Here is a 55,255-nt window from a genome sequence, read left to right as displayed (position 1 = left end):
GAGATCCCCTTCGGCGGCGTCAAGCGCTCCGGCTTCGGCCGCGAGCTCGGCCCGCTCGGCATGGACGAGTTCGTCAACAAGCAGACGTACTTCGTCCAGGACTGACACCCCACGACGACGACGGGCCCGCCTCCGGTGACCGGAGGCGGGCCCGTCCGCGTCCCCCGGCGAGGCGGGAGCAGTGGGTCAGCGACGCGCCAGACGTTCCAGCAGACGCTCCTCTGCGTCCTCGCCCGGGGTGATCCCGCGCGGGATGCGGAACAGGAAAACGAAGCCGAGCAGCCACCACAGGCCGAAGAAGGCATAGGCCATCGGGGCGATGGAGGCGGGCATCCCCGGAATGTAGAGGCTGAGCAGCCCCGCAGTGAGGATCACACCGGTCACGCCCAGCACTCGCCCGGCGGTCGCGCCGCCCGCGCGGAAGGGGCGGTCCATCTCCGGCTCGCGGCGGCGCAGGAGCAGGAACACGACGCAGACCATCATGTAGGTGAACACGATGGACGGGGATCCGGAGTCGACGAACCAGCCCAGGGCGCCCGCGCCGAAGAACGGCGCCGCGATGGAGAGCACGCCGATGAACAGCACCGCGTTCGACGGGGTCCGGTACTTCGGGTGGATGTGTCCGAACCAGCGGGGCAGCATGCCCGAGACGCCCATCGCGTAGAGCAGGCGAGCCGCGCCCATGAGCAGGGCGATCCAGGAGGTGAGGATGCCGGCCATGCCGCCCACGAGCAGCACGTTGGCCATGGCCGGGCTGTGGAACAGGGCCGCCATGGCGTCAGCCGTCACGAGGTCGGAGTTCACGAGCTGCTCACGGGGCATCGAGGACGCGTTCGTCAGGATCACCATGATGTACCAGAGGGTCGCGGCGGCCACCGAGACGATGATCATCACGCCCATGCGGCGAGGGGGCATGTTGAGCTCCTCGGCCGACTGCGGGATGACGTCGAAGCCCACGAAGAGGAACGGCACGACGACCATCACCGTGAAGAGGCCCCGGGCGTCCGTGAAGAGGGGCTCGAAGTTCGCGACGGAGCCACCCGTTCCGGCCCCGAACACCAGGAGAGCGCCGATGACGAGCAGCGTGGCGACGACGATCGTCTGCACGATGCCGGCCAGTTTGACGCCGATGTAGTTGATCCAGGTGATGACCACGGCGGCCCCGGCGCCGACCAGCGCCCAGACGAGGTAGACGTCCGAGCCGAAGGCGTTCCACAGCGGGATCGACTCGATCTCGGGCCAGATGTACGCGGCGGTGCGGGGGAGGGCGACGGCCTCGAACGCGACGATCGAGATGTAGCCGCCCGTGATGCCCCACGAACCGAGGAAGCTCCACCGCGCGCCCATGCCACGCAGCAGGTAGTGATGCTCGCCGCCGGCCTTCGGGATCGCTGCGACGAGCTCGGCGTACACCAGCGCGACGACGGTCATGATCAGGCCGCCGGAGACGATCGCGATGATCGAGCCCATGGTGCCGGCGTCCTTGAGCCAGCCGCCCACGAGGACGACCCAGCCGAAGCCGATCATGGCGCCGAAGCCCATGGCGTAGGCGTCGAGCGACGAGAGGGTCTTCTTGAGACCCGGCCCTGTCGCGGGCGGGGAGGAGGTCACGTGGCTCATGGAGCCCCCTTTCTCGGGGGGTGGGGAAGTGATGACCGCCATATTCTCCCCGATCGTCGGCCGGGGCCGTCTCCGTCAGTGACGCGCCTGTCACACAGCGGGTTCTCGGCTGGCGCGCCCTTGTCCCTTCATCCGGGGCGTGGCCATCATGGACCGGATCCCCGTCGAGAACTGCAGAATCGAGAATGTCTGATGTACCCCACCCCGATTACCTTCGACGTGGCGCGCGCCGGCCGCGCTCTCGCCCAGGTCAGTGTCCGCACCCTGGCCACCGCGGCCGGTCTCGAGAAGGAGCAGCTGCGCCGCTTCGAGAAGGGGCTGGCCGACCTGCGGGTGGACGAGCGTCTGCGTCTGGAGAAGGCCCTGCTGAAGTACGGCGTCGGGCTGGTCCCGGAGGACGAGTTCGGCGGCACGGGGGTCCGCCGGATCTTCACCGCCGAGAAGTCCCGGCGCATCGAGGCCATGGAGAACGAAGGCGGCCCCGCGTACGAGGACGACATCTGAGTCCTCCGCCGACAGGCGGACGGCCCCGCATCCCGGGCAGGGATGCGGGGCCGTCGTCGTCGGTCCGCCGGTGGCGGGGGCTCAGGCGGACTGCAGCGCGTTCGTGACCTCGCTCAGGCCCTCCTTGAGGAGGTCTTCACCGATGGTCAGCGGCGGCAGGAAGCGTACGACGTTGCCGTAGGTGCCGCAGGTGAGCAGGATGACGCCGGCGGCGCGCACGGCCGCGGCCACGGTGGCGGTCAGCGTCGCGTCCGGCTCGCCGGTGGCGGGGTCCACGAACTCGATCGCCATCATCGCGCCGCGGCCGCGGACCTCGGCGATGCGGTCGTCGGCGTTCTGCGCGAAGTGCTCGCGGATGACCTGCTCGATCCGGCGGGCCTTCTCCAGGAGACCGTCCTCCTCGACGGCCTCGAACACGGCGAGCGCCGCCGCCGTGGCGACGGGGTTGCCGCCGTAGGTGCCCCCGAGGCCGCCCGGGTGCACGGAGTCCATCACCTCGGCGCGGCCGGTGACGCCGGAGAGCGGCATGCCGCCGGCGATGCCCTTGGCGGTCGCCATCAGGTCCGGCTCGATGCCCTCGGTCTCGGAGGCGAACCAGGCGCCGGTGCGGGCGATGCCGGACTGGACCTCGTCCGCGATGAACAGGACGTCGTTGGCCTTGCACCACTCGACCACGGCCGGCAGGAAGCCCTCGGCCGGGACGATGAAGCCGCCCTCGCCCTGGATCGGCTCCATGATCACGGCGGCCAGGTTGTCGGCACCGATCTGCTTCTCCAGCGCGGAGATGGCGCGCTGCGCGGCCTCGGCGCCGGACAGGCCGTCCCGCAGCGGGTAGGAGCCGGGCACGCGGTAGACCTCGGGGGCGAACGGTCCGAAGCTGTGCTTGTAGGGCATGGACTTGGCGGTCAGCGCCATCGTCAGGGTGGTGCGGCCGTGATAGGCGTGGTCGAACGCGGCCACGGCCTGCCTGCCGGTGTAGGCGCGGGCCACCTTGACGGCGTTCTCCACGGCCTCGGCGCCGGAGTTGAACAGGGCGGTGCGGGTCTCGCCGGGGATCGGGCAGGTGCGGTCCAGCTGCTCGGCCACGGCCACGTAGCCCTCGTAGGGGGTGATCATGAACGAGGTGTGGGTGAACTGCGCGACCTGCTCCTGGACGGCGGCCACGACGCGCGGGTGGGAGGCGCCCACGGAGGTGACGGCGATGCCGGAGGCCAGGTCGATCAGGCGGTTGCCGTCCACGTCCTCAAGGATGCCGCCCGCGGCGCGGGCCGCGTACACCGGCATCGTGGTGGCCACGCCGGCTGGGACGGCGCCCTTCTGGCGCTCGGCGAGCTCACGGGAGCGAGGGCCGGGCAGCTCGGTGGCCAGGTGGCGGGTCTGCTCGAGGTCGGGGGTGGCGGTCATGGGGATGCCTCCTGGGAACGGCTCACGGGGAGCGGGGACGACGGGTGGGCACGACGACGACGCGTCGGGCCGCGTCCTCCCATGGTGGGGCGTCGGGTCCATGCCGTCCAGTGATGATCTGGCATGGCGGCTATGCTCATCCGGCATGGAGGAGAAACTGCTCAGGGCCTTCGTCACGGTGGCCGAGGTCGGCACGGTCTCGGGGGCCGCGATCCGCCTGGATCTCGTGCAGTCCGCGCTCAGTCGGCAGCTGCAGCGGCTTCAGCGTGAGCTGCGCCTGCCACTGTTCGCCCGGGTCGGCGGCCGGCTCGAGCTGACGACGGCCGGCGAGGCGTTCCTCCCGGTGGCGCGCGAGGTCCTCGTCGCCCATCGCCGGGCGGAGCAGGCGGCCCGCACGCTCGCCTCCGGTCGGCTCACGGACGTGGCCGTGGCCGCACCGGGCACCACCCTCATCGACGTCGTGCTGCCGTTCGTGGCCACCTTCGGGGAGGAGGACCCGCGCCCGCGCGTCGCGGAGACCCAGCTGGACGACTCGCTGCTCGACGCCGTCGCGCGGCACGACCTCGTGGTGATGCCGACGGTGCCGCCGCCCTCCGTCGCGTCGCTGCCGCTGATGGACCTGCCGGTCTGGGCGTACGTCGCCCCGGGCCACCCCTGGGCGGGCCGGACGCGGGTGTCCCTCGACGACCTCGTGGCCCAGCCGGTCGTCGCACCCGCCCGCACCTTCATGGCGCGGCGCGTCCTCGACGGCGCCGTGGCCGTGGCGGGCCTCACGCCGCCGGCCCTCGTCGAGGCGAACTCCGGGCGGGTGGCCCAGGCCCTGGTCGCGACGGGGGCGGGCGTCGCCGTCGTCACCGAGGACCCGGCCTTCGGGTTGACGCCGGTGCGGGTCATCGCGCAGGGGCGGGCGCTCGCGGTGCGACTGCACGCGGCGTGGCGGGAGGACCACTTCGCCACCGCGACGCTGGAGAAGATCGCCCGTCGGCTGCAGGCCTTCGTCCGGGACCGCTATGCCGAGCCCGGGGATGACGCGCCGCGCTGAGGCCGGAGCGCGTGAGACCATGCCGTCGTCGGACGCGGCCCCGGGCGGGCCGCGTCGATGCACACGAGGGGAGAACCCGGATGAACACCACCGTCCGACGCGCCCTGTGGGTGGTCCTGTTGCTGCTGTGCCTGAGCCTCGTGTTCCTCGCGCTGCGCGGGGTGCTGGCGGTCGGCGCCGTGCCGATCAGCGCTGCCCCCACCCTCAGCGCCACGGCGTCCGTGAGCCCGTCCTCTGCGGCAACCACGCGGGAGGCGGCGGTTCCCATCGAGACCCAGGAACCCGCCGGCACGCCCACATCGGCGGAGCCCACGCCGTCCGAGGAGCCGGCACCGTCCGAGGAGCCGACCCCCGCCGCGGCCGCCCACCTCTCCGGCCCCGCCGCCCCGTGGGACGAGGTCACGGCGACGCCCGTGCACGTGGACGTCCACCAGGACGGCGAGCAGATCGTCGGAGCGGGGATCGACCTCACGCAGTTGGACGAGGGCGGCGACCTGGACCCGGAGCCACAGACGGTCGGCTGGTACGGCCCGCCGCAGTGGGGCACCACGCCGGGGGAGCGGTCCCGGTACGCGGGGGTCCTGGCCGGGCACGTCGTCTACCACGGCGTGCGGGACGTGTTCTGGAACCTGGGCGACGTGCGCGCGGGTGCCGTCGTCGTGGTGACATACGACGACGGCACGCAGGCCGCCTTCGAGGCGGACTCGGACGCGGTCTCGGTGGAGAAGGAGGCGCTCACCCAGGATCCGGCGAACCGCTGGGCCTGGGAGCCCGGGGGCGATGACGCAAAGGTCACGCTGATCACGTGCGACCTCGTGCCGGGCACCGGGATGGCCGGGAACGCCTTCAACAACTGGGTGGTGCAGGCCACCCGCGTCGCCTGAGGCCGCGGCGACCCCGGGGCCGGGAGGCCGGAGGGGTACCCTGGGGAGGCCGGGGCGGCCGACCGCGTCGGACCGCCCTTGACCCCGTGACCGGGTGACGACCGCCGAGAGGACCTGCGCCCATGAGCCGAGCCGACATCGCCCCCGCCCGCGTGCGCCCCCGCCGCTGGAGCGTGGCCGTCGGAGGGGCGCTCCTGAGCATCACCCTGGCCACCGGCGGCTGCAGCGTCGCCGAGGAGCCCGGACAGACCGGTGGCACGGAGGCGGGGAACACCTACCTGGAGGGCGTGCTGGCCAGCCCCAGCCAGACGTCCGCCGACCCGCTCGCGGCGGACATCCAGTTCGCGGGTCTGCTGCTGCGCAACCACCGCGACGCGATCCAGCAGTCCGATGAGGTGCTGGGCAAGGACGGCGTGGACCAGGAGATCCGGGCCACCGCCGAACGGATGAAGTCCGAGCACGAGGAGCGGGCGCGCCGGCTCGAGTCGATGCTCGAGGGCTGGGGCGTCCCCTCGGATGACGTGCGCGGTGCGGGTGCCGAGTCGACCCCGTCTGCGCAGCCCGAGTCCACGGAGGACGCGGAGCCGACCCAGATCGTGGGCGACGAGTTGCGCGCCGGACTCCTGTCCGACCGGGAGAAGAACGTGCTGGCCGCCGCCGAGCCGGAGGAGGCAGGACGGATCTACCTGCTCCAGATGCGCCGCCTCTATCAGGGCGCGCTGACGATCTCCGCCACGGAGGCGGAGGACGGCTCGGACGACGCGGCGAAGGAGCTGGCCTCCAGCGTGGTCGAGGGCCATCGCAAGGAGCTGGAGAGTTTGGCCGAGACGCTCGCGGAGATGGGCGTGATCGGGTCGAGCGGGGCGCGCACGGCGGAACCGTCCGGGTTCACCGGCCCCATCAAGATCGAGGGCACCGGCGCCGACGGCGGCTCCGTCCCCTCGGACTTCGTCCCGGAGCCGCTGCAGCGGGTGCGCAACTTCCGCGCCACCCAGAAACCGGTGCTGCCGTCGTCGAGCTCGCCCAGTTCCTCCAGCGCGTCGGGCCCCGCCAGCGCGTCGGGCCGGGATGCCGAGGACCAGCGGGGGCGGGACACCGCATCGGCGAGCCCGTCGCCCAGCCCGGCCGACACGGCGCAGGCCACCCCGCGCCCCTCCTCCGGGGCGAGCCCCTCGCCCAGCGCATCCCGCTGACACACCGGCCGGCCGGCCCGATCCGCATCGCGCGTCGCCGTGACCGAGTCGATAGCGCTTCGTCACCGGATGGTGACCCGCCTCACGTCCGCGCGGCGTAGATTCGTGCCGACGCGGCGAGTGCGGCATCCGGTCGACCTCGGGCGTCCGAGCCGGAGAACCCTTCGGCCCGTCGCAGCACCGCACCCCTGGAGGAGCACGATGCGCACCGCCCGACCGACCCGCCTTGCCGCCGCCCTGGGCGCCGGCGTCCTTCTCACCGGCCTGGGGGCGACCCCCGCCCTCGCCTCACCCGCCCACCCCGCTGGATGGACCGCCGAGCACGACCTGCCCGGCGGATCCTTCCTCGTGGCCAGCGCGGAGGGTGAGACCGGTGCCTCCTTCGGCACCGAGTTCGAGGTGGACGAGTCCGACGTCCGCCTGACGGTGGCTCCGGCGCTGGAGGGGGAGGCCCGCGGCGCCGAGACCGAGGTCCCGTTCACGTACGACGACGAGTTGGAGCGCGGTGACTTCGACGTCGCCGCGGCCCGGCGGAGCCTGGGCGAGTCGGGGACCGGTCCCGTCGTCTACACCCTCTACGTCCTGGGCGGCGAGGTGGCCGCCCTCACCTACGGTCCGGACGCCGACCTCACCGACGCTGACCCGGGCGAGCCGCTGCGCGCCGACCAGCGTCAGGAGCTCGGCTTCCACATGCTCCCCACCGCCTGGGACACCACCCTGCTCGCGGCGCCGGGGGAGCGACACGTGTTCATCTCCTCGAACACGGGCGATGAGGCGGCGCCGCTGACGCTCGTCGCGGGCCCGGCCGAGGGTCGGGTCGTCGAGGTGACGGAGGAGGAGACCGGCGGACCGCGCGGCTACCTGTACCAGGCGCCCGAGGGCTTCACCGGATCCGACACCGTCACCCTGCGGGCCACGAGGGACGGCGTCACGACGACGCGGACGGTGACCGTGCGGTTCGGCGACCCCCGCGTGGACCTCTACGACTGGGAGAACGGGCGGATCCCGGGGTTCGTGACCTTCCCCGTGGCCGGCCTGTTCGACGACGCTCCGGCTCCGGGCCAGCCGGCCGATCCCGACACCCCCACCTCGCCGGCGGATCCCGAGACCCCCGCGGAGCCGGCCGAGGGCGAGCACACGGTGCCGGACGCGGTCGAGACCGGGCGTGGTCCGACGGCGTGGCCCGTCGCCGTCGCGGTGCTGGCCGCGGGCGTCCTGGCCGTGGTGCGCCGGCACCGCGTCGCGGCCTGACCGCGCCGGTCAGCGGGGCGCGAGCAGCGCGCTCTTCTCCGGGTGCTCGTCGAACCACTGGGCGACGTACCAGCACATCGGCACGATGCGGCGGCCCCCTGCGGGGCCGCCGTTCGTCGCGATGTCCTCGACGGCGCCCGCGGTCAGCGCGGCGGCGTGGCCCCGGCCGCGGTGCACCGGGATGGTGAACGCGCGGTTCAGGGAGACGGCCGCGCCGTTGTCCCGGAAGTCGAGGACGGCGAGCAGTGTGCCGCCGTCGTGGAGCTCGTAGCGGGACTCGGCGTCATTGCGGGTGACGGTGGGGGAGGTGCTCATGCCGGGGCAACCCCCGGTGGTCACGGGGTATTCCGACGCCGGCCGGCGGCGGGCTCCTACATGTAGTGGTCCGCGGGGGCCGGACACGCCGCTCGCGGACGTGGCAAACCCGACTTTCCGGCTGTGGGAACCCGGCCCCGAGATCTCCACCGGCTGTGGACAGTCGACCTCGGTCCCGGCGTGTCCCGCATGTCCGCGCGGATCGTCTCGCACAGCAGGGTGTGGACAGGATGGGCAGAGGGTGGGGATACGTAACTACAGCGGTGTGACTACTACATGTAGGGATGGTTCCCGGCCGTGATCACTAGATGTAGTATCGACGCAGATGTTCGGCACGCCCCGCGATGCACCTCGCGAGCGCCGCGCCGACACCCGCAGACCACCAGAGACCACGAAGGAACAGGGATCGCCATGACCGTCACCGTGTACACCAAGCCGGCCTGCGTGCAGTGCAACGCCACCTACCGTGCACTGGACAAGAAGGGCATCGCCTACGAGGTCGTGGACATGTCCCAGGACCCCGCCGCCCTCGAGCGCGTCCGTGCCCTCGGCTTCATGCAGGCCCCCGTCGTCGTCACCGAGACCGACTCCTGGTCCGGCTTCCGCCCGGACAAGATCGCCGAGCTCGCCGAGTCCGCCGCGGCATCGGTGGCCTGACCGGAGCCGACATGACCGTCGCCGCGGACCCGAGCCACATCCGCTCGGCCGAGGCGCAGGGGCTCGTCCCCACCGACGCGGGACTGATCTACTTCTCCTCCGCCTCCAACTACACGCACCGCTTCGTCGAGAAGCTCGAGCTGCCCGAGGACCGGGTGGCTCGACTGCCGTTGATCACCCGGGAGCCCACCCTCGGGGCCACCGCCCCGTACGTCCTGATGACCCCCACCTACGGCGGGGGCAGCGGGCCGGGCGCGGTCCCGAAGCAGGTGATCAAGTTCCTCAACGTCCCGGAGAACCGTCACTGGATTCGGGGCGTGATCGCGTCCGGGAACACCAACTTCCATGAGGGCTACTGCCTGGCCGGCTACATCATCTCCCGCAAGTGCCAGGTGCCCCTCATGTACAAATTCGAGCTGATGGGCACGCCCGACGACGTCGAACGCGTCCGCGGCGGCCTGGAAGGACTGTGGACATGACCACCACCGCACCCACCGAGGCGGACCTCATCCGCCAGGCGAAGAACATGCCCGCCGAGTGGCAGAACCTCGGCTACCACGAGCTCAACGCCATGCTGAACCTCTACGGCGCCGACGGTCGCATCCAGTTCGAGGCCGACCACGCGGCCGCGCGCCAGTACTTCCTGCAGCACGTCAACACCAACACGGTGTTCTTCCACGACCTGGAGGAGAAGCTCGACTACCTGCAGAAGAACGACTACTACGAGACCGAGACGTTCGAGCAGTACCCCTTCGAGTTCATCCGGGGCCTGTTCGATCGTGCCTACAAGGCCAAGTTCCGCTTCCCGACATTCCTCGGCGCGTTCAAGTTCTACACCTCGTACGCCCTGAAGACCTTCGACGGCAAGCGCTACCTCGAGCGCTACGAGGACCGCGTCGCCGTCGTCGCCCTCCACCTGGCCCGGGGCGACCAGGAGCTGGCCACCCACCTGGTGGACGAGATGATCGCCGGCCGCTTCCAGCCGGCCACCCCCACCTTCCTCAACTCGGGCAAGAAGCAGCGCGGCGAGCTCGTCTCCTGCTTCCTGCTGCGCATCGAGGACAACATGGAGTCGATCGCCCGCGGCATCAACTCCGCCCTGCAGCTGTCCAAGCGCGGCGGTGGCGTGGCCCTCTCGCTGACCAACATCCGCGAGCACGGCGCGCCCATCAAGCAGATCGAGAACCAGTCCTCCGGCGTCATCCCCGTGATGAAGCTCCTCGAGGACTCCTTCTCCTACGCCAACCAGCTCGGCGCGCGTCAGGGCGCCGGCGCGGTGTACCTCAACGCGCACCACCCGGACATCCACCGCTTCCTCGACACCAAGCGCGAGAACGCGGACGAGAAGATCCGCATCAAGACCCTCTCCCTCGGCGTCGTGATCCCGGACATCACGTTCCAGCTGGCGAAGAAGAACGAGGACATGTACCTGTTCTCGCCGTACGACGTCGAGCGTGTCTACGGGGTGCCGTTCTCCGAGATCTCCGTGACCGAGAAGTACTACGAGATGGTCGACGACGCGCGGATCAAGAAGACCAAGATCAACGCGCGCGAGTTCTTCCAGACCATCGCCGAGATCCAGTTCGAGTCCGGCTACCCGTACGTCGTGTTCGAGGACACCGTGAACGCCGCGAACCCGATCAAGGGCCGCATCACCATGTCCAACCTGTGCTCCGAGATCCTGCAGGTCTCCGAGGCCTCCGAGTACAACGAGGACCTGAGCTACGCCCACGTGGGCCAGGACATCTCCTGCAACCTCGGCTCGATGAACATCGCCAAGACCATGGACTCGCCGGACTTCGGCCGGTCCGTGGAGACCGCGATCCGTGCGCTGACGGCCGTGTCGGTCATGTCCGACATCCAGTCGGTGCCGTCCATCGCCAAGGGCAACGCGGCCTCCCACGCCATCGGCCTGGGGCAGATGAACCTCCACGGCTACCTGGCACGCGAGCGCGTCCACTACGGCTCGGAGGAGGGCATCGACTTCACGAACATGTACTTCTACGCGGTGCTGTTCCACGCGCTGCGGGCCTCGAACCGGATCGCCATCGAGACCGGCCAGCGGTTCGGCGGGTTCGAGGACTCGAAGTACGCCTCGGGGGAGTTCTTCGACAAGTACACGGACCAGGAGTGGGCGCCCGCCACCGAGCGCGTCGCCGAGCTGTTCGCCGAGGCCGGCATCGCCCTGCCCACGCAGGACGACTGGCGTGAGCTGAAGGCCTCCGTCATGGAGCACGGCATCTTCAACCGCAACCTGCAGGCCGTCCCGCCGACGGGCTCGATCTCGTACATCAACAACTCGACCTCCTCGATCCACCCGGTGGCCTCGAAGATCGAGATCCGCAAGGAGGGCAAGCTCGGCCGCGTGTACTACCCGGCGCCGTACCTCACCAACGAGAACCTCGAGTACTACGAGGACGCGTACGAGATCGGCTACGAGAAGATCATCGACACGTACGCCGCGGCGACGCAGCACGTGGACCAGGGCCTGTCCCTGACGCTGTTCTTCAAGGACACGGCCACCACCCGTGACCTGAACCGCGCGCAGATCTACGCGTGGACGAAGGGCATCAAGACGATCTACTACATCCGCCTGCGCCAGCTCGCGCTGGAGGGCACCGAGGTCGAGGGCTGCGTCAGCTGCATGCTCTGACAGCCGACCCTTCGAGGCGGGAAATCCCGCGTATTCCGCGCTTCTGAGCGCGGGTGCGCTCGATTTCCCGCCTCGAAGCGGGGCGGCGCGCACGGACGGACGGGGCGGGCCCACGACGTTGTGAGCCCGGACCTGCCCGAGTGGCTGCCGCTGCACCTGCGGGCCTAGACTGTCCGGGACCCGCGCCCCGATGACCGTGCTCTCGAGAGCCCCCGGAATCCGCGGATTCTCAACGAATTCTTCTGAAGGATGTGCCCTGCCGTGACCGAGACCCAGCAGTCCCACCTCGTCGAGGCGATTAACTGGAACCGCATTCAGGACGAGAAGGACGTGGAGGTGTGGAACCGCCTCGTCAACAACTTCTGGCTGCCGGAGAAGGTGCCGCTGTCCAACGACGTCCAGTCCTGGTCCCACCTCACGGACGAGGAGCGACTGCTCTCCATGCGCGTGTTCACGGGCCTGACGCTGCTGGACACGATCCAGGGCACCGTGGGCGCCGTCTCCCTCATCCCGGACGCCATGACCCCGCACGAGGAGGCCGTCCTCACGAACATCGCGTTCATGGAGTCGGTGCACGCGAAGTCATACTCCTCGATCTTCTCCACGCTGGCCTCCACCCCGGAGATCGACGAGGCGTTCCGCTGGTCCCGTGAGAACCGGAACCTGCAGGCCAAGGCCGGCCTGATCGTGGAGCGCTATGACGGCCAGGACCCGTACAAGAAGAAGATCGCCTCCACCCTGCTCGAGTCCTTCCTCTTCTACTCGGGCTTCTACTGGCCCATGTACCTCTCCGCGCACGCCCGCCTCACCAACACCGCGGACCTGATCCGTCTGATCATCCGCGACGAGGCCGTGCACGGGTACTACATCGGCTACAAGTACCAGCGGAGCATCGAGACCCTGCCGGAGGAGAAGCGGGAGGAGCTCAAGGCGTTCACCTTCGAGCTGCTGTTCGAGCTGTACGAGAACGAAGTCGAGTACACCCATGACCTCTACGACGCCGTCGGCCTGGCCGAGGACGTGAAGAAGTTCCTGCACTACAACGCGAACAAGGCGCTGATGAACCTGGGCTACGAGCCCATGTTCCCGGCCGAGACCACGAACGTGAACCCCGCCATCCTCTCCGCGCTCTCCCCGAACTCGGATGAGAACCACGACTTCTTCTCCGGCTCCGGCTCCTCCTACGTGATCGGCAAGGCCGAGAACACCGAGGACGAGGACTGGGACTTCTGATCCCGTCCGCCTGAGCCCCGTCCCGACGACGGCCGGTCGCCTCCCCGCGGAGGCGCCCGGCCGTCGTCGTCTCGCGGGGGCATCACACGTCGACACCCGGGCCCGCAGTATGACGCTGCGCGTCACCGCCCTGCCCGATGGAGCGCACACGCTGCGATACGCTTGGGCCCAGCTTCAGGAGAAGCGGCTGTGGACCCCGCCTCGGCGGGTCCACGTGGTCCCACGACGAGCCGCTCGCCAACCCCATGTTCACGGGTGGCAACGGACCGAGAAGCGGCCTGCCTCCGCTGCGTGCAGACCCCTCGAGGGGAGCCCGCGGTGACTGGGGGACGGGCAAGAGCAGCGTTCGAAAGGATCCCGGCCTCCGGCTCGGGGCGTCTCTCGCCCCCCGCCCGCCGTGCTGTGCCCCGCGGGGAATCACCCACCGCACGGCCCACCCCGCACCGTTCCGCACCCGCCGTGCCCACCCGCGCCGGCGACGTCGCACCGTCCTCCAAGGAGAACCCCATGACGACCCCCTCGAACATCTCCCGCCGCTCCTTCGCCGGCCTGTCCCTGGCCGCCGTCGGCGCGTTCGCCCTGACCGCCTGCAACTCGCAGGCCGAGGAGAAGAGCGACGACGGCGCCCAGACCGTGCGCATCGGCGTCGTGTCCGAGAACGAGTCGCACCGCGCCCTGGTGAAGCTCGCGAAGGAGAAGCACGGCATCGACGTCGAGATCCGCAACTTCACCGAGTACACGCAGCCGAACCCGGCGCTGGACAACGGCGACATCGACATGAACTGGTTCCAGCACATCGCCTACTTGGCCGACTACAACCAGGCCTCCGGCAAGGACCTGACGATGATCGGGACCACCGAGATCATCCCGCTGCCCCTGTACTCCAAGAAGTACACGGACGTCTCCGAGTTCAAGAAGGGCGACACCGTCGCCATCCCGAACGACACCGTGAATCAGGCCCGTGCCATCAATGTGCTCGTCGCCGCCGGCCTGTTGAAGCTGTCCAATGAGACCATCCGTCCGGAGGTCCGCGACATCGACGAGGCCGCCTCCACCGTGACGGTGCAGCCCGTGGCCGCGCAGCAGACCGTGAACGCGCTCGAGTCCGTGCAGGGCGCGGTCATCAACAACACCTTCTCGGCGGACGCCGGCATCGACACGAACACCGCCCTGTTCAAGGACGACCCCGAGGACGACTCCGCCAAGCCGTACGTCAACGGCTTCGCCGTGCGTCGCGAGGACCGCGACAACGAGACCTACAAGAAGATCGCGGCCCTGTACCACGAGCAGCCCGTGCTGGATGAGTCCGCGAAGCTCTCCTCCGGCACGAGCGTGCCGGTGCAGCTCGACACCGCCCAGATCGACGAGACCCTGAAGCAGTACCAGGACGCGATCGCGAAGCAGGGCGCCTGATCCATGGCAGGTTCCCATACGTCCGACCGTGACGCGGTCACCCCGGGGCGCCCCTCCGCGGGCGCCCCGGGGGAGCCGGTCATCGTCTTCGACCACGTCAGCCGCGTCTACGCCGCCAAGAAGGGTGCCGGTGTGAAGGCCGTGGACGACGTCTCGCTCGCCGTGAACCGCGGCGAGGTCTTCGGCGTCATCGGCTTCTCCGGCGCCGGCAAGTCCACCCTGATCCGCATGATCAACGGGCTGGAGAAGCCGACGTCGGGCACCGTCACGGTGCTGGGCCAGCAGGTCTCCCATCTCTCCGAAGCGAAGCTGCGTCCGCTGCGCACCCGCATCGGCATGGTGTTCCAGCAGTTCAACCTGCTGACCTCCCGCACGGTGGCCGGGAACATCGAGTTCGCTCTGGACACGGCCGGCTGGCCGCGGTCCAAACGCCGCGCTCGCGTGGCGGAGCTGCTCGAGTTCGTCGGCCTGGCGGACAAGGCCAAGCACTACCCGGAGCAGCTCTCGGGCGGCCAGAAGCAGCGCGTCGGCATCGCCCGCGCCCTGGCCGCCGAGCCGGAGATCCTGCTCGCAGACGAGGCCACCAGCGCCCTGGATCCCTCGACGACGCACGAGGTGCTCTCCGTGCTGCGCCGCGTCAACGAGGAGCTCGGGGTCACGATCGTGGCCATCACCCACGAGATGGAGGTCATCCGCTCGATCGCCGACCGCGTCGCCGTGATGGACAGCGGCCGCGTGGTGGAGTCCGGCAAAGTCTACGACCTCTTCTCTCGGCCCGCCCACTCCGCCGACGCCGCGTCCTTCGTGGCCACGGCGCTCAAGGACCGGCCGAATGCCGAGGAGGTGGCCCGCATCCGGGCGCGCACCGAGGGTCGGCTGATCATGGTCTCGCTCAAGGACTCCGCCGCGGTCTCGGCGGTGCTCGGCACCGCATCGACGCGCGGCGTGGGCTTCGAGATCGTCCACGGCGGCATGTCCGCCACCAAGGACTCCGCGTACGGCCTGCTCACCGTGGCGCTCACGGGCGAGGCCGCCGCGGTGGACGCGTTTGTCGCGGACCTGGCCGGCGCCGGAGACGTGCAGGAGGTGCACCAGTGATCGACCGATTCCAGAACCTCGACTGGGGGTACTACGGCCCCGAGCTGATGACCGCCGTGGGGGACACCCTCTACATGGTCGGCTGGTCCTTCATCCTCGGCGGCATCCTCGGCCTGCTGGTCGGGCTCGTCCTCTACACCACGCGCCCGGGCGGCATCTTCGCCAACCGTGCCGTCTACCTGGTCACGAACTTCATCGTGAACCTCATCCGGCCCATCCCGTTCGTCATCCTCATCGCCGCCCTGCAGCCGCTGACCATCGCGGTGCTCGGCACCGGCATCGGCAACACCGCCGTGGTGTTCTGCATGATCTGGGCGTCCACGTTCGGCATCGCCCGCATCGTGGAGCAGAACCTCGTCTCGCTGGACCCCGGCGTGATCGAGGCCGCCCGCGCGATGGGCGCCTCCCGCATGCGGATCGTGCGCGCCGTGGTGCTGCCCGAGGCCCTCGGCCCGCTGATCCTCGGCTTCACGTTCGTGATCATCTCGCTCGTGGACATGTCCGCGATGGCGGGCATCATCGGCGGCGGCGGCGTCGGCAACTTCGCCATCGTGGAGGGCTACAACCGGTTCCGTCCGGAGGTCACCTGGCTGGCCGTGATCGTGGTGATCGTGTTCGTCCAGGCGCTGCAGCTGATCGGCAACGGCATCGCCCGCAAGGTCATGCGCCGCTGAACCCCGGCTCGGTCCGCACGACGACGGCCGGTGACATCCCGCGGGGACGTCACCGGCCGTCGTCGTCGTTCTGGCAGACTTCGGCCCATGACCGACATCACCTCCACCCCCGCGGCCTCCGTCGCCGACGATCCCCTGGCCTTCTACGTGCGCCTCGGCGAGCCCACCGTGGACGCCGACGGCGTCCGCACCTCCCGCGTGCGCTCCACCGTGCACGCCCAGGGCGCATGGCGGGAAGAGGAGATGCACATGGCCGCCGTCTCGGGCCTGCTGCTGCACGAGGTGGCCGCGCACGAGACCACTCCCGGGCTGCGGGTGGGACGGCTCTCCTACGACATCCTGGGCACGCTCTGGTCGGGCGAGCTCGAGGTGGTCACGCGCACCCTGCGTCCGGGCCGGACCATCGAGCTCGTCGAGTCCGTGCTCCACGCCCGGGGCCGCACCGTGCTGATCCTGCGGGCCTGGCTGCTGTCCACCTCGGACACCTCCGCCGTCGCCCAGCTGCCGGACGAGCCCCTCCCGCCGCGCTCGCAGGCGCAGGCGCACAACGCGCTCCACGGATGGGGGGGCGGGTACATCGCCTCCCTCGACGGCGTCATCCTGCCCGGCCACGGGCCGGGCCACGGCCGGGTGTGGCTCACCACGGACCGTGAGATGGTGGCGGGGGAGAGCACGAGCGACCTGGTCCGCCTGATCAGCCTCACCGACGCGGCCAACGGGATCGCCCCGGCCCTGCCGGCGAAACCGGGCGGGTGGTTCTTCCCCAACGTGGACCTGCAGATCCACCTGTACCGCGAGCCCACCGGCCACTGGCTCGGCCTCGCGGGGCAGGTCACGGTGGGCCCGGACGGCGTGGGCCTGACCAGCACCGTCCTCCACGACGACGACGGCCCCTTCGCCCACGCCGAGCAGACCCTCACCCTGCGCTCCTGGCCGGCCGAGGGCGGCCTGTGAGCGCAGCTCCCCGGCTGCGCTGGGCCGTGCAGGAGCGGACCCTCGGGGCCGTCGAAGACCTCGACTGGGCCATGGACGAGCTGGCCGTCTTCCGCGCCGCCGCGGCCGAGGGAAGGGCCCTCGACGGCCTGATCCGCGTCTACGTGCCCGAACCGACGGTCGCGTTCGGCCAGCGCGACGCCCGGCTGCCCGGCTTCGAGGCCGCGGCCGCGGCGGCCCGCGCCCACGGCTTCGAGCCGGTGGTGCGCCGGGCCGGCGGACGGGCGGCGGCCTACCACCACGGCTGCCTGGTGGTGGACCACCTGAGCCAGCAGGAGGACGCGGCGCTCACGCAGCAGGCCCGGTTCGCGGAGTTCGCCGACCTGTTCGTGCGGGCGTTCGCGCGCATGGACGTGCCCGCCTCCGTGGGCGAGATTCCGGGGGAGTACTGCCCGGGCGAGTTCTCCGTGCAGGGTCCTGCGCCGACATACCCGGTGAAGCTGGCCGGCTCCGCGCAGCGCGTGGTGAAGGGGGCGTTCCTGTTCTCCACCCACGTGGTGGTGTCCGACCCCGCCCCGCTGCGGGCCGTGCTCGTCGACGTCTACCGGGAGCTCGGTCTGGACATGGATCCCCGTACGGCGGGCGCGGCCGAGGACGTGCGTCCCGGGGTGAGCGTTCCCGCGTTCGCCGCGGCCCTGCGGGAGGAGTACACGGCGTGGGCGGCCGCCGCCGGGATCGAGGTCGTGGCCGAGCAGCTCGCCGTCCTCGGCGCGCGCACCTCCGGCTGAGGGCACGGACTGGCTGCGGGCGGGCCGTCAGGCCGTGAGATCCGCGATGATCTCCCGCTTGCGTCGCGGGGTGAAGCCGGCCGCCACGGCCGCCGCCCGGCGCGCCGCGTCCGTCCGGTACAGGGACCAGCCCCGCTGCACGAGGAACGGCACCGGCTTGCGACGCTCGGCGACATCGCGCACGAACCGGCGGGCCGCCGTCGTGGTCCGCGCCTGGTCGATGTACCAGGCCGCGTAGCGGACTCCGGCCCGGTCCAGGGCGGCGGGCATGCGCTCGGCGAAGATGCCCTCCGCCACGATCACCCCGCCCGGCTCGAGCGCGACGGTGCTGTGCCCGCGGACGGAGGACGTGGAGATGTCGTAGTCGGGCACGCGCGTGGCGCCCTCCTCGAGCAGTTCGACGACCGCGTCCACGGCCGCCTGCTCATCCCATGTTCCGGGGTGGTCCCAGTCGATCTCGCCATACGGGGTGCGCGGGAACACGGGGCCGGGCCCACCCGCGGCGCCGTCGTCGGACTGCGGACGGTAGAACGCATCGAGCGAGAGGTGGGGCCGGCCGTGCCGCCGGGCCAGGTAGGACTTGCCGGAGCCCGACGCCCCGCCGAGCAGGATCACGGAAGGAGGGGGCGAGGCGGGGAGGATGGTCACGGGGGACCATTCTTCCCCACCTCGGCACGTCCTCAGTGGCCGCGGTCGATCCACTCCTGCAGGTGCGGCTTCTCCGTGCCGATCGTGGTGGAGTCGCCGTGGCCGGTGTGGACCACGGTGGCCTCCGGCAGCGAGAGCAGGCGCTCGCGGATGGACTCGATGATCGTGTCGAAGTCCGAGTACGAGCGGCCGGTGGCGCCGGGCCCGCCCTGGAACAGGGTGTCGCCGGAGAACACGACGCCGGTCGGGGCGCCGTCGTCGCCGGCCTCGCCCAGGGCGGGGGCGTACAGGCAGACCGAGCCGGGGGAGTGACCGGGGGTGTGCAGCACCCGCAGCTCGACGCCGGCCACGCGCAGGACGTCGCCCTCGGCGAGCGCGCCATCGGGCTCCTCGTCGGGGAAGACGTCGTCCCAGAGCATGCGGTCGGCGGGGTGGAGCAGCGCGGGGGCGTCCACCATCTGGCGGAACTCCTGAACCTGGCGGATGTGGTCGTCGTGGCCGTGGGTGAGGACGATGGCCAGCACCTGGCGGCCGTTCACCTTCTTCCAGACGGCCGAGGCATCATGGGCCGGGTCGATGACGACGCACTGCTCCGCGCCGCCGACGATCCACACGTTGTTGTCCACGTCGAACGTCTCCCCGTCCAGGGAGAACGTGCCGGAGGTGACCAGGTGATCGATGCGCGCCATCAGAGCACCACCACCGAGCGCAGGACGTCGCCGGACTTCATCGTCTCGAAGGCCTCGTTCACCTCGTCCAGGGCGATGGTCTCCGTGACGAACTCGTCCAGCGGCAGGCGGCCCAGGCGGTACTGGTCCACGAGCATCGGGAAGTCGCGCTCCGGCAGGCAGTCGCCGTACCACGAGGACTTCAGCGCGCCGCCGCGGCCGAAGACCTCCAGCAGGGGCAGCTTCAGCTCCATGCCGGGGGTGGGCACGCCCACCAGGACGACGCGGCCGGCCAGGTCCCGGGCGTAGAACGCCTGCTCGTAGGTCTCCGGGCGGCCGACCGCCTCGATGACCACGTCGGCGCCGAAGCCGCCGGTCGCCGCGCGGATGGCCTCCACGGGGTCCTCGTCCTTCGAGTTCACGGTGTGGGTGGCGCCGAGCTCCTCGGCCTTCGCGAGCTTCTTGGCGTCGATGTCCACCGCGATGATCGTGGTGGCGCCGGCGAGCTTCGCCCCGGCGATCGCGGCCACGCCGACGCCGCCGCAGCCGATCACGGCCACGGACTCGCCGAGCTTGACCTCGCCGGTGTTGATGGCCGCGCCGATGCCGGCCATGATCCCGCAGCCGAGCAGGCCGACCGCGGCTTGTTCCTTGGGAGTGTCGACGCCGTCGACCTGGGTGCACTGCTTGGCGTGGACGAGCGTCTTGTCCGCGAACGCCCCGATGCCCAGGGCCGGGGACAGCTCCGTGCCGTCCTCGAGGGTCATCTTCTGGGTCGCGTTGTGGGTGTTGAAGCAGTACTTCGGCTCGCCCTTCCGGCACGCGCGGCACTCGCCGCACACGGCGCGCCAGTTGAGGATCACGGTGTCGCCGACCTTGACGTGGTCGACGCCCTCGCCGATCGCGGAGACCACACCCGTGGCCTCGTGGCCGAGCAGGTACGGGTACTCGTCCCCGATCCCGCCCTGCTGGTAGTGCAGATCCGTGTGGCAGACGCCGCAGGTCTTGATGTCGACGACGGCCTCGCCGGGTCCCGGATCGGGGATGACGATGGTCTCGACGGTGACGGGGGCGTCCTTCGCCATGGCGACGACGCCGCGGACCTTCTGGGACACGTTGTTCCTCCTGGTGGTGGGGTTCTGCCCGACGCCGCGCATGCGTGGGGCGGCGCGGCGTGCGGGCTCGTTCTGCCCATCCCATCACAGGACCCTGTGCGACGCATCGGTGAGCAGCCGGGGGCCTGGTGTGTGGCGTCACCGCAGTGGCCGGGGGAGACTGCAACCTGAGCCGCAACATCGATGTGAACGGAGGGGCGAACCGTGGCACGACATGGCAGAGACGAGGACGAGGCCCACGAGGCTCCAGCCGGGGCTCCGGCCGGTGCCGGCACGCTCGCTCAGTGGCGCATCCCACTGGTGGGGCTGCTGATCGGCGTCGGGCTGGGCGTGGTGTTCGGACTGGGCACCGAGAGGCCCTGGGGCACCGTGATCGGCTGCGCGATGATGGGCTTCGCCCTCGGCATCGCGTGGATGTATGTCGAGCGCGGCCGGGACGGGAGGGACCGCTGACGTGTGCGGCCGCTACGTGATGGCCCGCGCCACGAGCGACCTGGTGGCCCTGGGCGATGCCGAGGCGAATGAGGACCTGGTGCTGCGCCAGAGCTGGAACGTGGCGCCGACAGCCGAGGTGCCGATCCTCGTGGCGCACGCGGACGACGTCGGCGCCGGAGGCACCCGTGGGGGCGACGGCGGTGCCGGGGTGACCCGGCGGATCCACGTGGCCCGCTGGGGCCTGGTGCCGCCGTGGGCGAAGGAGCTGTCCGTGGGGTCCCGTGCGTTCAACGCGCGCTCGGAGACCGTGGCCTCCAAGCCGACGTTCCGGGCCGCCGTCCGCGCCCGCCGCTGCGCCGTGCCGGTGGAGGGCTACTACGAGTGGAAGGCGCCGGAGCCTGGTGCCAAGGGTCCCGACGGGCGGATCGCGAAGAAGCAGTCCTACTACGTGCACCCGGCCGGGGCCGGGGACGGCGAGGGGCCGGTCATCTGGTTCGCCGGCCTGTACGAGTGGTGGCAGGACCCCGAGGCCAAGGCCGCGGGGGAGGACGCGTGGGTCCTCTCGACGACGATCCTCACCATGGCCGCGCCCGACGCGGACGACGACGATCCGGTGCTCGCCGCGCTCGGCCAGCTGCACGACCGGCTGCCCGTGCCCATGGATGCCGAGACGATGGACCGGTGGCTCGCTCTGGACACGCTCGGGTCTGCCGAAGAAGCCGACGCCCTCGTGGGTCAGGTGTGCGCCGGCGCGTACGACGTCGCGGCGGGCTGGTCGCTGCGGCCCGTGGGGGGCGCCGTGGGGAACGTCCGGAACAACGGGCCGGAGCTGATCCAGGAGATGAGAGAGCAGCAGGGCACGCTGCTCTGAGAGACGGGGCGACGGGGATGACCTGCCCGTGAGACGCGGAAGCGCGGTGCCGCGGTGAGGCCGGAGACGGTCATCTCCTGTTCACCCTGTCCGTGGGCGGCACCCCGGTGGCCGCCCTCGACGACGAGACCGCCGGCATTCCGGAGGGCAACAGAGGCCCCTCTGCCGGGCTCGTCTACGCGTGGGGCGAGCACAGCCGGGCCGACCCCGTGTTTGGGGACTACCCCGAGCGGGTCCTCGCGCTGAAGTACGCCGAGCCGGGCGTGGAGCTGCCATTGTGGTCCAAGCGCCAGGGCGACGACGCGTCGGTCGCGGAACTCTCGTGGGGTCCGCGCTGGGGCACCCTCTGGCGCGACACCGCGTTGGAATTTTCACCGGGTTTCACTACCTCGCCGACGCGACATACCCGACCGACGACCGCCTCGTTCGCGACTGGTCGCTGGACGGGGTGACCAGGAGTGAGGACGTCATCATCACCCAGGACGCGGAGCGGTCCGACGTCTTCGCACTCGTGGAGTCGCTCGCGGATGGGCAGAAGCCCCGGGCCCTGAACGTGCCGGCGGGGGAGGACGCCCACACGACCCCGGACACGGTCGAGACCGGGCGTGAGGTGCCGGCGGGCGCGCTCGGAGCGCTCGCGGCCGTCGGCGCGGGACTCGTGTTCCTGGCCCGGGGGTGGGTGCGCCGGGTCTGACGCACCTGCCCGACGAGTGGGCCGCGGGGCGGTGGACGGGAGACCGTCGGCCGCCCCGCGGTCTGTGCTCAGCCGGCCGGAGTGGATTCGATGGGGCCGGTGCAGCCCCAGGCTGAGGAGTCGACGCTGCAGTCATCGGCGACATTGCGGGTGATGGTGCGCCAGATGTCCGCGGTGACGGGGGCCGAGTCGAGGCTGATGGTGCCCGGGATGAGCACCCACTCGCCCCCGGCCTCCCGGTATTCGCCGATGTAGACGGTGGTGAGGCGGACCGTGTACTGCCCGGTGTCCTCGTACACGTGGCTCGTGGGGGTGGGGACGTTGAACTCCGGCTGGCTCTGGCCTGCGACCGAGGTGGTCTTGGTGGGGGACCCGTCCCCGTAGTCCCAGCGGAAGCTCACCGGCGTGGCGCGGAGTTCGACCTCGACCCCGTTGAGGGTGGTGACGAGCGTGCGCGTCTCGGCGTCTGCGTAGAAGTTGGTCTCCGCATTGCGGATCCCGCGTCCGCCATTGTCCGACCGGATCTCAGGCTTCAGCACGAGGAGCGTGCGGACCTCGTCGATGGAGACGGGCGGGGCGCCGTCTGTTGCTGGGCCTGGCGAAACCGCAGTAACGCATTCCGGCCGGCTGTAGTAGGGATCCCTATCTGGGCGAGTTGTGTCGACGAACTGCTCACGTACCCATGCCCCTTCTGGGCAAAAGGCCTCGGTCTGTTCGCGACACGTCCCAAAATCGGAATTGTTTTCTTGATTCGGGAAACAGGCGTCTACAGTGCGCTGCTCGATTGCCGGCTTTTCTCTGGCTCCTGGAGCGGTAACTTCGGATACCGGTTCGGAGGCCGGCTGAGGGGGCTGTGTTCGCGACTGTTTCTTGCACTGCGTTCGAATCCTAAATTCGACGTCTTCTCGCTTGCCGCTAATGGGAACATCGGTGCAGGTATTCGCGCGCTGTGCGTGCGCCGATGGCGCTTGAATCAGCGTTAGGGCGATGCAGGCAGTTGCTATTGCAATCAGAATACGCGAGATAGAAAGCATTATTGCGCATCCTGTTGATTTTGCATTTCATCGATCACCCAGTGGCCCTTGGAGGGTTCGTAGACTACGTCGGCCAGCCAGGTCTCGTCGTGAGTTTCCGCCCCACTGGCAGAGTCGTCTCTAACGCCCTGTGAGTCGAAGACATCTACAGCGGATGCGTCACGAACAAGAGTAGCGGTGTAGCCAAACTCTGACGGGGTGAGAGTTAACGATTTGATCGAGGTGTGCTCTCCCGTTGACCAGCCACCTTCTTTGTAGTGCTGGGCAGTTGAGTCGGATACGGCTTGGCAAAGCTCGCAGTATTCGCTGTATGTCGAATCAAAATCAGCAGTTTCCCCGGTCTGGTCGGTGTAGTAAATGGCCTCCCAGAAGTAGCGAATCGCCGCCTCGGCGCCCTCCTTGGTCTCTTCCTTCATGGCGGCGGGCATCTCCGGCTTGGGCACGTTCCGCGCGGGGCCGTCGGCAGACGCGGGCACGTATTCGCCGGACCCGCTCTCCGTGGCCGTGGGGGATGAGCTGACGCCCGCGGTCGCGCTCGTGCTCGCGGGCGCGGACGTCTCGACGGCGGGCTTGGCGGACGAGGGCGACGTCGTCGACGACTCGGCGGGCTCGGACTGCCCGCCGCAGGCGGTCAGCGTGAGCGCCAAGGCCACGCTGAGCGTGCCGGCCTGGGCGAATCGGTGGCGGCGCAGGGCGCGCCCGGGTGCGGTGAGAGACATTTCCCCTCCAACTGGATGTCCGTCGTGTGTCCGCGCCTCCCGCGCTGATCCCGCAGTGCGGTGCCCGTGGTATGCGAGGCCCGGTTAGTTCGGAGTATACGCAGACGGATTGTGGTCCTGCTCGCATTGTCCACAGGACCGTGCCGGCGCACTTCTTCCGGCCCAGAGACGATTTTCTCGTGCATGTGCGCCCCAGGGTCGGGTTCGAGACCCACGGCCAGGACTCGGTCAGCCGGCCTCACGAAAGGGCGTTCCCGGCCTCGCCCGTCTCGGGGTCATGCGTCCTTAACGTGTCCGGCGGCTGCCCTACGTTCGCACCCATCGCATTCGAACACATGTTCGAGTACGATCGGGGGTGCGGCCCCACCTTCCCACTTCTTCCCCGCGTCCGGTCCGCCGGACGGGCCGCGCTCCCATCGCCCGACGGCACCCCGTCGTCGGTCCGGTCAGCAGTGCACAGGGAGAGAAGCAGAATGGGAGTCCTCACACAGTCGGTGGCGGTGGAGTGCGGGGCAGACGGCACCCCGCAGGGGCTGCGCTGGAACGGGCGGGACTACGTCCTCGCAGAGCGCCCCATGCGCTGGTTCGAGCGGCGCCGCTGGTGGGCGGAGGAGGTCCGCGCGGAGAAGGGCCGCGGCGCCGGTCTCGTGGACCACGAGATGTGGCGGCTGCAGGTCCGCCTGGCCCGGGCCGGCGCCGCGCCCCTGCAGACCCTCGACGTCGCCCACCACCTGGACTCCGGCCGGTGGCGGCTCGTGCGCGTCCACGAGCAGGCCCAGGACCTGAGGCGGTCGGCATGAGCCGGGCCGTCGCGGCCGGGCGCACCGTCGCACCCTTCGCCCACCTGCACGTCGCCTCCGCGTTCAGCGCCCACTACGGGGTCAGCTGGCCCGAGGACCTCGTGGCAGCCGCCGCGGCCGCGGACATGGACCTGCTGGCCTGCACCGACCGGGACGGGCTCTACGGCATGGCCAAACACGTGGGCGCCTGCCTGCGCCACGGCATCACCCCGATCGTGGGCGTGGACCTGGCCGTCCGGTGGAGCGAGGACGAGGACGCCGGCCGCGTGGTCGTGCTCGCCCGAGGAGGCTGCCACGGCTCCGGCTACCGCTCCCTGTGCGAGCTCGTCTCCGCCGCCCACGCCCGCACCACCGGGGGAGCGGCAGGCGGCAGCCCCTGGGCCAGCGTCGCCGAGCTCGCCGCCGCGGCGGCCGGCCGAGTCCCCACCGCCGCCAACCGGGACAACCCGTCCACCCCCGAGCTGTTCGTCCTCCTCGGCCCGGACTCGGACGTCGGCCGCCACCTGGCCCGCCGCCGGTACGCGGCCGGCCTCGCCGCCCTGCACCGCTGGAAGGCGGCCCTGCCCGCAGGCAGCCCCCACGCCGACGTCGTCACCCACCTCTCCGCCCCCGGCCGCCGCCTCGACACCGGGCACGCCGTGAAGACCCTCCGCGCCGCCCGCCAGGCCCGCATCCCCGCCGTCCTGACCAACGCCGTGCGCTACGCGGCCCCGGACGGTGCCGCCACCGCGGACGTCCTCGACGCCGTCCGTGCCCTCAGCTCCCTCGACGCCCTCCACGACCTGCAACCCAACGGGCAGGGCTGGCTCAAGTCCACCGCCGCCATGCACCGCATCGCCCACGAGGTCGCCTCCGCCGCCGACGACCGCCCTGCCCCCCTGCTCGAGGCCACCCGCCGCCTCGCCGAGGCCTGCGCGCTCGACCCCGAGACCGACCTCGGCTGGGGCGTGCCCCGCGTCCCCGAGGCCGCCGTCATCGGCATCGACGGCCCCCCGGAGCACGTGCTGCGCGAGCGCACCCGCGCCGGCCTCCTCGCCCGCTACCCCCACCTCCACACCGGGGGAGGCCTCCCCGGCACCAGCCAGGCGGCCCGGGACCTGCAGGACCGCGCCGAACACGAGCTCGGCATCATCACCCGACTCGGCTTCTCCTCCTACTTCCTCACCGTGGCCGCCGTCGTCGACCTCATCGAGGGCATGGGCATCCGCGTGGCCGCCCGCGGCTCCGGCGCCTCCTCCCTCGTCAACCACGCCCTGCGCATCTCCCACGTCGACCCCATGGCCAACGGCCTGATCATGGAGCGCTTCCTCTCCACCGACCGCTCCACCCTCCCGGACATCGACATCGACGTGGAGTCCGCCCGCCGCCACGAGATCTACCACGCCGTCGTCGAGCGCTTCGGCGCCGAGCGCACCACCCTCATGAGCATGCAGAACGCCTACCGGGCCCGCGGCGCCGTCCGCGACGCCGGCCTCGCCCTCGGCATGCCCGAACCCGAGGTGGACGCCATCGCCAAGCAGCTCTGGCGCTTCTCCGCCTCGAACTTCCGCGAGGCCCTCCAGCGCATGCCCGAACTCGGCGGCCTCTCCCGCCGCATCGAGTCCGGCCGCGCCGAGGGCGACCGCCAGCTGGACCTGCTCGTCGACCTCACCGAACGCCTCGACCGCCTGCCCCGCCACATCTCCATGCACCCCTGCGGCGTCATCCTCGGCGACGCCGCCCTGCTGCACCGCACCCCCGTCCAGCCCTCCGGCATGGGCCTGCCCATGAGCCAGTTCGACAAGCACGACATGGACCCCATGGGCTTCCTCAAGCTCGACATCCTCGGCGTGCGCATGCAGTCCGCCATCGCCTACACGATCGCCGAGGTCGAACGCACCACGGGCGAGCGCATCGACCTCGAACAGGTGCCCCTCGACGACCCCGCCACCTACGCGATGATCCGCACCACCCACACCCTCGGCTGCTTCCAGATCGAGTCCCCGGGCCAGCGCGAACTCGTCGGCAAACTCGCCCCCCGCGAGTTCAACGACCTCACCGTGGACATCTCCCTCTTCCGCCCCGGCCCCATGCAGTCCGACATGGTCCGACCCTTCCTTGAACAGCGGCACGGCTGGGCACCCGCCCACTACCCGCACCCCGACCTGCGGCCCGTCCTCGCCGAGACCCACGGGGTCACCGTCTTCCACGAACAGGTCCTGCGCACCATGGACGTCATGACCGGCTGCGGACTGGCCCGCGCCGACGAGCACCGCCGCCTCCTCGGCGGCCCGCAGGAACACCTCGTCGAAGAGGCCTTCCGCACCGGCGCCCTCGCCCGCGGCTACTCCCTCGAAGTCATCGACGAGGTCTGGGCCACCCTCTCCGCCTTCGGCTCCTTCGGCTTCTGCAAGGCCCACGGCGCCGCCTTCGCCGTCCCCACCTACCACTCCGCCTGGCTCAAGACCCACCACCCCGCCGCCTTCATGGCCGCCATCCTCGAACACGACCCCGGCATGTACCCCGCCCGCCTCATGGTCGCCGAGGCCCGCCGCATGGGCATCCCCGTCCTCCCCGTGGACGTCAACGCCTCCTCCCGCCACGTCCACGTCGAATGGGTCCCCGCCCACCCCGAGATCGACGACGGCGCCCCCGGCCGCTGGGGCATCCGCCTGCCCCTCACCAGCCTCTCCGGACTCAGCGAAGCCGAGACCGACCGCCTCGACGCCGGCCGCCCCTACCGCTCCCTCGCCGACGTCCGCGACCGCGCCCGCCCCACCGCCCGCAACCTCGAACGCCTCGCCCAGCTCGGCGCCCTCGACTGCCTCCTCCCACCCGGCGGCGCCTCCCGCACCGACCTCGTCCACCACCTCGAACTCCAGCACTCCACCACCCGCGGCACCGCCCCCGGCCGCACCGCCCCGCGCTCGCGGTCCGCCCGTCCACGGCAGGTGGAGGGCCAGCTGGCCCTGGACCTGCCGGACACCGAGCTCACCGCCCTCGCCCCGCTCTTCCCGGACCCGGCCCCGGCCGCCCGGGTCCGCACCGAGCTGGAGCTCACCGCCCTGGACGTCACCGCCCACCTCATGGACTCCCACGCCCCGTACCTGGACGCGCTCGGCGTCACCCGGGCGAAGGACCTGCTCGGGCTGCGCACGCAGTCCCGGGTGCTCGTGGCCGGGGTGCGCGTGGCCACCCAGACCCCGCCCATGCGCAGCGGCAAGCGGGTGGTGTTCCTCTCCGTGGACGACGGCACCGGATGCGTGGACGCCTCCTTCTTCACCGAGGCCCAGCACGCCTCCGGGGAGATGCTCTTCTCCGCCCGCCTCCTGCTGATCGAGGGCACCGTCCGGCGCACCGGCGGCCGGGCCGTGTCCGTCCAGGCCGTGCGCGCCTGGGACCTGCACCGACCCCAGACGCTCCCGGACCCCGACTACCTGGACGCCACCCGGCAGCAGTGGCGGGACTGGCTCGCGGCGGACCGCCGAGCCGCCGCCGCGCGCCGCAGCGGCCGGGCGGGCACCGGGGCGCAGCCCCTGCCGGACATCCCGCACCACGGCACGGGCGGCTGGCCCGTGAAGGTGCGCACCGACGTCGGGCCGGCCGGCGGGGCCCGCCCCGGCCGCACGGCACCCGATCGGCCCGCTCCGGAGCACACCCCGATCCCGGTGCCCCACCCGGAGACGTGGGAGCTGCTGCCCACCCCGGACAGATGAGACCGTCCGCCTCCGTGCCCCGCCGTCCGGCCGCGCCCCTAGAATGGGACGCGGCCGACGGTGGCCCCCGTACGCCACCGATCCCGAAGCCAGACCTCGAAGGAGCACCGTGTCGGAGCCGAAGAACATCCTGCTGACCGTGGACGGAGAGCTGCGGGAGGTGACGCACGGCACCACCGGCCTCGACCTCTTCCGCGAGAAGCCGACCACCGCCGTCATGCGGGTGGACGGCCTGCTCTGGGACCTGGCCCGCGAGATCCCCGCCGGCGCGTCCGTCGAGTCGGTGGACATCACGGAGCCCGAGGGCCTCGAGGTGCTGCGGCACTCCACCGCCCACGTGATGGCCCAGGCCGTGCAGCAGCTGCGCCCGGGCGCCAAGCTCGGCATCGGCCCGTACATCACGGACGGCTTCTACTTCGACTTCGACGTCGACGATCCCTTCACCCCCGAGGACCTCAAGCAGATCTCCTCGCTCATGCAGAAGATCGTGAAGTCCGGCCAGACCTTCCGCCGCCGCGTCGTGGACGAGGAGACCGCCCGCGCCGAGATGGCGGACGAGCCCTACAAGCTCGAGCTGCTCGGCAAGAAGGACGCCGCGGACACCGCCGGCGAGGGCGCCTCCGTGGAGGTCGGGGCCGGGGAGATCACCATCTACGACAACGTGGACCGCAAGACCGGCGACGCCGTGTGGTGCGACCTCTGCCGCGGCCCGCACCTGCCCTCCACCAAGCTCATCGGCAACGGCTTCGCGCTCACCCGCTCCGCCGCCGCCTACTGGCTCGGCAACGAGAAGAACAAGCAGCTGCAGCGCATCTACGGCACCGCGTGGGCCAGCAAGGACGACCTCAAGGCCTACCAGGAGCGCCTCGCCGAGGCCGAGCGCCGCGACCACCGCAAGCTCGGCGCCGAGCTGGATCTCTTCTCCTTCCCGGACGAGCTCGGCTCCGGCCTGCCCGTGTTCCACCCGCGCGGCGGCATCATCCGCAAGGAGATGGAGGACTACTCCCGTCGGCGCCACACCGAGGCCGGCTACGAGTTCGTCTACACCCCGCACATCACCAAGCAGCACCTCTACGAGGTGTCCGGCCACCTCGACTGGTACGCGGACGGCATGTTCCCGCCCATGCACATCGACGAGGTCCGTGATCCCGAGACCGGCGAGATCACCCGCCAGGGGCAGAACTACTACCTCAAGCCGATGAACTGCCCCATGCACAACCTGATCTACCGCTCCCGCGGCCGGTCCTACCGTGAGCTGCCGCTGCGGCTGTTCGAGTTCGGCTCCGTGTACCGGTACGAGAAGTCCGGCGTGGTCCACGGACTCACGCGCGTGCGCGGCATGACCCAGGACGACGCCCACATCTACTGCACCCGCGAGCAGATGAAGGAGGAGCTGACCACCACGCTCAACTTCGTCCTCGACCTGCTCAAGGACTACGGCCTCAACGACTTCTACCTCGAGCTCTCCACGAAGGACCCGGAGAAGTTCGTCGGCTCCGACGAGATCTGGGAGGAGGCCACCCGCACCCTCGCCGAGGTCGCGGAGGCCTCCGGTCTGCAGCTCGACCCGGATCCGGGCGGCGCCGCGTTCTACGGCCCGAAGATCTCGGTCCAGGCCCGGGACGCCATCGGCCGCACGTGGCAGATGTCCACCATCCAGCTGGACTTCAACCTGCCCGAGCGCTTCGACCTCGAGTACCAGGCCGCCGACGGCACCCGTCAGCGCCCCGTGATGATCCACCGCGCCCTCTTCGGCTCCATCGAGCGCTTCCTGGGCGTCCTCACCGAGCACTACGCCGGCGCGTTCCCGGCCTGGCTCGCCCCGGAGCAAGTCGTGGCCATCCCGGTGGCCGAGGCATTCAACGACTACCTGGACGACGTCGTCGCGAAGCTGCGTGCCGAGGGGATCCGGGCGCGCCTGGACGACTCCTCGGACCGCTTCCCGAAGAAGATCCGCACCGCGGCCAAGGAGAAGGCGCCGTTCGTGCTGATCGCCGGCGGCGAGGACAGGGAGGCGGGCGCCGTGTCCTTCCGCTTCCGCGACGGCACCCAGGACAACGGCGTGCCGGTGGAGGAGGCGATCGAACGCATCGTGAAGGCGGTGCGCGAGCGCGAGGTCACCCCATGACCAGCCCCGGCACCGGCGGATCCGACGCGCGGGCGCAGGCCCGCGCGTCGGCGGACGCCGCCGCCACGGACGGCTTCGAGCTGCCCGGCGCCCCGGACGCCTTCGAGCGGTTCTGGAACGCCCACCGCATGGCGTACGTGTCCAAGGGGACGGGCCAGGTCAAGGACGAGCACACCTGCCCGTTCTGCGCGGCCCCGCAGCGCGACGATGAGGACTCCCTCATCGTCCACCGCGGCCGCACCGCCTACGTGGTGCTGAACCTGTACCCGTACAACCCCGGTCACCTGCTCGTCTGCCCCTACCGCCACGTGCCCCTGTACACGGACACCACCACGGAGGAGGCCGCCGAGATGGCGGAGCTGACCCAGACGGCGATGCTCGCCCTCGGCCAGGCCGCCGGCGCGTCCGGCTACAACCTCGGCATGAACCAGGGGGCGGTGGCCGGCGCCGGGATCGCGGCCCATCTGCACCAGCACGTGGTGCCGCGGTGGACCGGCGACGGCAACTTCCTGCCGATCATCGCCCGGACCAAGAACATGTCGCAGACCCTGGGGGAGACCCGGCAGATCCTCGCGGACGTCTGGGACCGGGCCGCCCGGGACCACGCCGCGCGCCAGGCGGCCAACGCCCGTGCCGCGGGCGAGCATCCTCGCCCGGGGGCCGGAGGCCCCGCCTGATGCTGGACCGTCACGCGCGCGGCGTCACCACCCGCCTGTTCACCCCGGTGGCCCGTACGCTCCTGCGGGCCGGGGTCAGTCCGGACGCCGTGACGGTCGTCGGCACGCTCGGCGTGAGCCTGGGCGCGCTCGTGCTCTTCCCCCTGGGGCACCTGTTCTGGGGCACGCTCTTCATCACCGCGTTCGTGTTCTCGGACCTGGTGGACGGGATCATGGCGCGCGAGGCCGGGTCCACCGGCCGCTGGGGCGCGTTCCTCGACTCCACCCTGGACCGCGTGCAGGACGCGGCCGTGTTCCTCGGGCTGTGCCTGTGGGGCTTCGGCGTCGGCGCCGCACCCGCGGTCGGCGCGCTCTCCGCGGCCTGCCTCGCCCTGGGCATGCTCGTCTCCTACGTGCGTGCCAAGGCGGAGGCCCTCGGCTGGAGCGCGCACGTGGGCATCGCCGAGCGCGCCGAACGGCTCGTGGCCACCCTCGTGGTCGCCGGTCTCACCGGACTCGGTCTGCCCCCGGCCGTCCTGGCCGTCACCTTGGGGCTGCTCGCCGCCGCGTCCCTGGTCACCGTCGGCCAGCGCATGGCCGCGGTGCGCCGCCAGGCGCGCGACGACGCCTGACCGGCCCGGCCGCAGGACCCGCCCGTCAGCCCGCCGCGATCTCCGCGACGACGGCGCCCGTCACCTGCACGAGGTCGGCGGGCGCGATCTCCACATCCAGGCCGCGTTGCCCGCCGGAGACGTACATGAGCTCCGCGTCGAGAGCGGAGGAGTCCAGGACGACGGGGTGGGGCCGGCGCTGGCCCAGGGGCGAGACGCCGCCCCGCACGTAGCCGGTCCGGCGTTCGACGACGGCCAGATCGGCCAGGGCGAGCCGCTTGACGCCCAGCACCGCGGCGGCGGCCCGCAGGTCCAGCTGACCGGACACGGGCACCACGCACGCCGCGAGCGCACCGTCGGGGTCCGCCACCATCAGCGTCTTGAACAGTCGGTCGGCGGGCACGCTGAGCGCCCGGGCGACCTGGACGCCGAACCGCTCGCCGCCGGCGTCGAGGGCCACGTCGAAGGTGTGCAGCCGGTACGGGACCCCGGCGGCCTCGAGGGCGGCGACGGCCGGCGTGGCCGCCCCGTGCCGGGCGCCGCGATCCTTCTTGCGCTGGCCCACGGCGGACTCAGGCGATCCCGGCCTGCTCGCGCACGTTGCGCTTGATGCGGCCGAGCATGGCGGACATGCCGCGCAGCCGCAGGGGGGTGAGGGCCTTGGCCAGACCGAGGCGGGTGGGGATGTCCTCGGGCACGTCGAGGACCTCGAGGGCGCTCAGCCCGTCCAGGCCCTGGGTGAGCACGGAGGCGAAGCCGCGCGTGGTGGGCGCCTCCGGGGGAGCGGTGATGAAGAGGTGGACCGGGGCCTGCGGGCCGGGCTCACCCTCGAGCTCGACGGCGAGGAACAGCGGGGTCTGACACTCCACGACCTGTTCCATCTCGGCCTCGTGGCCGTCGTAGCGCTCCGGCAGCGCCGGCAGCTCGTCCGAGAACTCCAGCAGCAGCTCGAGCTTCTCGGGATCGGGCACCCCGGCGAAGTCGTCGATGATCTCGGCCAGGGCGGCGGGCACGGCGTGGTTCTCGGTCATGGTGTCCCAGTCTAGTGATCCACGCCGTGCCGGGGCTCAGCGCGCGGGGGCCTCGCCCGGCTCTTCGCCGACGGCGATCGGCAGGCGCACGGCGTTGCCCCACTCGGTCCAGGAGCCGTCGTAGTTGCGGACGTCCTCGTGGCCGAGCAGGTACTTGAGCACGAACCAGGTGTGGGAGGACCGCTCGCCGATGCGGCAGTAGGCGATCACGTCGTCGCCCTCCTGCAGCCCGGCGTCGGTGCGGTAGACCTGCTCCAGCTCGGCACGGGACTTGAAGGTGCCGTCCTCGTTGGCCGCGGACGCCCACGGCACGGACGCCGCCGTGGGGATGTGGCCGCCGCGCAGGGTGCCCTCCTGCGGGTAGCCGGCCATGTGCGTGGTCTCGCCCGTGTACTCGGGACGGGAGCGGACGTCGATCAGCGGGGTGGTCCCGATGGCCTGGAGGACGTCCTCGCGGGCGGCGCGCTCGGTGTGGTCGTCGCGCTCGATCACCGGGTACTCGGCGCGGGCCACGGTCGGGACCTCGCGGGTGGTCTCGCGTCCCTCCGCGATCCACTTGTCACGGCCGCCGTCCATCAGGCGCAGGTCCTCATGGCCGTAGAGGGTGAACACCCACAGGGCGTAGGCGGCCCACCAGTTGGACTTGTCGCCGTAGAACACCACGGTGGTGTCCCGGGAGATCCCCTTGGAGGCGGCGAACTCGGCGAAGGCCTCGGGGCCGACGAAGTCGCGGGTGACGGGGTCGTTGAGCTCGGTGTGCCAGTCGACGCGCTGGGCGCCGGGAATGTGGCCGGTGGAGTAGAGGAGAGCGTCCTCGTTGGACTCGAGGACCACGACGTCCTCGTCGCCGACATGGTCGGCGACCCACTGCGTGGACACCAGCTTCTCGGGGTGGGCGTACTCGGAGAACTTCGCGGCGGTATCGGTCATGGCACTGCCTTCCTTCGCGTCGGGCGGGCCCGCACGGGCCCGGGGCGGGCGGCACGACGACGGCGGGTTCCGTGTCCGTGCCCTGCACGCCAGATTACGGCACATCGGTGTCACGTAAGAGGGTAGGGGCCCCTCAGTCCGGGACACGCGAGGTCACATGGGTCGGGTCCGCGGCCCGATAGCATGGCCCGGAATCCCCGTCGTCGACCCTGGGAGTGTCCCGTGGCTCAGATCGTCCACCTCGCCGACCGTTCGCCGCAGGTCACCCCGGACCAGCTGCTGGCCGGCTTCCACCCGTCGTACCGCTTCGGCACGGTGTCCTTCGACACCTACATCCCGGACCCCGCGCACCCCTCGCAGGCACAGGCCGTGGAGCGGCTGCGCCGGTTCGCGGCAGACCTCGGCCGGGGCGGCTCGGGCGGCGGGTTCCTCGGCGGCCTGTTCGGCGGGAAGAAGCGGGCGGCGGGGCCGGCCGGCATCTACCTCGACGGCGGCTTCGGCGTCGGCAAGACCCACCTGCTGGCCTCGACGTGGCACGCGGCCCCCGGACCCAAGGCGTTCGGCACGTTCGTGGAGTACACCAACCTCGTGGGCGCCCTGTCCTTCCGCAAGGCGGTGGACGAGCTCAAGGAGTACACCCTCGTGTGCATCGACGAGTTCGAGCTCGACGACCCGGGGGACACCGTGCTGATGTCCCGCCTCATGCGCGAGCTGGCCGACGCCGGCGTGCGCCTGGTGGCGACCTCCAACACCCTGCCGGGCTCGCTCGGCGAGGGGCGCTTCGCGGCGCAGGACTTCAAGCGCGAGATCCAGGTCCTGGCCGACCAGTTCGAGGTCATCCGCGTGGACGGCGAGGACTACCGCCACCGCGGCCTCTCCGCCGCCCCGTCGCCGCTGGACGACGCCGCCGTCGAGGCCACCGCCCAGGAGAACTTCCCCGACGCGGGCGTGCTCGCCGTGGACGACTTCGCGGACCTCACCGCGATGCTCTCCCGCGTGCATCCCTCCCGCTACCGCGAGCTCGTCAAGGACGTGGACGTGCTCGCCCTCCACGACGTGCACACCATCACGGAGCAGGCCACGGCCCTGCGCTTCGTGGTGTTCGCGGATCGCCTGTACGACAAGGACGTGCCCGTCCTCGCCTCCGGTGTGCCTTTCGACGCCCTGTTCACGCAGGAGATGATGCACGGCGGCTACATGAAGAAGTACTTCCGCACGGTCTCCCGCATGACCGCCCTGGTCCGGGAGGGACAGACGGGCGTGGCCGAGCACAAGTGAGCCACCGCCCCTGACCGGCAGGATGACGGCGCGCACCCGAGGCGGGTGCGCGGCGTCGCCGTGTGCGGGGCCGGGTCAGCGCACGTCGCGGAAGCACAGCGCCGCCCGCTTGCCCGGCAGCTCGACCTCCCGGTCCACCGTGAAGCCCAGAGCCCGGGCGGTCTTCACGGCCCGCGTGTTGCGGACGTCCGGCTCGATCACGAGCCGACGCGTGCCGGGGCGTGCGCCCAACCAGTCCACAATGCTCCGGTAGGCCGTGGCGCGGGCGCGCCCCTGCAGGCCGCCGGGGGCGGTGATGAAATGGAATCCGAGGTCCCCGTCCCGCACCTCGTAGGCGCCGCCGACCTCCTCCGCGCGAGGGTCGTAGGTCTGCACGAGGGCCACGAGGGTCCCGCCGTGCCACACGAGGTGGTTCGCGTGGGTGGGCTGGAACTCGAGGAAGTCGTAGACCTCCTCGACGTCCTGCACGCTGTGCCCGCGCATCCCGTAGAACTCCGCCCGCGGCTCCGTGACGAGTGCGTGGATCAGCGGGGCGTCCAGGGCCGGGCGGACGCGCGTCATGGTCAGGCCCAATGCCCCGACGCCGACCTCGGCCACGATGCGTCCCGGAGGGGCCCCGCCGGGGACGGAGCGGGCGGGTGCGACGCCGCTGCCGGCGGACGGGGGGACGGGACGGGACGGCACGGGCAGCAGGCGGCCGGCGGCCCACGCGTCCAGCTGATCCGTCACGTGCCCGCCTCCGAGACCGGAGGCGCCGAACGGGACGACCCACCGGCTGCGGGTGCGGTCGCCGAGGTCGAACACGACCCGGGCCACCGGCCCGCGGTGGGTGCCGACGGCCAGGCCGGGGGCGTGCGAGGTGGCGCAGACCGCGTCCGCGGTGCCGCCCACCCGGACGGACCCGATCGTGTCGAGCACGTCGGCGAGCCCCGGCTCGTCCGGCCCGCCGGGATGCTCGTGCGTGAACAGGAACGGGGTCAGGGCATGCGCCTCGCCCCAGGTCCGGGCCGCGCCGTCGGGGCCCGGCGGCTCGGCGGCGTCGTCGACGGCGGCGACGGCGGCCCGCACGAGGTCCCTCGTCGACGCTGTGATCCCCAGGGCCGCGCGCAGCGGCTCCGGCCCGCGCTCGGCGAGCGCCGCGCCGACCCATGCGGCGGCGTCGCCCCACGGTGCCCACGGGCCGCCGAGCAGGGCCCGCGAGGCGGGCGGCAGGTGCGCGATCAGGGCGGCGGCCACCTCGTGCTCCACGAGGAGCCACCAGCGGGCCGCGGCCGATCCGGCGGCGGCGTCGCCGGCCCACGCCGGGACGGACTCCGCGGCCAGCACGCCGTCCGCGACGAGCGCGTCGACGGCGTCGGCGAGCCAGGCCCGCGGCGCGCCCGGGGTCCGGGTGTCCGTCTGCAGGGCGGCCATCGCGTCCACGGTCCGCTCCTGCGGTGCCAGCGCCTCGAGGGCTTCCCGGATGCGGCGGGACCGCCACGGCGCGCACGCGTCCACGGTGAGGCAGGCGGTGTCCGGGTGGGGCTCGTTGGCCGCCACCACGACGTCGTCCGCCGCGGCCGGCGCGGGCCAGCGCACCCAGCGCTGATCGAGGGACCCGTCGGCGGAGCCCCGGCCCAGCGCGGAGGCCCGCGCCGCACCCCAGGCCGAGCGTCGATCCCGGCGCCGCACGGCCCCGGCGTGCCGGGTGAGCACCGTCCGCCGGTCCGCGACGATCACGCGATTGACCGGCTCGACGTGCCCGTCCAGCACCGCGCAGGCCTCCGCGGCGCTCGCGGCCGTGAGCAGCCGGCGCGCGCTCGGCAGGCCGGTGTCGGCGCGGTCCCAGGCGGGGAACCGCATGCTCACCGGGCCGGCGCCGGGCACGTCCACGAGCCGCCCGCGCGGGGTGTGGGCCACCCGCACGTCCACGGGGTCGCCGCCGCGCACGTGCACCCGCTCGGTCCGGGCGTCGAGGACCTCCGGCCCCTCGGGGGCGTCCTGAGGACCATCTCGAGCGAGGACACCATCGCCGAGGTCGTCACCCACGCGACGTGCTCGGACTGCCCCACATGCGGGACGCCCGGCACACCGGGGAAGGCCAGGCCGACGACGTCGACGCGGTCCCGGGGACGCTCGGCCTCCACCACGAGGCGCACCTGCTGGTAGACGCCGGGCAGCTCGAGCAGCCGGTGCGGGTCGGCGGCCACGAGCGGAGCGCCCTCGGCGCCGACGCGCACCGCCCAGGCGTTCGAGCCGTCCGCGTCGGGGCGCGGCGAGATCAGCGCCGCGGCGAGCGCGGGGAAGCGCTCGGCCAGCAGGGTGCGGAACAGGGCGGCCGGCGCGTTGGTCAGCCAGACGTTGTAGCCCAGGTGCAGGGCGAGCGCCGTGTGCGGGTCGAACGGCAGCGGCTTCACCCCGTGGGCGGCGAACTCGGGCGCGCGCCGGGCCCCGGCGTCCAGCCCCGCGTTCACGCCGTCGGCGAACCGGGTGAACCAGGCCCGGTCCTCCGCGTCGTCGAGGGCGTCGAACGCCCGGCGGGCCGCGCCGTCCAGGTCCATCTGCCGGGCGGCGACGTCGTTCGCCACCGCCGGCGGGCCGAACACCTCGGCGCCCATGCCGGTGACCCGGCGGTGCTCGCAGTCGACCTGCCAGGCCCGCTCCGTCGCCACGTGCCACCCCTGGAGGTAGGCCAGCTCGGGCAGGGACGCGGCCACGAGCGTCGGCACGCCGTGCGCGTCCCGGTGGCAACGGCCCGCCACGTCACCCGTCGCCGTCCCGGTCCACGCGTCCGCGCTCATGCCGCGGCGTCCTGCCGGAGCTCCGCCAGCGCGCGGCGCAGCGGCGCGGACACCGGGTTGGCCAGGCGACCGGCGTAGAGCAGCGAGCCCGACGGGTCCGTCAGGTCCACCATCTGCGTGGCGTTCCGCAGCTGCAGCCGGTTCAGGCACGAGTGCGCGAAGTCCTCCGCGTCCAGGCCGAGGCGCTCCACATCCGCGAGCCCCAGGGCCGTGTACTCGGCGAGGACCCGCCCCACCACGGCGTAGAACTCCTCCGCCGGCAGCAGGGCGTCCGCGTCCATCACGTCGGCCAGATGGCGCAGCACGCCGTCCAGCATGTCCGTGAAGAAGGAGAGGGAGAGGTCCTCGTCGGTGAGGTCGATGCGGATGCGCCGGGTCTGCTCCGTGAGCGGGACGCCGTCCGCGCCGACCACCACCTCCTCCCCGATGTCCTTGAGGAAGGCGCCGGTGACCCGTCCCTCCCGCAGGCGGAGCACGATGTTCTCCCCGTGGGGCATGAACACGGTCGAGTAGGCGGCGGCCAGATGCACCAGCGGGGTCACGTAGGCCGTCACCACCCCGTGCAGCCACTGCGCCGCCGTCAGCCCCGAGCGCTCCACGAGCGCCCCCGCCACGGAGCGGCCCCCGCCGTCCCGGTGCAGCAGCGCCGCCATGGTCATGACCCGCTCGCCCTCCGCCAGGCGCGGCAGCGGACTCTCCCGCCACAGGGCGGCGAGCATCTTCGTGTGAGGACCCTTCGAGCCCACGGCATGGAAGGCGTCCCCGGTGTACCCGGCCGAGGCGTACTCCCGCAGCACCCCGAAGCCCCACCTCGCGAGCAGGGGGTCGGAGTCCACGAGGTCGGCCACCACCGCGTTGATCGCCGGGGTGACGGACATGTACGCGGGGGAGAGGCCGCGCACGAACCCCATGTTCTGCACGGACAACGCCGTCTTCAGCTGCGGGGCGTGCGGGTCGCTCGCGTTGAACAGGGTGCGCACCGCCTGCATGGCCGTGAACGCGTCCGGGTCTTCGCCCACGTGCACCAGCCGCCCCGCGGCGAGGTCGGGGGCGAACGCCACCTGGATCCGGTGCTCCCACTGCCACGGGTGCACCGGGATCAGCGTGTACGCCTCCGGATCGACGTCGAGCGCCGCCGCCCGCTCCGCCCACAGGCCCGCCACCGCCTCGGTGATCGGCGGGGGCGGCGCCGGCACGGCGGCGCCCGCGCTCGCGGTCTTGGGCCAGGTCCACCGTCCCCCGAGCTCGGAGGGGAACGCGAGCCACACCGGGTGCAGCGCCCGCCCGCCCTCGGGGGCGAACATCGCGTACTCCGTGGCCCCCCAGCCGATGCGGCCGTTGGTGGCCACGAAGCCCGGGTGTCCCTCGCTCATGGCGGCCTCCACCGCCGTGTAGTCCGCGTCCACCAGGTCGGCGGCGGACGGGCGCTCGCCGGCCAGGGTGTGGCACCGGGCGGCGAAGGTGGAGGCGAGCTCCTCGAGATAGACGTCCAGCGCCTCGCCGGCCAGCCCGAGCACCTCGGCCGCGTCGAGGACGAAGCGGTCGACGGCCACCGCGTCCGGATCCCCGGCACGGCACACCGAGTCCGGATCCACGCCGAGGTGCTCGAGCGGGAGGGCACGCGCGGTGAACGTCCACCGCACCCCGCCCAGGGTGAGCGTGTAGGCGTGGCGGCCGGCGTCGTCGACCCGCTCGCCGCGCACCGGCGTCAGGAGCCGCTCATGGGTGAACTCGCGGATCGCCTTGGCGACGAGCAGCCGGTGGGCGTGCCGGGCGGTCGGCGCCGTCAGCGCGTCCAGGCGGGACGGGGAGGACGGGGGGACGGGGGTCATGCGGACACCTGCCTGTCGGGGGTGAGGAGGAGCGGGGGCTCGGGGAGGGTGAGGTCCAGCCCGGCGGCGAGGACGCCGATCCGGCTGGCAGTGAAGGACTCGGGCGTGGCGATCGAGAGCATCGCCGTCTTGGATCCCAGCGCCACGGGACCGAGCTCCGTGAACCCGGCGGCCAGGTTCTTCGCCCGGATGGCGGCGTTGCGCTCGTCCGGCTCGACGACGACGCGCCGCGCCCCCGGCTGGGCCAGGCACCAGCGCACCACCGCGGCCATCACCAGGTCCGTGGTCCCGGGCACCGGGGTGTCCGTCGGGGCGACGAGCACGTGCAGGCCGATGTCGCCGGGCGCGCCCGCATACCGTCCGGCCAGCTCCGAGTGGGCCGGGTCGTAGACCTCCACCAGGAAGGTCGCGGTCCCGTCCACGAGCCCAACGTGCGCGTGGTGGTGCGGGTGCGCGGCGATCGCCTCGTACTCGGCCACGACGTCGGCCAGGCCCGCCTCCGTCATCTCCCAGTACACGGCGTGCGGGGACGTCACCCACCGGTGCAGCAGCGGATGGTCCTGCGCGCCCACGGGACGGAGCTCCACACGACGGGCCGCGCTCGCGGCCGCACCGTCCACGGTGGTCTGCGGCGGCGTCACGGCGCTCACCGGACGCCCGCCGCGACGGCACCGAAGTCCTGGAACGCGATCGACTCGGCCTGCGCGTAGACCTCGCGGCCGGCGATCGTGCTGAGGATGCGGCCGCTGTGCTCCGCCGCCATGCCCAGGTCCGGGCCGGTGAGCCCCAGGGGCTGTTCGGCGGTGTTGTGCACGAAGATCCGGCGGCCGCTCACGTCGATCGCGTGGTCCGCGTTCGCCGTCGTCCGACCGTCCTCCACGCGCAGCAGGTGCCGCACCGGCTCCAGGAACGGATGGTCCGGGTGGCGGTAGCCCGTGCCCGCGACGACGCGGTCCACCACGTGCCGCGCGGTCACCCCGGTCTCCTCATCGCGCAGGGTGACCTCCACCCGGGGCGCGCCCTGGCCCGCGACCAGGCGGGCGTCCGCCACCGACGTGCCCGGCCACAGCCGGGCCGGGTCCAGCGGACCCACCTGGCGTTCGTACAGCGCGTGGTAGACGTCCTCGATCGTGTGCTCGCTGATCCCCTTGTACAGGGACCGGTGGGACGCGTTGATCTCATCCCGCCGCGCCCGGGGCAGAGTGGCGAAGTGCCGCTCATAGTCCAGCGAGGTCAGCTCGAGCGTCAGCTGGCCGACCTCCATGCCGAAGAACCGGGGTGAGCGCGTGACCCACGTGAGGTCCGGGTGGCCCGCGTTCAGCAGGTCCAGGGCGCACTCCGCCGCCGACTGACCGCTGCCCACCACCAGGACCGACCCGGCCTCAACGATGTCCTCGCGACGGCCCATGTACTCGCCCGTGTGCACCACGGGGGACGCGCCGACCCGGACCGCCTCCTCCGCAACGCGCGCGAGCGGCGCGGGCAGGGATGGCACCGTGCCCGTGCCCACCACCACGTGGTCGGCCCGGTGCGTGCTGGTCCCGGCCGCGGAGGCCGCCTCCACCACGAACTCGTCCGCCTGCTCGTCCCACCGCACCGCCGTCACCGTGGTCCCGTAGGCGATGCCGGGCAGCTGGGCTGCCACCCACGCGCAGTAGTCCGAGAACTCCCGCCGCAGCGGGTACCAGGAACCCCGGATGTAGAAGCGGTGAAGCTGGCCCATCGCCTTGAGATACGCCAGGAACGAGTACGGGGAGGTCGGGTCCGCGAACGTCACCAGGTCAGCGAGGAACGGCACCTGGATCTGCGCGCCCGGCAGCATCATGCCCGGGTGCCACACGAACGCGTCGCGGCTCTCCACCACCTCCACCTCGACGTCGGGCAGCGGGTGGGCCAGCGCGGCCAGGCTCAGGTCGAACGGGCCCAGCCCGATCGCGAGCACGCGGCGGGGGGACGTGGACGCCGGGCTCATGCGCACACCTGCTCTCCGTGCTCAACCACGCGCGCCGCGGACGGACGGGGTCCCGCCGACGAGGGAAGCGTGCAGGACACGGAGGCCGACGGGGCATGCGGACGGTTCCGCCCCGCCCCGCGCCTCCGGTGACGGCCGGCCCGCACCGCGTCGGCGTGCCGCAGCGCCGCCTCCTCCACGACGTCGACCAGCGCCTCCAGCTCGCCCGAGGTGACCGCGGGGTTCAGGATCGTGAACTTCAGATGGGGCACCCCGTCCACCACCGTCGTCGCGATCAGCGCGCGCCCGCCGGCCACCAGCTCCCGGTGCATCGCCGCCTGCACCGCCGTGCACTCCTCCTCCGACAGTCCCTCGGCCCGCACCCGGAACAGCACCGTCACCAGCGTCGGATCCTCCAGCACCGCGAACATCGGCCGGGCCCGCAGGATCCCGCACGCCTGCCGCGTGCGCTCGCGCGCCCCCGCGAACAGGGACGCCACCGCCTCGGCCCCATGCTCACGCAGCGTCAGCCACAGCTTGAGCGAATCGAACCGGCGGCTCGTCTGCAGCGACCGATCCGCCAAGTTCGGATGGACGCTGTCCTCCGGGTTCAGGTAATCCGCGTGCACCGTCACATGGCGCAGGCTCTCGGCATCCCGCACCACCAGCGCGCTGCAGGCCAGCCCCACGTAGAACGTCTTGTGGAAGTCCATCGTCACCGAGTCCGCACGGTGCAGTGCCGGCAGCTCGTGGCGCGTCGCCGCGCTCGCGGCGAGGATCCCGCCCACGGCCGCGTCCGCATGGACCCACATCCCGTGGCGTTCGGCGACGTCGGCGATGGCCGGCAGCCGGTCGATGGCGCCGCGGTCGGTGGTCCCCAGCGTCGCGACGACGGCCATCGGCACGGCACCGGCGGCCACCTCACGCTCGACCGCCGCGGCCAGGGCCCCGGGGTCCAGGCGCCCGGCGGCGTCGGTGGGGACGACGACCACGGCGTGGCGGCCCAGCCCGAGCAGGCCGGCTGCCTTGGCGATGCTGTAGTGCGTGGCCGCGCTGACGAAGACGCGCAGCGAGCCGAGCACCTCGGCGGGCAGGTCGGCGAGCCCGGCGTGGCCGGTGAGACGCTGCACGGCGCGGCCGCGGGCCAGCGTCATGGCCTGCAGGTTGGAGGCCGACCCTCCGGAGGTGAAGACGCCGTCGCCCGCGGCGAACCCGCACCAGCGTCCGACCTCGGCCAGGAGCCGCTGCTCCATGAGCGCCGCGGAGCGGGCCTGGTCCCAGGACTCGACCGCCGTGTTGAGCGCCCCGAGCACGGTGTCCGCTGCGGTGCTGGAGAGCAGAACCGGGCAGTTGAGGTGAGCGGCATAGCGCGGGTGGTGGTAGGCGGTGGTCTGGTGGGCGTAGAGCTCCGCGACCTCGGCGAGGGCGTCGTCGAGGCTGCCCGTCGGCTGCGAGAAGTCGACGGCGCCGACGGCGTCGGCCAGGTGCGTCGACGGGGTGTCCGGGTGGACCCCCGCGCGGTCGTAGGCGGTGTCGACGGCCACCCGGGCCGCCCTGCCGGTGGCGTCGAGGTAGGCGGCGGGATCGCCGAGTCCGAACAGGCGAGGGAGCATGGGAGGGCCTTCCGTGAGGGGGTCGTCGGCTCCGGGCGGCGTGCGCCACGGACGTCCCGCACAGTAGGGAAGCCTTACCTAAGAAAGCAAATACGCAACAATGACGTGACGTATTCAAAGGGAGGACTCCAGCAAAGGTGAGGCTCACCTATGCTGACCGGATGACGAGCTCCTCCGTCCTCCCCCCGCCTGCCGCCCGTCCCTCGCGTGTCGAGGCCCTGCAGATGAAGGCCTACCGCGGGCTCGCGGCCCTCGGCCAGGCGATGCCCGTTGACCGCGACGAGTATCCGCAGTGGACCATGACGGTCCGCGCCACGTGGCTGCTCGCCCCCCGGCTGCGTCGTCTCACGTTCGCCGCGGAGGAGTTCCGCACGTTCACCCCGCAGGGCTGCGACGAGTACTTCGGGCTGCTCACCCCGCCCCCGGGGCGGGCGCTCGTGATGCCCGATCCCGCGGCGCTCAATGCGCGGCGAGCGGTCGGGCGGATCCCCGAGGACGTGCGGCCGGATCTGCGGTGGTACACGGTCGCCGAGCACCGGCCCTCCGTCGGTGAGATCGACGTCGACGTCGTCGTGCACGACCATGCGGGCCCCGCCGGCACGTGGGCGCGCACCGCACGTCCGGGCGACGTCGCCGGCTTCCGCACCGGGACGGGCGCCTATCGTCTGCCGGCGGCGGGGGAGTCGCACCTCGTGGTGGGGGACGAGACCGCAGTCCCGAGCATCGCCGCCGCCCTCGCCGCGCAGCGTCGCACGCCGCGCGGGGGCCGGATGGACGTCGTCCTGGAGGTGCCCGGCCGTGACCACGTCCCCGCCCTCGAGGTCCCGGAGGGCGCCACGCTCACGGTCCTGCACCGCGGAGACGCCGTGCCGGGCGCCCTGCTCACGCCGCACCTCGAGGACCTCCCCGCCGCGCCCCGCGACCACGTGTGGGCGTGCGGCGAGCAGTCGCTCGCGACGGCGGCGCGGCGGGTGATCGTCCGCCGCGGCATCGCACCGAAGCGCGCGATCATGTTCAGCGGCTACTGGCGGGTGGACGGCCCGCGGCTCTGATCCCGTCCGACGGTCGGCGTCCGTGCTCCGAGCACGAGGCCGACCGCACGCCCCGGAACGACGAAGGGCCCCTCCGCCAGGAGGGGCCCTTCGTGTGTGGAGCGGATGACGAGATTCGAACTCGCGACCTCCACCTTGGCAAGGTGGCGCTCTAGCCAACTGAGCTACATCCGCCTGAGTCGATCCTCACGGATCGTCTCCGTGCGCGATACTGGGTTCGAACCAGTGACCTCTTCCGTGTCAGGGAAGCGCGCTACCGCTGCGCCAATCGCGCTCGTCCACCTCCGAGGAGGTGGTGAACATGCCGCCACTCCCGGTCGGAGAAGCCTGCGAGGTCGGGACGGGATTCGAACCCGCGTATACGGCTTTGCAGGCCGCTGCCTCGCCTCTCGGCCACCCGACCAGGGGTGAAGGTTGAGCGAGCGGATGACGAGATTCGAACTCGCGACCTCCACCTTGGCAAGGTGGCGCTCTAGCCAACTGAGCTACATCCGCGTGTCGGTGCCGCCGGGATCCGCTCGTCCGAGCCGCTCACCTGCGTTTTCCAACGAGAAAGAACTCTAGGCCATCTCCGCCCGGATGCAAAATCGGCGTCGGCAGGCGTGTCGGGCCACCCCGTCGGGGGTCCGCGGACCCTGCCAGAATGGCTGACCATGACCCAGCCACGCCTCGCGCATCAGACCCCCCACGGACGCATGTACGCGCGCTCCCTCTCGGGCCTGCCCGAGGTCCCGTCCATCACCACCGTGATCGGCATGGAGAAGACGGACCTGGACGGCTGGGTCGGGTGGATGGCGGCCCAGTCCGTGACCCAGGATCCGCGCCTGGCGGAATCCGTGGGCTCCGCTGCCCGCCTGAAACAGGTGGCCCGGCAGTCCGCCGACGCCGCGGCCCGCTACCGGGACGCCGCGGCCGAGCGCGGGGACCGCGTGCACGACTATGCCGAGCAGGTCGCCCAGCGCGCCCTCGGCCGTCCCCACACCATGGCGGAGGCCCGCGCGCGCCTGATCGAGCACGGTGAGGGTGCCTACGCGGACCGCTTCGACGAGTGGTGGGACCTCTACGACGTCCGGCCGATCGCGGCCGAGATCACCGTCTGGAACCACACGGTGGGCTACGCGGGCACCCTGGACCTCGTCGCCCGGATCGGCGGCCGGCTGTGTCTGATCGACTACAAGACGAAGGGCACGGGGCGGGACGGACGGGTCAAGGCGCTCGACCCCAAGGTGGTCATGCAGCTGACCGCCGGCCTGAAGGCGGAGGAGTCCCTCGTGGACCCCGAGGCCGGCACCTGGGAGGAGTGGCGACACGGCCAGGCCGAGATGCTGCTCGGCGTCGCCCTGGGGGAGACCGAGGTCGCCGTGCACCAGGCCAACCCTGGCGTGCTGCCCCGCCACTGGCACAAGTTCTGGGCCCTGCGCCAGGTCTGGAAGCACGCGCAGGCCGTGGACGACGCCGGCCCCGCGCTCCGCCTCATCGGCCCGCCTCCGCCGTCGGTCCCGGCGTCGGCGGCCACCGGCCTGCAGGCCGTGCGCGCCGCGGCGTTCGGCGGCGGCTCCCACGCCGCCCCGGACGCGGCGCCCGACGGGTCGTCGTCGCGCCCGGCGTCCGCCGCCGAGGGCGGCGATAGGGTGACGGCGTGACCGTCCTGCCCGTCCGCACCGTCCCCGACCCCGTCCTGCGCACCGCCGCGTCGCCCGTGCCCGCGGGGGCGGACGTGCGCGCCCTGATGGCGGACATGATCGAGACGATGCACGCCGTCGGGGGCGTGGGCCTGGCCGCGCCCCAGGTGGGCGTGGGCCTGCGGGTCTTCGTGTTCGACGTTGCCGGCGTCGCCGGGCATGTGGTCAATCCCGTGCTCGAGACCGCCGGGCAGGCGCTGCGGGAGCCGGGCGAGGGGTGTCTGTCCGTGCCCGGGCTGCGCTACCACCCGGCGCGCGCCGCGGAGGCCGTCGTCCGCGGCACCGACGTGGACGGGAACCCGGTGGAGCACCGGGGGACCGGCCTGCTCGCCCGCTGCCTCCAGCACGAGACCGACCACCTCGACGGGATCCTCTACGTCGACCGCCTCGACGGCGAGGAACGCCGTGAGGCCCGCCGCCGCATGCGCGCCGGCGAGGTGGACCGCGCCGCTCGCCGCATCGGGGCCGCGCGCGCGGCCGCCGTCAGCTCGGTCTTCGGCGCCCCCGCCGCCCCCGCCGCCGGAACAGGAGCCGCCCGATGACCGCCCCGACGCCCCTGCGCGTGCTCTACGCCGGCACGCCCGAGACCGCCGTGCCCGTGCTGCGCGCCCTGCTCGACTCACCCCACGAGGTCGTCGGCGTGCTCACCCGGCCGGACGCCCCGGTCGGGCGCCGGCGGGTGCTGACCCCGTCGCCGGTCGCGGTCGTGGCCGAGGAGGCCCGCCTGCCCGTGCTCAAGGCCGACCGACTCCGCGGACCCGAGGGCGCCGATGCCCTCCAGGCGATCCGGGCGCTCGAGGCGGACGTGGCCGTCGTCGTCGCCTACGGGGCGCTCGTGCCCGCCGAGGCCCTGCAGACCCCCCGCCACGGCTGGCTCAACCTGCACTTCTCCGCGCTGCCGGCCTACCGCGGCGCCGCCCCCGTCCAGCGCGCCGTGATGGCAGGGGAGACCGAGATCGCCGCCGACGTGTTCCAGCTCGAAGAGGGCCTGGACACCGGACCCGTCTTCGCCCGACTCACCCGCCCCGTCGCGGCCGACGAGACCGCCGGGACCGTGCTCACCGACCTCGCCGAGCGCGGCGGCCCGCTCGTGATCGACGTGCTCGACCGCCTGGCGGACGGCACCGCGACGGCCACGCCCCAGCGCGGCGAACCCACCCACGCACCGAAGCTCACGGCCGCAGACGGCCTGGTGGACCCCGCCCGCCCGGCGGCCGAGGTGGCCGCCCGGATCAACGGCGTCACCCCCGAGCCCGGCGCCTGGGGCTGGCTGACCGCGGACGACGGCGCCGCCCCGGCCCGTTTCAAGCTCGACGGCGTCGCCCCGGTCCGCGCCGGCGACGACGGCTGGCCCTCCGTACTCGACGCCGCGGCTCCCGGGCAGATCCTGGTGGCCGCGAAGGCCGCCTGGCTGCGCACCGCCGGCGGGGCCGTCCGGCTCTCCCGAGTCCAGCCGGCGGGCAGGAAGCTGATGCCGGCCGCCGACTGGGCGCGCGGCGCCGCCGCCGGGGCCGCGCTGCTGGCCGGGGAGGCGCTCGCCCACCACGAAGAACAGGCCCGCCGGGACGCCGCCGCCCGGGCCGCGGCACGCCAGGCCGTGCGGAACGCCACGGAACAGGACGAGGAGGCACGCGCATGAGCCGCGAAGGACAGGCAGGACAGGGCCGGGGCGAGCGAGGGGCCCGCGGGGAACGCGGCCGCGCACCCCGGCCGGACCCCCAGGACCGCCGCGACGCGCAGGGGCGCACCCGCAACCGGGGTCGCTCCGGCGCCGGACGGAAGTACTCGGCGCAGGCGCCGTCGCAGCGCTCCCGCACCGCCGACCCGGCGCGCCGCGTCGCGTTCGGGGTGGTCCGCTCCGTCCACGCCGAGGACGCGTACGCGAACCTGGTCCTCCCGGCGCGCATCCGCCAGGCCCGCCTCGACCGGCGCGACGCCGGCTTCGCCACCGAACTCGCCTACGGCACCCTGCGCGGGCTCGGCCTGTACGACGCGATCCTGACCCGCTGCGTGGACCGCCCGCTCGAGCAGATCGACCCACCCGTGCTCGACGCCCTGCGGCTCGGCGCCCACCAGCTGCTGGGCATGCGCGTGCCCGCCCACGCCGCCCTCGACGCCACCGTCTCCCTCGTGCGCGCCGAGATCGGGGCCGGCGCCTCCGGGTTTGTGAACGCGGTGCTGCGTCGGGTCGCCGAACGCCCCCTCGAGGAGTGGCTGGCCGACGTCGCCCCCGCCGACGGCGGCGACGCCGCCCTGGCCGTCCGCACCTCGCACCCCGTGTGGATCGTCCGCGCGCTGCGCCAGGCCCTGGCCGCTCACCGCGGCACCCGCCACATCGCCGACCGCGACGCCGAGCTGGCCGCCCTGCTCGAGGCGGACAACGCCCCGCCCGTGGTCAACCTCGTCGCCCTGCCCGTGGCCGGTGGGGCCGAGGCGCTCGCCGCGGCCCTCGACGACGGCGCCGAACCCGGGCCGCTGGCCCCGGACTCCGCCCTGCACTCCGGCGGCGACGCCGGCCGTCTGCCCGGGGTGCGCGAGGGCGTGCTCCGCGTCCAGGACGCCGGCTCCCAGCTCACCGCCCGCGCCCTGGCCCAGGCACCCGTCCCCGCGGCCGAGGGGCGGGCCGAGCGCTGGCTCGACCTGTGCGCCGGCCCCGGCGGCAAGGCGGCCCTGCTGGCCGCCCTCGCCGCCGAGCGGGGTGCGACGCTCGTGGCCAACGAGGTCGCCCCGCACCGCGCCGACCTCGTCCGGCAGGCACTCGCCGCCGTGCCCGCCGGAGCCTGGACCGTCCGGGCCGGGGACGGCCGCACGATCGCCGACGCCCCCGAGGCGGCCCCGGCGTTCGACCGCGTCCTCGTGGACGCCCCCTGCACCGGCCTCGGTGCGCTGCGCCGCCGACCCGAGTCGCGCTGGCGCCGCACCCCGGCCGACCTCGCCGAGCTCACCGGCCTGCAGGCCGAGCTGCTCGACGCGGCGGTCTCCGTCCTCGCCCCCGGCGGCGTGCTCGCCTATGTCACTTGCTCCCCGCACGTCGCGGAGACCGTCGTCCAGGTCCAGGACCTCGTGCGCCGCCACCCCGAGCTGGAGCTGCTCGACGCCCGCACCGCCCTCGACACCGTCGCGCTCGACGACCTGCGCCTGGACGAGGCCGAACCCGCCGGCGCGCCGGAGCCGGCCGATGTGGTCGCCCGCACGGCCCAGCTCTGGCCGCACCGGCACGGCACCGACGCCATGTTCCTGGCCCTGCTGCGCGCCCCCGGCGCCTGACCGAGAGGACCCGCCCATGACCGCCCGCGCCCCGCGCCTGCACCCCTCGATCCTGTCCGCGGACTTCGCCCGCCTCGCCGACGAGCTGGCCCGCATCCCCAGCGCAGACGCGGTGCACGTGGACGTCATGGACAACCACTTCGTCCCGAACCTCACCCTCGGCCTGCCCGTGGTCGAGGCGATCCGACGCGCCACGGACCTGCCGCTGGACCTCCACCTGATGATCGAGGACGCCGACCGCTGGGCGCCCGGCTACGCGGAGGCGGGGGCCGAGTCCGTGACCTTCCACGCCGAGGCGTCGGCGGCGCCCGTCCGACTGGCCCGCGAGCTGCGCGCGGCCGGAGCGAAGGCCGGCATGGCGCTGCGGCCGACGACCGCGGTCGAGCCCTACCTGGACATGCTCCCGGAGCTGGACATGCTCCTGCTGATGACCGTGGAGCCCGGCTTCGGGGGGCAGGCGTTCCTCGACGTCGTGCTGCCGAAGATCCGCCGGGCCCGCCGCGCCCTCGACGGCGGGCCCGCCCCGCTGGCCCTCCAGGTCGACGGCGGCGTGAACCGGGAGACCATCGAACGCGCGGCCGAGGCCGGGGCCGACGTGTTCGTGGCCGGCTCCGCGGTGTTCGGCGCCGAGGACCCCGACGCCGCGCTCGTCGGCCTGCGCACCGCCGCCGCCCGCGCCTGCCACTGAGCCCGGCGACGCGGTCGCCCGGCCGCCGCGCCGGACGTCGCCCGGTGACGTCCGGCATGCGCGGCCGGCCGGGCGTGCGATACTGCTGGACAGCAACGTGCTCCGAGATGCGGTGGAAGTCCGCACCGGCGGTGACAGCCCGCTAACCGCGCGGCCCGTCCTCATCCGAGGCGGTGCCGGGCGGCCTGACCGGTGGAATTCCGGTGCCGACCGTACAGTCGGGATGGGAGAGGCACGCGGCGGAGCCGTTCCGCGCCCTGCGCGGGAGGGCTGCGGAGCGCACCCCTCGGAGTCCCGATCCGAGGAGGTGGCGTCACGGTCATGGACTGGTTAGTGGACGCCTTCAACTGGACCATCCCGGTCGCCGGCGGGGGCCTGCTCATGCGCGAGGTGCTGGGCAACGTCTTCGGCCTCGCCTCCGCCCTGGGCGGCATGGCGCGCAGGGTCTGGGCCTGGCCCGTGGGCATCCTCGGCAACCTCATCCTGCTGACGGTCTTCCTCGCCTCCCTGTTCACGGGGGCCGATCACGCCACCCTGCTCGGCCAGGCCGGCCGACAGGTCATGTTCATCGCCGTCTCCGTCTACGGCTGGGCGCGCTGGCGTCAGGCCCGCCGGGGCCACGCCGAGGACGCTCCCGCCATCACCCCGGAGTGGGCCGGCTGGCGCGGGCGCGTGTTCCTCGTGACGGCCATGGCGGTCGGCACCGTCGCCCTCACCCCCGTGTTCCGCGCCCTGGGTTCGTGGGAGCCGGTGTGGGCGGACGCCTGGACGTTCGTGGGATCGCTGCTGGCGACCTACGGCATGGCGCGCGGCTGGGTGGAGTTCTGGCTGATCTGGGTGGCCGTGGACGTCGTCGGCGTGCCCCTGCTGTGGAGCACCGGCTACTACGCCTCGGCCGTGATGTACGCCTTCTACGGCGCCTTCACCCTGATCGGCTTCTTCGTGTGGCTGCGCGCCACAGACCGGGACAAGCCCGCCGTGGAGACGCTGCTGCCCGACGGCCCCGAGGGGGACGTCGCCCGATGAGCGCCGCCGAGACCCCGCCCGCCGACCCCATGGACCTCGCCGTCCACGCCGCGCTGCGCGGTGTGCGCGGCGCCAACCCCCTCGTCGGGGCCGTCCTGACCGACGAGGCCGGCCGCGTCCTGGCCGTCGGCCACCACCGCGGACGGGGGACCGCCCACGCCGAGGTCGACGCCCTCGCCCGCTGGCGGGCCGCCCGCGCCGCGGATCCGGCCCTGGCCGCCCTCGACCCCGCCGGCCTGACGCTGCACGTCACCCTCGAGCCCTGCGACCACACCGGCAGCACCGGCCCCTGCTCCCAGGCCGTCCTGGACGCGGAGATCGGCGCACTGCGCTACGCCGTCGCGGACCCCACCGGTCACGACGGCGGCGGCGCGGCCCGCCTCGCCGCGCACGGGGTGCACGTCACCGGCCCCACCGGCGAGACGGCCGCCCTCACGCTCACCGCCCGCTGGCGCGAGGTCCGCGACGCAGGCCGTCCGTGGGTGACCGGGCACCTCGCTCAGTCCCTCGACGGCCACGCCGCGGCCGCCGACGGCACGAGCCAGTGGATCACCGGCCCGGACTCCCGCGTCCACGCCCACGAGGTGCGCTCCCGCGTCGACGCCATCGTCGTCGGCACGGGGACCGTCCTGGCCGACGACCCCCGCCTCACCGCCCGTGACGCCGTCGGCGCCGAACTCGCGCACCAGCCCGTGCCCGTCGTCCAGGGTCACCGGCCCGTGCCCGACGGCGCCGCCCTGCGCACCCACCCGGTGGTGCTGGAGGTCCTCGACCACGACCCGCACGCCGTCCTCGCCGCGCTCGCCGCCCATCCCGGGCCCTGGCCCCACGGCCGCCGTGCCGAGCACGTGCTCATCGAGGGCGGGCCCCGCGTGCTCGGCGCGTGGCTGCGCGCCGGCCTCGTGGACGAGCTCATGGTCTACACCGCGCCCCTGCTGCTCGGCCCGGGCCGCGCCGCCGTCGCCGGCCTGGACGTCGCCACGCTGTCCGAGGCACTGCGCTGGCACCCCGACCCCGCGGAGGGTGGCCCCGTCCGTGCCCTCGGGGACGACGTCTGGACCCACCTGAGCCCCGTGCCGGCCCCGCGCCTGCCCACCGCCCCCGCCCCGACCCGTTTCCAGGAGGACTGAGTGTTCACCGGCATCGTCACCCATCTCGGCACCGTCGTCGCCCTCGAGCACGACGCGGCCGCCGACACCGCCCTGCTGACCCTCGACGCCGGCGGCGCCCTCGACGGGCTGCCCGCCGGCGGCTCGCTCGCCGTCGACGGCGTGTGCCTCACGGCCCTCGACGAGCCCACGGGGCGCCCCGGCGTGTTCCGTGCCGACCTCATGGGCCAGACGCTGCGGATGACCAGCCTCGGCGACCGCGCCCCGGGGGACCGGGTCAACCTCGAGCGCTGTCTGCGCCCCACCGACCACCTGGACGGGCACGTGGTCCAGGGCCACGTGGACGGGACCGGCCAGGTCCTCGCGGTCACCCCGCACGGGGCCTGGACCACCCTGCGCATCGGCCTGCCCGCCCGCCTGGCGCGTTACGTCCCCGCGCAGGGGGCCATCGCCCTGCAGGGCGTCTCCCTCACCGTCACCGCCGTCTCCGACCCGGGCGCGGCCGCGCACTGGTTCGAGGTCGGCATCATCCCGGCCACGCTCGAGGCCACCACCCTGGGCGCCCTGCGGCCGGGCGACCGCGTCAACCTCGAGACCGACGTGCTCGCCCGGTACGCCGAGCGTCTCGCGCTCATCCCGTCCGCCCCCGCCGCACCCACCGAGGAGGCCCGCCCGTGAGCGAGCACATCCGTCTGGACCCCGTCCCCGCGGCGATCGCCGCGATCGCCGCCGGCCGGCCCGTCGTCGTCGTGGACGACGCCGACCGCGAGAACGAGGGCGACCTGATCTACGCGGCCGCCCTGGCCACCGACGAGGTCACCGCCTTCACCGTCCGCCACACCTCGGGCGTCATCTGCGCGCCCCTGCCGGCCGGCCTGGCCGACCGCCTGGCCCTGCCGCCCATGACCACCGTCAACGAGGACCCCAAGGGGACCGCCTACACCGTGAGCGTGGACGCCGCCGCCGGCGTCACCACCGGCATCTCCGCCGCCGACCGCACCCGCACCCTCCGCGTGCTCGCCGACCCCGGTGCCGCCCCCGGTGACCTGACCCGGCCCGGTCACGTGTTCCCCCTGCGCGCCGTCCCCGGCGGCGTCCGGGCCCGCCGCGGCCACACCGAGGCCGGCGTCGAGCTGTGCCGCCTGGCCGGCGTCGCGCCCGTGGCCGCCATCGCCGAGCTCGTCCACGACGACGGCACCATGATGCGCCTGCCCGCCCTGCGGGAGTTCTCCGATGAGCACGGCCTCGTGCTCATCTCCATCGAGGACCTCGTGGCCCACCTGGAGGAGACGACGCCGACCCTGACCGCCGTCCCCGCCGAGGCCACCCTGCCGACCCGGCACGGCCTGTTCCGCGTGAGCGTGCACGTGGACGCCGAGACCGGGGCTGAGCACCTGCTGCTCGTGGCGGGGGAGACCGACCCGGAGCGTCCCCTCACCGTCCGCGTGCACTCGGAGTGCCTCACCGGCGACGTGCTCGGCTCCCTGCGCTGCGACTGCGGCCCCCAGCTCGAGGACGCCCTGGCCCGCGCGGCGGCCGAGGGCGGCGCCGTCCTCTACCTCCGGGGCCACGAAGGACGCGGCATCGGCCTGGCCAACAAGATCCGCGCCTACCGGCTCCAGGAGGAGGGGATGGACACCGTCGAGGCCAACCTCGCCCTCGGTCTGCCCGCCGAGGCGCGCGACTGGGCCGGGGCCGCCGCCGTCCTCACGGCCGCCGGCCATCGGCGCATCCGCCTGGTCACCAACAACCCCGCGAAGGTCGCGGGGCTGCGGGCGGCCGGCATCGACGTCGTCGAGCGTGTCCCGGCCCCCACGCCCGTCACCGAGCACAACGTCGTCTACCTGCGCACCAAGCGGGACCGCATGGCCCACGCCCTGGCGGACCGCGTGCTCGAACCGCCGACGGCCACCGGCGGCCCCGCCACGCCGGCCGATGACCCGACCACCGACCCGACCCACCCCACCCACCAGGAGGACACCCCATGAGCGGCGCCGGAGCCCCGACCTTCACCCCCGACCCCGCCGCTGCGAGCGGCCTGAACGTGGCGATCGTCGCCGCCCAGTGGCACACGGAGATCATGGACGGGCTGATCGCCGGGGCGCAGGCCGCCGCGGCGGATTTGGGCCTGGAACCCGTGCTCGTGCGCGTGCCCGGCACCGTCGAGCTCACCGTCGCCGCGGCGCGGCTGGCGGAGCGATTCGACGTCGTCGTGGTCCTGGGCGTCGTGGTGCGCGGGGACACCCCGCACTTCGACTACGTGTGCCAGTCCGTGACCCAGGGCGTGACGGAGGTCTCGGTGCGCACCGGCGTTCCCGTGGGCTTCGGCGTGCTCACCGTGGACACCGAGCAGCAGGCCCGCGACCGGGCGGGCCTGCCCGGATCCCGAGAGGACAAGGGACGCGAGGCCCTCGAGGCGGCCGTCCTCACCGAGCTCGCGCTGCGCTCGGTCACGCCACGGGACTGAGGGTGGCCGGGCGGGGCTGCCTGCTGGGTCGGCTGCTCTCGACGTGGACCCTGTCCCCGGGGCCGGTGGGGTGATCGCAGGCCGGTCAACCGGGCCCGTCCGGAACGCCGGCAGCCCCGCGCCGTCATGGATGGGGTCGGCCGGAGGGCGCGGGGACCCGACGATAGAGGCGGAGACGCGAAGCCCCCGCCCTTCGTCTCGCTCGCGGCATCCACAGCTCGTCGTCCACTGCCCCGACCGTCAGGGCGGGCCGTTGACCCCCAACGCGTTCACCGCCGCAGACGGGTGATCTATGCGGCCCGCCCCGCCTCGGACGACTGCGTCGGGGTGCACGGAGCCTGCCGCAGCGTGGCCGCGTTCAAACAGTCCATGGCCCTGCTGGGAGCTGCGCGAGACCGGGCTGCTGCTCACCCCCCTGGTGCCGGCCCGCTCCATCGTCCCCGGTGCACGTCTGGCCTGCGACTGGCTGGGCCACTATGAGAAGCGCGAACCCGTCGCCTCCGCCTACGCCGACCTGGCCGGCCTCATCTTCGAAAGGATCACCGCATGAACGAGAAGCAGCTTGAGCCCGACCTGAGTCTGCGAGCACAGCGACGCAAGCCCACCCCGGCCCCCCAGACCCCGGCTCCCGGAGCGGTGATCCCCGCAGAACCGGCAACGACCTCGGACCCGGCCGGTGGGTATGCGCCCCTGGCGCGGCGTGGGGCGCCGACCGTGGCCCTGAACGTGCGAGTGCCCGAAGCGATCCGCGACGCGGTGCGTCGAGAGGCCGCCACGAACCCGGCAACGCCCAGCCAGGCCGCGGTCATCGAA

General features: G+C 72.8%; 55 protein-coding genes, 4 tRNA genes and 1 riboswitch (1 of these 60 cut by a window edge). Of the genes, 38 read left to right on the top strand and 21 right to left on the bottom strand.

The window, feature by feature from the left end; genetic code table 11:
- A protein-coding gene (locus ACUJ8O_RS08220; protein ID WP_078026097.1) for an NAD-dependent succinate-semialdehyde dehydrogenase crosses the window boundary here: on the top strand, positions 1–105 show its end. Its footprint begins 1,281 nt before the window's first position; only the last 105 of its 1,386 coding nucleotides appear in the window; its start codon lies off the left edge, out of view; its stop codon occupies positions 103–105.
- Positions 106–186: 81 nt separating this feature from the next.
- Here the strand turns inward: ACUJ8O_RS08220 and ACUJ8O_RS08215 are convergent, their stop codons facing one another.
- Positions 187–1,620 carry an APC family permease gene (locus tag ACUJ8O_RS08215; RefSeq protein ID WP_073115388.1) on the bottom strand — a complete coding sequence of 478 codons (1,434 nt, stop codon included), beginning with the start codon at positions 1,618–1,620 and terminating at the stop codon, positions 187–189.
- Positions 1,621–1,812: 192 nt separating this feature from the next.
- Here ACUJ8O_RS08215 and ACUJ8O_RS08210 point away from each other — a divergent pair, with 192 nt between their 5' ends.
- Complete coding sequence (locus ACUJ8O_RS08210) at positions 1,813–2,124, top strand: hypothetical protein (protein WP_036340936.1); 312 nt, start codon at positions 1,813–1,815, stop codon at positions 2,122–2,124.
- A gap of 81 nt (positions 2,125–2,205) precedes the next feature.
- Here ACUJ8O_RS08210 and gabT read toward each other — a convergent pair whose 3' ends face one another.
- Positions 2,206–3,528, bottom strand: a complete 1,323-nt coding sequence (gabT, locus tag ACUJ8O_RS08205) for a 4-aminobutyrate--2-oxoglutarate transaminase (RefSeq protein WP_445373302.1) — start codon at positions 3,526–3,528, stop codon at positions 2,206–2,208.
- 145 nt (positions 3,529–3,673) lie between these two features.
- Between gabT and ACUJ8O_RS08200 the strand changes: the two genes are divergently transcribed.
- From ACUJ8O_RS08200 to ACUJ8O_RS08185, 4 genes are all read left to right on the top strand, one after another.
- Positions 3,674–4,570, top strand: coding sequence for a LysR family transcriptional regulator (locus ACUJ8O_RS08200; RefSeq protein WP_144819745.1), 897 nt, complete (start codon positions 3,674–3,676; stop codon positions 4,568–4,570).
- 80 nt (positions 4,571–4,650) lie between these two features.
- Positions 4,651–5,454 carry a sortase domain-containing protein gene (locus ACUJ8O_RS08195; RefSeq protein ID WP_445373301.1) on the top strand — a complete coding sequence of 268 codons (804 nt, stop codon included), beginning with the start codon at positions 4,651–4,653 and terminating at the stop codon, positions 5,452–5,454.
- A 122-nt stretch (positions 5,455–5,576) separates the two neighbouring features.
- Complete coding sequence (locus ACUJ8O_RS08190) at positions 5,577–6,647, top strand: DUF305 domain-containing protein (protein WP_041103016.1); 1,071 nt, start codon at positions 5,577–5,579, stop codon at positions 6,645–6,647.
- Positions 6,648–6,848: 201 nt separating this feature from the next.
- Entirely contained in the window at positions 6,849–7,898 is a 1,050-nt protein-coding gene (locus tag ACUJ8O_RS08185) for a hypothetical protein (RefSeq protein ID WP_445373300.1), read from the top strand.
- A 9-nt stretch (positions 7,899–7,907) separates the two neighbouring features.
- Here ACUJ8O_RS08185 and ACUJ8O_RS08180 read toward each other — a convergent pair whose 3' ends face one another.
- Positions 7,908–8,213: a GNAT family N-acetyltransferase gene (locus tag ACUJ8O_RS08180; protein ID WP_036338933.1), complete on the bottom strand. Its 306-nt coding sequence runs from the start codon at positions 8,211–8,213 to the stop codon at positions 7,908–7,910.
- Between the two features lie 411 nt (positions 8,214–8,624).
- Between ACUJ8O_RS08180 and nrdH the strand changes: the two genes are divergently transcribed.
- From nrdH to ACUJ8O_RS08135, 9 genes are all read left to right on the top strand, one after another.
- Positions 8,625–8,870 carry a glutaredoxin-like protein NrdH gene (gene nrdH, locus ACUJ8O_RS08175; protein ID WP_036313172.1) on the top strand — a complete coding sequence of 82 codons (246 nt, stop codon included), beginning with the start codon at positions 8,625–8,627 and terminating at the stop codon, positions 8,868–8,870.
- A gap of 11 nt (positions 8,871–8,881) precedes the next feature.
- Entirely contained in the window at positions 8,882–9,349 is a 468-nt protein-coding gene (nrdI, locus tag ACUJ8O_RS08170; RefSeq protein ID WP_004167610.1) for a class Ib ribonucleoside-diphosphate reductase assembly flavoprotein NrdI, read from the top strand.
- A gap of 47 nt (positions 9,350–9,396) precedes the next feature.
- Complete coding sequence (gene nrdE / locus ACUJ8O_RS08165) at positions 9,397–11,523, top strand: class 1b ribonucleoside-diphosphate reductase subunit alpha (RefSeq protein WP_180537555.1); 2,127 nt, start codon at positions 9,397–9,399, stop codon at positions 11,521–11,523.
- 249 nt (positions 11,524–11,772) lie between these two features.
- On the top strand, positions 11,773–12,756 hold the full coding sequence (gene nrdF / locus ACUJ8O_RS08160) for a class 1b ribonucleoside-diphosphate reductase subunit beta (RefSeq protein ID WP_205810588.1): 984 nt from the start codon (positions 11,773–11,775) through the stop codon (positions 12,754–12,756).
- Positions 12,757–13,263: 507 nt separating this feature from the next.
- Entirely contained in the window at positions 13,264–14,169 is a 906-nt protein-coding gene (locus tag ACUJ8O_RS08155; RefSeq protein ID WP_073115374.1) for a MetQ/NlpA family ABC transporter substrate-binding protein, read from the top strand.
- Between the two features lie 3 nt (positions 14,170–14,172).
- The gene (locus tag ACUJ8O_RS08150) at positions 14,173–15,267 is read left to right on the top strand and encodes a methionine ABC transporter ATP-binding protein (RefSeq protein ID WP_078026103.1); all 1,095 of its coding nucleotides are present in this window, start codon (positions 14,173–14,175) and stop codon (positions 15,265–15,267) included.
- Positions 15,264–15,941, top strand: a complete 678-nt coding sequence (locus ACUJ8O_RS08145) for a methionine ABC transporter permease (protein WP_036313181.1) — start codon at positions 15,264–15,266, stop codon at positions 15,939–15,941. The genes ACUJ8O_RS08150 and ACUJ8O_RS08145 overlap by 4 nt, the downstream gene beginning before the upstream one ends.
- Positions 15,942–16,028: 87 nt before the next feature.
- Complete coding sequence (locus tag ACUJ8O_RS08140; protein ID WP_049147977.1) at positions 16,029–16,895, top strand: thioesterase family protein; 867 nt, start codon at positions 16,029–16,031, stop codon at positions 16,893–16,895.
- Entirely contained in the window at positions 16,892–17,662 is a 771-nt protein-coding gene (locus ACUJ8O_RS08135; protein WP_036338947.1) for a lipoate--protein ligase family protein, read from the top strand. The genes ACUJ8O_RS08140 and ACUJ8O_RS08135 overlap by 4 nt, the downstream gene beginning before the upstream one ends.
- Positions 17,663–17,689: 27 nt before the next feature.
- Here ACUJ8O_RS08135 and ACUJ8O_RS08130 read toward each other — a convergent pair whose 3' ends face one another.
- From ACUJ8O_RS08130 to ACUJ8O_RS08120, 3 genes are read right to left on the bottom strand one after another with little or no spacing between them, the layout of a single operon-like run.
- Positions 17,690–18,310, bottom strand: coding sequence for a uridine kinase family protein (locus tag ACUJ8O_RS08130; protein WP_036338950.1), 621 nt, complete (start codon positions 18,308–18,310; stop codon positions 17,690–17,692).
- 32 nt (positions 18,311–18,342) lie between these two features.
- Complete coding sequence (locus tag ACUJ8O_RS08125; RefSeq protein WP_036338953.1) at positions 18,343–18,999, bottom strand: MBL fold metallo-hydrolase; 657 nt, start codon at positions 18,997–18,999, stop codon at positions 18,343–18,345.
- Entirely contained in the window at positions 18,999–20,093 is a 1,095-nt protein-coding gene (locus ACUJ8O_RS08120) for an S-(hydroxymethyl)mycothiol dehydrogenase (RefSeq protein ID WP_078026248.1), read from the bottom strand. The genes ACUJ8O_RS08125 and ACUJ8O_RS08120 overlap by 1 nt, the downstream gene beginning before the upstream one ends.
- A 204-nt stretch (positions 20,094–20,297) precedes the next feature.
- Between ACUJ8O_RS08120 and ACUJ8O_RS08115 the strand changes: the two genes are divergently transcribed.
- From ACUJ8O_RS08115 to ACUJ8O_RS08100, 4 genes are all read left to right on the top strand, one after another.
- Entirely contained in the window at positions 20,298–20,546 is a 249-nt protein-coding gene (locus ACUJ8O_RS08115; RefSeq protein WP_036313195.1) for a hypothetical protein, read from the top strand.
- Position 20,547: 1 nt separating this feature from the next.
- Entirely contained in the window at positions 20,548–21,399 is an 852-nt protein-coding gene (locus tag ACUJ8O_RS08110; RefSeq protein ID WP_445373299.1) for an SOS response-associated peptidase, read from the top strand.
- A 92-nt stretch (positions 21,400–21,491) separates the two neighbouring features.
- Positions 21,492–21,851, top strand: a complete 360-nt coding sequence (locus tag ACUJ8O_RS08105; RefSeq protein WP_020628069.1) for a hypothetical protein — start codon at positions 21,492–21,494, stop codon at positions 21,849–21,851.
- Positions 21,848–22,093: a hypothetical protein gene (locus ACUJ8O_RS08100; protein WP_036313199.1), complete on the top strand. Its 246-nt coding sequence runs from the start codon at positions 21,848–21,850 to the stop codon at positions 22,091–22,093. Before ACUJ8O_RS08105 ends, ACUJ8O_RS08100 begins: the two co-directional genes overlap by 4 nt.
- Before the next feature lie 68 nt (positions 22,094–22,161).
- Here ACUJ8O_RS08100 and ACUJ8O_RS08095 read toward each other — a convergent pair whose 3' ends face one another.
- Both ACUJ8O_RS08095 and ACUJ8O_RS08090 read right to left on the bottom strand, forming a co-directional pair.
- The gene (locus ACUJ8O_RS08095; protein WP_036313201.1) at positions 22,162–22,632 is read right to left on the bottom strand and encodes a PKD domain-containing protein; all 471 of its coding nucleotides are present in this window, start codon (positions 22,630–22,632) and stop codon (positions 22,162–22,164) included.
- 494 nt (positions 22,633–23,126) lie between these two features.
- The gene (locus tag ACUJ8O_RS08090; protein WP_036313203.1) at positions 23,127–23,846 is read right to left on the bottom strand and encodes a DUF6318 family protein; all 720 of its coding nucleotides are present in this window, start codon (positions 23,844–23,846) and stop codon (positions 23,127–23,129) included.
- Between the two features lie 473 nt (positions 23,847–24,319).
- On the opposite strand from ACUJ8O_RS08090, the gene ACUJ8O_RS08085 reads away from it, so the two are divergent.
- The 5 genes from ACUJ8O_RS08085 (at position 24,320) to pgsA (ending at position 31,757) form a co-directional block, all read left to right on the top strand.
- Positions 24,320–24,646 carry a DUF6504 family protein gene (locus ACUJ8O_RS08085; RefSeq protein WP_158183732.1) on the top strand — a complete coding sequence of 109 codons (327 nt, stop codon included), beginning with the start codon at positions 24,320–24,322 and terminating at the stop codon, positions 24,644–24,646.
- Entirely contained in the window at positions 24,643–28,341 is a 3,699-nt protein-coding gene (locus ACUJ8O_RS08080) for a DNA polymerase III subunit alpha (RefSeq protein WP_445373298.1), read from the top strand. Before ACUJ8O_RS08085 ends, ACUJ8O_RS08080 begins: the two co-directional genes overlap by 4 nt.
- A gap of 109 nt (positions 28,342–28,450) precedes the next feature.
- On the top strand, positions 28,451–30,469 hold the full coding sequence (gene thrS, locus ACUJ8O_RS08075) for a threonine--tRNA ligase (protein ID WP_445373297.1): 2,019 nt from the start codon (positions 28,451–28,453) through the stop codon (positions 30,467–30,469).
- Positions 30,466–31,146, top strand: coding sequence for an HIT family protein (locus ACUJ8O_RS08070; RefSeq protein WP_036340811.1), 681 nt, complete (start codon positions 30,466–30,468; stop codon positions 31,144–31,146). The genes thrS and ACUJ8O_RS08070 overlap by 4 nt, the downstream gene beginning before the upstream one ends.
- Positions 31,146–31,757: a phosphatidylinositol phosphate synthase gene (pgsA, locus tag ACUJ8O_RS08065; RefSeq protein WP_036340813.1), complete on the top strand. Its 612-nt coding sequence runs from the start codon at positions 31,146–31,148 to the stop codon at positions 31,755–31,757. The genes ACUJ8O_RS08070 and pgsA overlap by 1 nt, the downstream gene beginning before the upstream one ends.
- A gap of 25 nt (positions 31,758–31,782) precedes the next feature.
- Here the strand turns inward: pgsA and ACUJ8O_RS08060 are convergent, their stop codons facing one another.
- From ACUJ8O_RS08060 to ACUJ8O_RS08050, 3 genes are read right to left on the bottom strand one after another with little or no spacing between them, the layout of a single operon-like run.
- Positions 31,783–32,301 carry an aminoacyl-tRNA deacylase gene (locus ACUJ8O_RS08060; RefSeq protein WP_010078782.1) on the bottom strand — a complete coding sequence of 173 codons (519 nt, stop codon included), beginning with the start codon at positions 32,299–32,301 and terminating at the stop codon, positions 31,783–31,785.
- Between the two features lie 7 nt (positions 32,302–32,308).
- Positions 32,309–32,767 carry a SufE family protein gene (locus ACUJ8O_RS08055; protein WP_036340815.1) on the bottom strand — a complete coding sequence of 153 codons (459 nt, stop codon included), beginning with the start codon at positions 32,765–32,767 and terminating at the stop codon, positions 32,309–32,311.
- A gap of 36 nt (positions 32,768–32,803) precedes the next feature.
- Positions 32,804–33,697, bottom strand: coding sequence for a sulfurtransferase (locus ACUJ8O_RS08050; RefSeq protein ID WP_036340817.1), 894 nt, complete (start codon positions 33,695–33,697; stop codon positions 32,804–32,806).
- Positions 33,698–33,919: 222 nt separating this feature from the next.
- Between ACUJ8O_RS08050 and zapE the strand changes: the two genes are divergently transcribed.
- Entirely contained in the window at positions 33,920–34,975 is a 1,056-nt protein-coding gene (gene zapE / locus ACUJ8O_RS08045) for a cell division protein ZapE (RefSeq protein ID WP_036340820.1), read from the top strand.
- Positions 34,976–35,050: 75 nt separating this feature from the next.
- Here zapE and ACUJ8O_RS08040 read toward each other — a convergent pair whose 3' ends face one another.
- From ACUJ8O_RS08040 to ACUJ8O_RS08015, 6 genes are read right to left on the bottom strand one after another with little or no spacing between them, the layout of a single operon-like run.
- Positions 35,051–36,886 carry a GNAT family N-acetyltransferase gene (locus ACUJ8O_RS08040; RefSeq protein ID WP_445373304.1) on the bottom strand — a complete coding sequence of 612 codons (1,836 nt, stop codon included), beginning with the start codon at positions 36,884–36,886 and terminating at the stop codon, positions 35,051–35,053.
- Positions 36,820–37,755 (bottom strand): penicillin acylase family protein, encoded by a 936-nt coding sequence (locus tag ACUJ8O_RS08035; protein ID WP_445373296.1) that lies wholly within the window; start codon positions 37,753–37,755, stop codon positions 36,820–36,822. The genes ACUJ8O_RS08040 and ACUJ8O_RS08035 overlap by 67 nt, the downstream gene beginning before the upstream one ends.
- The gene (locus ACUJ8O_RS08030) at positions 37,752–39,587 is read right to left on the bottom strand and encodes an IucA/IucC family protein (RefSeq protein ID WP_052520015.1); all 1,836 of its coding nucleotides are present in this window, start codon (positions 39,585–39,587) and stop codon (positions 37,752–37,754) included. Before ACUJ8O_RS08030 ends, ACUJ8O_RS08035 begins: the two co-directional genes overlap by 4 nt.
- Entirely contained in the window at positions 39,584–40,228 is a 645-nt protein-coding gene (locus tag ACUJ8O_RS08025; RefSeq protein ID WP_227717895.1) for a GNAT family N-acetyltransferase, read from the bottom strand. The genes ACUJ8O_RS08030 and ACUJ8O_RS08025 overlap by 4 nt, the downstream gene beginning before the upstream one ends.
- A 5-nt stretch (positions 40,229–40,233) precedes the next feature.
- A complete protein-coding gene (locus ACUJ8O_RS08020) occupies positions 40,234–41,559 on the bottom strand; it encodes a lysine N(6)-hydroxylase/L-ornithine N(5)-oxygenase family protein (protein ID WP_073115358.1) in 1,326 nt (441 codons plus the stop codon).
- Positions 41,556–43,151, bottom strand: coding sequence for a pyridoxal phosphate-dependent decarboxylase family protein (locus ACUJ8O_RS08015; protein ID WP_051995184.1), 1,596 nt, complete (start codon positions 43,149–43,151; stop codon positions 41,556–41,558). The genes ACUJ8O_RS08020 and ACUJ8O_RS08015 overlap by 4 nt, the downstream gene beginning before the upstream one ends.
- 161 nt (positions 43,152–43,312) lie before the next feature.
- Between ACUJ8O_RS08015 and ACUJ8O_RS08010 the strand changes: the two genes are divergently transcribed.
- Positions 43,313–44,203: a siderophore-interacting protein gene (locus ACUJ8O_RS08010; RefSeq protein ID WP_049147987.1), complete on the top strand. Its 891-nt coding sequence runs from the start codon at positions 43,313–43,315 to the stop codon at positions 44,201–44,203.
- Between the two features lie 97 nt (positions 44,204–44,300).
- Here the strand turns inward: ACUJ8O_RS08010 and ACUJ8O_RS08005 are convergent.
- The 4 genes from ACUJ8O_RS08005 to ACUJ8O_RS07990 all read right to left on the bottom strand — a co-directional run bounded on the left by ACUJ8O_RS08005 (position 44,301) and on the right by ACUJ8O_RS07990 (position 44,698).
- Positions 44,301–44,377, bottom strand: a tRNA-Gly gene (locus ACUJ8O_RS08005).
- 28 nt (positions 44,378–44,405) lie between these two features.
- Positions 44,406–44,477: transfer RNA gene (locus ACUJ8O_RS08000), tRNA-Val, on the bottom strand.
- Between the two features lie 58 nt (positions 44,478–44,535).
- Positions 44,536–44,606, bottom strand: a tRNA-Cys gene (locus tag ACUJ8O_RS07995).
- An 18-nt stretch (positions 44,607–44,624) separates the two neighbouring features.
- Positions 44,625–44,698, bottom strand: a tRNA-Gly gene (locus ACUJ8O_RS07990).
- A gap of 158 nt (positions 44,699–44,856) precedes the next feature.
- Here ACUJ8O_RS07990 and ACUJ8O_RS07985 point away from each other — a divergent pair.
- The 12 genes from ACUJ8O_RS07985 to ACUJ8O_RS07930 all read left to right on the top strand — a co-directional run.
- Positions 44,857–45,846 (top strand): cytochrome, encoded by a 990-nt coding sequence (locus ACUJ8O_RS07985; RefSeq protein ID WP_073115356.1) that lies wholly within the window; start codon positions 44,857–44,859, stop codon positions 45,844–45,846.
- Entirely contained in the window at positions 45,843–46,427 is a 585-nt protein-coding gene (gene def, locus ACUJ8O_RS07980) for a peptide deformylase (protein WP_073115354.1), read from the top strand. The genes ACUJ8O_RS07985 and def overlap by 4 nt, the downstream gene beginning before the upstream one ends.
- Positions 46,424–47,524 (top strand): methionyl-tRNA formyltransferase, encoded by a 1,101-nt coding sequence (locus tag ACUJ8O_RS07975; protein WP_445373295.1) that lies wholly within the window; start codon positions 46,424–46,426, stop codon positions 47,522–47,524. The genes def and ACUJ8O_RS07975 overlap by 4 nt, the downstream gene beginning before the upstream one ends.
- Positions 47,521–49,152, top strand: a complete 1,632-nt coding sequence (locus tag ACUJ8O_RS07970; protein ID WP_445373294.1) for an RsmB/NOP family class I SAM-dependent RNA methyltransferase — start codon at positions 47,521–47,523, stop codon at positions 49,150–49,152. The genes ACUJ8O_RS07975 and ACUJ8O_RS07970 overlap by 4 nt, the downstream gene beginning before the upstream one ends.
- A 16-nt stretch (positions 49,153–49,168) precedes the next feature.
- On the top strand, positions 49,169–49,840 hold the full coding sequence (gene rpe, locus ACUJ8O_RS07965) for a ribulose-phosphate 3-epimerase (protein WP_036340795.1): 672 nt from the start codon (positions 49,169–49,171) through the stop codon (positions 49,838–49,840).
- Between the two features lie 94 nt (positions 49,841–49,934).
- A riboswitch (FMN riboswitch) is annotated at positions 49,935–50,079 on the top strand.
- Positions 50,080–50,161: 82 nt separating this feature from the next.
- The gene (pnuC, locus tag ACUJ8O_RS07960; RefSeq protein WP_004167571.1) at positions 50,162–50,866 is read left to right on the top strand and encodes a nicotinamide riboside transporter PnuC; all 705 of its coding nucleotides are present in this window, start codon (positions 50,162–50,164) and stop codon (positions 50,864–50,866) included.
- Positions 50,863–51,996 (top strand): bifunctional diaminohydroxyphosphoribosylaminopyrimidine deaminase/5-amino-6-(5-phosphoribosylamino)uracil reductase RibD, encoded by a 1,134-nt coding sequence (gene ribD / locus ACUJ8O_RS07955; protein WP_041102755.1) that lies wholly within the window; start codon positions 50,863–50,865, stop codon positions 51,994–51,996. Before pnuC ends, ribD begins: the two co-directional genes overlap by 4 nt.
- The gene (locus ACUJ8O_RS07950) at positions 51,997–52,653 is read left to right on the top strand and encodes a riboflavin synthase (protein WP_036341523.1); all 657 of its coding nucleotides are present in this window, start codon (positions 51,997–51,999) and stop codon (positions 52,651–52,653) included.
- Positions 52,650–53,963: a bifunctional 3,4-dihydroxy-2-butanone-4-phosphate synthase/GTP cyclohydrolase II gene (locus ACUJ8O_RS07945; protein ID WP_020624533.1), complete on the top strand. Its 1,314-nt coding sequence runs from the start codon at positions 52,650–52,652 to the stop codon at positions 53,961–53,963. The genes ACUJ8O_RS07950 and ACUJ8O_RS07945 overlap by 4 nt, the downstream gene beginning before the upstream one ends.
- On the top strand, positions 53,960–54,442 hold the full coding sequence (ribH, locus tag ACUJ8O_RS07940) for a 6,7-dimethyl-8-ribityllumazine synthase (protein ID WP_020624532.1): 483 nt from the start codon (positions 53,960–53,962) through the stop codon (positions 54,440–54,442). Before ACUJ8O_RS07945 ends, ribH begins: the two co-directional genes overlap by 4 nt.
- A gap of 418 nt (positions 54,443–54,860) precedes the next feature.
- Positions 54,861–54,992 carry a hypothetical protein gene (locus tag ACUJ8O_RS07935; protein WP_020624531.1) on the top strand — a complete coding sequence of 44 codons (132 nt, stop codon included), beginning with the start codon at positions 54,861–54,863 and terminating at the stop codon, positions 54,990–54,992.
- A partial coding sequence (locus ACUJ8O_RS07930) for a hypothetical protein (protein ID WP_445373293.1) occupies positions 54,989–55,255 on the top strand: 267 nt, incomplete at its 3' end. The genes ACUJ8O_RS07935 and ACUJ8O_RS07930, both read left to right, overlap by 4 nt.

This window comes from Micrococcus sp. EWR3.9.1 (genome assembly GCF_052615555.1).
This window is presented reverse-complemented; position numbering and strand designations above follow the sequence as displayed.

What these genes read in the sequence shown, in the direction of transcription:
- ACUJ8O_RS08215 (WP_073115388.1), bottom strand. Translation starts at nt 1,620, where the DNA reads ATGAGCCACGTGACCTCCTCCCCGCCCGCGACAGGGCCGGGTCTCAAG.
- ACUJ8O_RS08210 (WP_036340936.1), top strand. Translation starts at nt 1,813, where the DNA reads ATGTACCCCACCCCGATTACCTTCGACGTGGCGCGCGCCGGCCGCGCT.
- gabT (WP_445373302.1), bottom strand. Translation starts at nt 3,528, where the DNA reads ATGACCGCCACCCCCGACCTCGAGCAGACCCGCCACCTGGCCACCGAG.
- ACUJ8O_RS08200 (WP_144819745.1), top strand. Translation starts at nt 3,674, where the DNA reads ATGGAGGAGAAACTGCTCAGGGCCTTCGTCACGGTGGCCGAGGTCGGC.
- ACUJ8O_RS08195 (WP_445373301.1), top strand. Translation starts at nt 4,651, where the DNA reads ATGAACACCACCGTCCGACGCGCCCTGTGGGTGGTCCTGTTGCTGCTG.
- ACUJ8O_RS08190 (WP_041103016.1), top strand. Translation starts at nt 5,577, where the DNA reads ATGAGCCGAGCCGACATCGCCCCCGCCCGCGTGCGCCCCCGCCGCTGG.
- ACUJ8O_RS08185 (WP_445373300.1), top strand. Translation starts at nt 6,849, where the DNA reads ATGCGCACCGCCCGACCGACCCGCCTTGCCGCCGCCCTGGGCGCCGGC.
- ACUJ8O_RS08180 (WP_036338933.1), bottom strand. Translation starts at nt 8,213, where the DNA reads ATGAGCACCTCCCCCACCGTCACCCGCAATGACGCCGAGTCCCGCTAC.
- nrdH (WP_036313172.1), top strand. Translation starts at nt 8,625, where the DNA reads ATGACCGTCACCGTGTACACCAAGCCGGCCTGCGTGCAGTGCAACGCC.
- nrdI (WP_004167610.1), top strand. Translation starts at nt 8,882, where the DNA reads ATGACCGTCGCCGCGGACCCGAGCCACATCCGCTCGGCCGAGGCGCAG.
- nrdE (WP_180537555.1), top strand. Translation starts at nt 9,397, where the DNA reads ATGCCCGCCGAGTGGCAGAACCTCGGCTACCACGAGCTCAACGCCATG.
- nrdF (WP_205810588.1), top strand. Translation starts at nt 11,773, where the DNA reads ATGTGCCCTGCCGTGACCGAGACCCAGCAGTCCCACCTCGTCGAGGCG.
- ACUJ8O_RS08155 (WP_073115374.1), top strand. Translation starts at nt 13,264, where the DNA reads ATGACGACCCCCTCGAACATCTCCCGCCGCTCCTTCGCCGGCCTGTCC.
- ACUJ8O_RS08150 (WP_078026103.1), top strand. Translation starts at nt 14,173, where the DNA reads ATGGCAGGTTCCCATACGTCCGACCGTGACGCGGTCACCCCGGGGCGC.
- ACUJ8O_RS08140 (WP_049147977.1), top strand. Translation starts at nt 16,029, where the DNA reads ATGACCGACATCACCTCCACCCCCGCGGCCTCCGTCGCCGACGATCCC.
- ACUJ8O_RS08125 (WP_036338953.1), bottom strand. Translation starts at nt 18,999, where the DNA reads ATGGCGCGCATCGATCACCTGGTCACCTCCGGCACGTTCTCCCTGGAC.
- ACUJ8O_RS08090 (WP_036313203.1), bottom strand. Translation starts at nt 23,846, where the DNA reads ATGTCTCTCACCGCACCCGGGCGCGCCCTGCGCCGCCACCGATTCGCC.
- ACUJ8O_RS08085 (WP_158183732.1), top strand. Translation starts at nt 24,320, where the DNA reads ATGGGAGTCCTCACACAGTCGGTGGCGGTGGAGTGCGGGGCAGACGGC.
- ACUJ8O_RS08080 (WP_445373298.1), top strand. Translation starts at nt 24,643, where the DNA reads ATGAGCCGGGCCGTCGCGGCCGGGCGCACCGTCGCACCCTTCGCCCAC.
- ACUJ8O_RS08070 (WP_036340811.1), top strand. Translation starts at nt 30,466, where the DNA reads ATGACCAGCCCCGGCACCGGCGGATCCGACGCGCGGGCGCAGGCCCGC.
- pgsA (WP_036340813.1), top strand. Translation starts at nt 31,146, where the DNA reads ATGCTGGACCGTCACGCGCGCGGCGTCACCACCCGCCTGTTCACCCCG.
- ACUJ8O_RS08055 (WP_036340815.1), bottom strand. Translation starts at nt 32,767, where the DNA reads ATGACCGAGAACCACGCCGTGCCCGCCGCCCTGGCCGAGATCATCGAC.
- ACUJ8O_RS08050 (WP_036340817.1), bottom strand. Translation starts at nt 33,697, where the DNA reads ATGACCGATACCGCCGCGAAGTTCTCCGAGTACGCCCACCCCGAGAAG.
- ACUJ8O_RS08035 (WP_445373296.1), bottom strand. Translation starts at nt 37,755, where the DNA reads ATGAGCGCGGACGCGTGGACCGGGACGGCGACGGGTGACGTGGCGGGC.
- ACUJ8O_RS08030 (WP_052520015.1), bottom strand. Translation starts at nt 39,587, where the DNA reads ATGACCCCCGTCCCCCCGTCCTCCCCGTCCCGCCTGGACGCGCTGACG.
- ACUJ8O_RS08020 (WP_073115358.1), bottom strand. Translation starts at nt 41,559, where the DNA reads ATGAGCCCGGCGTCCACGTCCCCCCGCCGCGTGCTCGCGATCGGGCTG.
- ACUJ8O_RS08015 (WP_051995184.1), bottom strand. Translation starts at nt 43,151, where the DNA reads ATGCTCCCTCGCCTGTTCGGACTCGGCGATCCCGCCGCCTACCTCGAC.
- ACUJ8O_RS08010 (WP_049147987.1), top strand. Translation starts at nt 43,313, where the DNA reads ATGACGAGCTCCTCCGTCCTCCCCCCGCCTGCCGCCCGTCCCTCGCGT.
- ACUJ8O_RS07985 (WP_073115356.1), top strand. Translation starts at nt 44,857, where the DNA reads ATGACCCAGCCACGCCTCGCGCATCAGACCCCCCACGGACGCATGTAC.
- ACUJ8O_RS07975 (WP_445373295.1), top strand. Translation starts at nt 46,424, where the DNA reads ATGACCGCCCCGACGCCCCTGCGCGTGCTCTACGCCGGCACGCCCGAG.
- ACUJ8O_RS07970 (WP_445373294.1), top strand. Translation starts at nt 47,521, where the DNA reads ATGAGCCGCGAAGGACAGGCAGGACAGGGCCGGGGCGAGCGAGGGGCC.
- rpe (WP_036340795.1), top strand. Translation starts at nt 49,169, where the DNA reads ATGACCGCCCGCGCCCCGCGCCTGCACCCCTCGATCCTGTCCGCGGAC.
- pnuC (WP_004167571.1), top strand. Translation starts at nt 50,162, where the DNA reads ATGGACTGGTTAGTGGACGCCTTCAACTGGACCATCCCGGTCGCCGGC.
- ribD (WP_041102755.1), top strand. Translation starts at nt 50,863, where the DNA reads ATGAGCGCCGCCGAGACCCCGCCCGCCGACCCCATGGACCTCGCCGTC.
- ribH (WP_020624532.1), top strand. Translation starts at nt 53,960, where the DNA reads ATGAGCGGCGCCGGAGCCCCGACCTTCACCCCCGACCCCGCCGCTGCG.